Source organism: Pseudomonas sp. P4795 (assembly GCF_048822895.1).
Taxonomy (GTDB): domain Bacteria; phylum Pseudomonadota; class Gammaproteobacteria; order Pseudomonadales; family Pseudomonadaceae; genus Aquipseudomonas.
Genome location: NZ_JBMFBT010000003.1, coordinates 1 through 57,671 on the forward strand (window position 1 = coordinate 1; position 57,671 = coordinate 57,671).

48 protein-coding genes and 2 pseudogenes (1 of these 50 running past the window's edge) are annotated in these 57,671 nt (G+C 56.9%); 34 read left to right on the plus strand and 16 right to left on the minus strand.

All coding sequences use genetic code 11. The features are described 5' to 3' along the window. Positions 1–108 precede the first annotated feature (108 nt). The 6 genes from recC (at position 109) to ACOI8A_RS08640 (ending at position 11,803) form a co-directional block, all read left to right on the plus strand. Positions 109–3,555 carry an exodeoxyribonuclease V subunit gamma gene (recC, locus tag ACOI8A_RS08615; RefSeq protein WP_420651125.1) on the plus strand — a complete coding sequence of 1,149 codons (3,447 nt, stop codon included), beginning with the start codon at positions 109–111 and terminating at the stop codon, positions 3,553–3,555. Continuing rightward, entirely contained in the window at positions 3,552–7,241 is a 3,690-nt protein-coding gene (gene recB / locus ACOI8A_RS08620; RefSeq protein WP_420651124.1) for an exodeoxyribonuclease V subunit beta, read from the plus strand. The genes recC and recB overlap by 4 nt, the downstream gene beginning before the upstream one ends. Further along, positions 7,238–9,343 (plus strand): exodeoxyribonuclease V subunit alpha, encoded by a 2,106-nt coding sequence (recD, locus tag ACOI8A_RS08625; protein WP_420651123.1) that lies wholly within the window; start codon positions 7,238–7,240, stop codon positions 9,341–9,343. The genes recB and recD overlap by 4 nt, the downstream gene beginning before the upstream one ends. 119 nt (positions 9,344–9,462) lie before the next feature. Beyond that, positions 9,463–10,038: a YfiR family protein gene (locus ACOI8A_RS08630; RefSeq protein WP_420651122.1), complete on the plus strand. Its 576-nt coding sequence runs from the start codon at positions 9,463–9,465 to the stop codon at positions 10,036–10,038. Then, a complete protein-coding gene (locus ACOI8A_RS08635; RefSeq protein WP_420651121.1) occupies positions 10,035–11,303 on the plus strand; it encodes a diguanylate cyclase domain-containing protein in 1,269 nt (422 codons plus the stop codon). The genes ACOI8A_RS08630 and ACOI8A_RS08635 overlap by 4 nt, the downstream gene beginning before the upstream one ends. A gap of 47 nt (positions 11,304–11,350) precedes the next feature. Beyond that, positions 11,351–11,803, plus strand: a complete 453-nt coding sequence (locus tag ACOI8A_RS08640; RefSeq protein ID WP_420651126.1) for an OmpA family protein — start codon at positions 11,351–11,353, stop codon at positions 11,801–11,803. Here the strand turns inward: ACOI8A_RS08640 and ACOI8A_RS08645 are convergent. Then, a pseudogene (locus ACOI8A_RS08645) lies at positions 11,800–11,937 on the minus strand (LysR family transcriptional regulator); the annotation flags it as partial. The gene ACOI8A_RS08640 and the pseudogene ACOI8A_RS08645 sit on opposite strands and share 4 nt — an antisense overlap. A 238-nt stretch (positions 11,938–12,175) precedes the next feature. Here ACOI8A_RS08645 and ACOI8A_RS08650 point away from each other — a divergent pair. The 13 genes from ACOI8A_RS08650 (at position 12,176) to ACOI8A_RS08710 (ending at position 29,220) form a co-directional block, all read left to right on the plus strand. Then, positions 12,176–13,345: a tyrosine-type recombinase/integrase gene (locus ACOI8A_RS08650; RefSeq protein WP_420651544.1), complete on the plus strand. Its 1,170-nt coding sequence runs from the start codon at positions 12,176–12,178 to the stop codon at positions 13,343–13,345. Positions 13,346–13,368: 23 nt separating this feature from the next. Then, positions 13,369–14,361: a DUF2815 family protein gene (locus ACOI8A_RS08655; protein ID WP_420651545.1), complete on the plus strand. Its 993-nt coding sequence runs from the start codon at positions 13,369–13,371 to the stop codon at positions 14,359–14,361. A gap of 437 nt (positions 14,362–14,798) precedes the next feature. Further along, positions 14,799–15,236, plus strand: a complete 438-nt coding sequence (locus tag ACOI8A_RS08660) for a hypothetical protein (RefSeq protein WP_420651546.1) — start codon at positions 14,799–14,801, stop codon at positions 15,234–15,236. Positions 15,237–15,454: 218 nt separating this feature from the next. Continuing rightward, entirely contained in the window at positions 15,455–18,145 is a 2,691-nt protein-coding gene (locus tag ACOI8A_RS08665) for a DNA-directed RNA polymerase (protein WP_420651547.1), read from the plus strand. Between the two features lie 31 nt (positions 18,146–18,176). After that, positions 18,177–18,575, plus strand: coding sequence for a Bro-N domain-containing protein (locus ACOI8A_RS08670; RefSeq protein WP_420651562.1), 399 nt, complete (start codon positions 18,177–18,179; stop codon positions 18,573–18,575). 102 nt (positions 18,576–18,677) lie between these two features. Continuing rightward, positions 18,678–19,262: a BRO family protein gene (locus ACOI8A_RS08675; protein WP_420651548.1), complete on the plus strand. Its 585-nt coding sequence runs from the start codon at positions 18,678–18,680 to the stop codon at positions 19,260–19,262. A gap of 449 nt (positions 19,263–19,711) precedes the next feature. Continuing rightward, positions 19,712–20,098 carry an HNH endonuclease gene (locus ACOI8A_RS08680; RefSeq protein ID WP_420651563.1) on the plus strand — a complete coding sequence of 129 codons (387 nt, stop codon included), beginning with the start codon at positions 19,712–19,714 and terminating at the stop codon, positions 20,096–20,098. Positions 20,099–20,319: 221 nt separating this feature from the next. Continuing rightward, positions 20,320–20,685 carry a hypothetical protein gene (locus ACOI8A_RS08685; protein WP_420657746.1) on the plus strand — a complete coding sequence of 122 codons (366 nt, stop codon included), beginning with the start codon at positions 20,320–20,322 and terminating at the stop codon, positions 20,683–20,685. A 496-nt stretch (positions 20,686–21,181) separates the two neighbouring features. Then, positions 21,182–21,934 (plus strand): hypothetical protein, encoded by a 753-nt coding sequence (locus ACOI8A_RS08690; RefSeq protein ID WP_420651550.1) that lies wholly within the window; start codon positions 21,182–21,184, stop codon positions 21,932–21,934. Then, positions 21,934–22,539 carry a virion core protein, T7 gp14 family gene (locus ACOI8A_RS08695; protein ID WP_420651551.1) on the plus strand — a complete coding sequence of 202 codons (606 nt, stop codon included), beginning with the start codon at positions 21,934–21,936 and terminating at the stop codon, positions 22,537–22,539. Before ACOI8A_RS08690 ends, ACOI8A_RS08695 begins: the two co-directional genes overlap by 1 nt. Next, the gene (locus ACOI8A_RS08700) at positions 22,539–24,782 is read left to right on the plus strand and encodes a hypothetical protein (RefSeq protein WP_420657747.1); all 2,244 of its coding nucleotides are present in this window, start codon (positions 22,539–22,541) and stop codon (positions 24,780–24,782) included. The genes ACOI8A_RS08695 and ACOI8A_RS08700 overlap by 1 nt, the downstream gene beginning before the upstream one ends. Before the next feature lie 42 nt (positions 24,783–24,824). Further along, complete coding sequence (locus ACOI8A_RS08705) at positions 24,825–28,715, plus strand: transglycosylase SLT domain-containing protein (RefSeq protein ID WP_420651553.1); 3,891 nt, start codon at positions 24,825–24,827, stop codon at positions 28,713–28,715. Positions 28,716–28,968: 253 nt separating this feature from the next. Continuing rightward, positions 28,969–29,220, plus strand: a complete 252-nt coding sequence (locus tag ACOI8A_RS08710; protein ID WP_420651554.1) for a gp19.5 family protein — start codon at positions 28,969–28,971, stop codon at positions 29,218–29,220. On the opposite strand, the gene ACOI8A_RS08715 is transcribed toward ACOI8A_RS08710, so the two are convergent. The 3 genes from ACOI8A_RS08715 to ACOI8A_RS08725 all read right to left on the minus strand — a co-directional run bounded on the left by ACOI8A_RS08715 (position 29,168) and on the right by ACOI8A_RS08725 (position 32,061). Next, a complete protein-coding gene (locus tag ACOI8A_RS08715) occupies positions 29,168–29,578 on the minus strand; it encodes a hypothetical protein (protein ID WP_420651059.1) in 411 nt (136 codons plus the stop codon). The two genes, ACOI8A_RS08710 and ACOI8A_RS08715, sit on opposite strands and share 53 nt — an antisense overlap. Next, the gene (locus ACOI8A_RS08720; protein ID WP_420651060.1) at positions 29,559–30,722 is read right to left on the minus strand and encodes a polymorphic toxin type 44 domain-containing protein; all 1,164 of its coding nucleotides are present in this window, start codon (positions 30,720–30,722) and stop codon (positions 29,559–29,561) included. The genes ACOI8A_RS08715 and ACOI8A_RS08720 overlap by 20 nt, the downstream gene beginning before the upstream one ends. Positions 30,723–31,110: 388 nt before the next feature. Then, entirely contained in the window at positions 31,111–32,061 is a 951-nt protein-coding gene (locus ACOI8A_RS08725; protein WP_420651061.1) for a LysR family transcriptional regulator, read from the minus strand. Positions 32,062–32,186: 125 nt separating this feature from the next. Between ACOI8A_RS08725 and ACOI8A_RS08730 the strand changes: the two genes are divergently transcribed. Together ACOI8A_RS08730 and mmsB are read left to right on the plus strand one after the other, a co-directional pair. Next, positions 32,187–33,713: a CoA-acylating methylmalonate-semialdehyde dehydrogenase gene (locus ACOI8A_RS08730; protein ID WP_420651062.1), complete on the plus strand. Its 1,527-nt coding sequence runs from the start codon at positions 32,187–32,189 to the stop codon at positions 33,711–33,713. Between the two features lie 10 nt (positions 33,714–33,723). After that, the gene (gene mmsB / locus ACOI8A_RS08735) at positions 33,724–34,611 is read left to right on the plus strand and encodes a 3-hydroxyisobutyrate dehydrogenase (protein WP_420651063.1); all 888 of its coding nucleotides are present in this window, start codon (positions 33,724–33,726) and stop codon (positions 34,609–34,611) included. 74 nt (positions 34,612–34,685) lie between these two features. Here the strand turns inward: mmsB and ACOI8A_RS08740 are convergent, their stop codons facing one another. The 4 genes from ACOI8A_RS08740 to ACOI8A_RS08755 form a co-directional block, all read right to left on the minus strand. Continuing rightward, positions 34,686–35,036 carry a cupin domain-containing protein gene (locus tag ACOI8A_RS08740; protein ID WP_420651064.1) on the minus strand — a complete coding sequence of 117 codons (351 nt, stop codon included), beginning with the start codon at positions 35,034–35,036 and terminating at the stop codon, positions 34,686–34,688. Positions 35,037–35,143: 107 nt separating this feature from the next. Beyond that, positions 35,144–35,515 carry a MerR family transcriptional regulator gene (locus ACOI8A_RS08745; protein WP_420651065.1) on the minus strand — a complete coding sequence of 124 codons (372 nt, stop codon included), beginning with the start codon at positions 35,513–35,515 and terminating at the stop codon, positions 35,144–35,146. 49 nt (positions 35,516–35,564) lie between these two features. Further along, positions 35,565–36,140 (minus strand): NAD(P)H-dependent oxidoreductase, encoded by a 576-nt coding sequence (locus ACOI8A_RS08750; RefSeq protein ID WP_420651066.1) that lies wholly within the window; start codon positions 36,138–36,140, stop codon positions 35,565–35,567. A gap of 44 nt (positions 36,141–36,184) precedes the next feature. Next, on the minus strand, positions 36,185–37,066 hold the full coding sequence (locus ACOI8A_RS08755; protein WP_420651067.1) for a LysR substrate-binding domain-containing protein: 882 nt from the start codon (positions 37,064–37,066) through the stop codon (positions 36,185–36,187). 232 nt (positions 37,067–37,298) lie between these two features. Between ACOI8A_RS08755 and ACOI8A_RS08760 the strand changes: the two genes are divergently transcribed. The 9 genes from ACOI8A_RS08760 (at position 37,299) to ACOI8A_RS08800 (ending at position 46,675) form a co-directional block, all read left to right on the plus strand. After that, on the plus strand, positions 37,299–38,063 hold the full coding sequence (locus ACOI8A_RS08760; protein WP_420651068.1) for a sulfite exporter TauE/SafE family protein: 765 nt from the start codon (positions 37,299–37,301) through the stop codon (positions 38,061–38,063). Between the two features lie 72 nt (positions 38,064–38,135). After that, entirely contained in the window at positions 38,136–39,047 is a 912-nt protein-coding gene (locus ACOI8A_RS08765) for a LysR substrate-binding domain-containing protein (protein ID WP_420651555.1), read from the plus strand. A gap of 103 nt (positions 39,048–39,150) precedes the next feature. After that, positions 39,151–40,044, plus strand: a complete 894-nt coding sequence (locus tag ACOI8A_RS08770; RefSeq protein ID WP_420651070.1) for an NAD-dependent epimerase/dehydratase family protein — start codon at positions 39,151–39,153, stop codon at positions 40,042–40,044. A 453-nt stretch (positions 40,045–40,497) separates the two neighbouring features. Then, positions 40,498–42,219, plus strand: a complete 1,722-nt coding sequence (locus ACOI8A_RS08775) for a carbamoyltransferase (RefSeq protein ID WP_420651071.1) — start codon at positions 40,498–40,500, stop codon at positions 42,217–42,219. A gap of 66 nt (positions 42,220–42,285) precedes the next feature. Further along, positions 42,286–43,461 (plus strand): MFS transporter, encoded by a 1,176-nt coding sequence (locus ACOI8A_RS08780; protein ID WP_420651072.1) that lies wholly within the window; start codon positions 42,286–42,288, stop codon positions 43,459–43,461. Between the two features lies 1 nt (position 43,462). After that, positions 43,463–44,080: an HAD family hydrolase gene (locus ACOI8A_RS08785; RefSeq protein WP_420651073.1), complete on the plus strand. Its 618-nt coding sequence runs from the start codon at positions 43,463–43,465 to the stop codon at positions 44,078–44,080. Further along, positions 44,077–44,715, plus strand: a complete 639-nt coding sequence (locus tag ACOI8A_RS08790; RefSeq protein WP_420651074.1) for a YdcF family protein — start codon at positions 44,077–44,079, stop codon at positions 44,713–44,715. Before ACOI8A_RS08785 ends, ACOI8A_RS08790 begins: the two co-directional genes overlap by 4 nt. 26 nt (positions 44,716–44,741) lie before the next feature. After that, positions 44,742–46,199, plus strand: a complete 1,458-nt coding sequence (locus ACOI8A_RS08795) for a D-aminoacylase (protein ID WP_420651075.1) — start codon at positions 44,742–44,744, stop codon at positions 46,197–46,199. Positions 46,200–46,306: 107 nt separating this feature from the next. Further along, positions 46,307–46,675, plus strand: coding sequence for a glyoxalase superfamily protein (locus ACOI8A_RS08800; protein WP_420651076.1), 369 nt, complete (start codon positions 46,307–46,309; stop codon positions 46,673–46,675). Between the two features lie 234 nt (positions 46,676–46,909). Here the strand turns inward: ACOI8A_RS08800 and ACOI8A_RS08805 are convergent, their stop codons facing one another. Further along, complete coding sequence (locus ACOI8A_RS08805) at positions 46,910–47,935, minus strand: AraC family transcriptional regulator (RefSeq protein WP_420651077.1); 1,026 nt, start codon at positions 47,933–47,935, stop codon at positions 46,910–46,912. Positions 47,936–48,055: 120 nt separating this feature from the next. Beyond that, entirely contained in the window at positions 48,056–48,439 is a 384-nt protein-coding gene (locus ACOI8A_RS08810; protein WP_420651078.1) for a DUF6124 family protein, read from the minus strand. 479 nt (positions 48,440–48,918) lie between these two features. Here ACOI8A_RS08810 and ACOI8A_RS08815 point away from each other — a divergent pair, with 479 nt between their 5' ends. Further along, a complete protein-coding gene (locus ACOI8A_RS08815) occupies positions 48,919–49,146 on the plus strand; it encodes a FitA-like ribbon-helix-helix domain-containing protein (protein ID WP_420651079.1) in 228 nt (75 codons plus the stop codon). 202 nt (positions 49,147–49,348) lie between these two features. Here ACOI8A_RS08815 and ACOI8A_RS08820 read toward each other — a convergent pair whose 3' ends face one another. Both ACOI8A_RS08820 and ACOI8A_RS08825 read right to left on the minus strand, forming a co-directional pair. Then, the gene (locus ACOI8A_RS08820) at positions 49,349–50,212 is read right to left on the minus strand and encodes a methyl-accepting chemotaxis protein (protein ID WP_420651088.1); all 864 of its coding nucleotides are present in this window, start codon (positions 50,210–50,212) and stop codon (positions 49,349–49,351) included. A gap of 42 nt (positions 50,213–50,254) precedes the next feature. Continuing rightward, positions 50,255–51,268, minus strand: a pseudogene (locus ACOI8A_RS08825) (methyl-accepting chemotaxis protein); the annotation flags it as partial. A gap of 266 nt (positions 51,269–51,534) precedes the next feature. On the opposite strand from ACOI8A_RS08825, the gene ACOI8A_RS08830 reads away from it, so the two are divergent. Continuing rightward, positions 51,535–52,203, plus strand: coding sequence for a histidine phosphatase family protein (locus ACOI8A_RS08830; RefSeq protein ID WP_420651080.1), 669 nt, complete (start codon positions 51,535–51,537; stop codon positions 52,201–52,203). Then, positions 52,200–53,036: a phosphatase PAP2 family protein gene (locus ACOI8A_RS08835; protein WP_420651081.1), complete on the plus strand. Its 837-nt coding sequence runs from the start codon at positions 52,200–52,202 to the stop codon at positions 53,034–53,036. The genes ACOI8A_RS08830 and ACOI8A_RS08835 overlap by 4 nt, the downstream gene beginning before the upstream one ends. On the opposite strand, the gene rimJ is transcribed toward ACOI8A_RS08835, so the two are convergent. The 3 genes from rimJ to ACOI8A_RS08850 all read right to left on the minus strand — a co-directional run bounded on the left by rimJ (position 52,984) and on the right by ACOI8A_RS08850 (position 55,278). After that, positions 52,984–53,571, minus strand: a complete 588-nt coding sequence (rimJ, locus tag ACOI8A_RS08840; RefSeq protein ID WP_420651082.1) for a ribosomal protein S5-alanine N-acetyltransferase — start codon at positions 53,569–53,571, stop codon at positions 52,984–52,986. The two genes, ACOI8A_RS08835 and rimJ, sit on opposite strands and share 53 nt — an antisense overlap. Before the next feature lie 203 nt (positions 53,572–53,774). After that, positions 53,775–54,155, minus strand: a complete 381-nt coding sequence (locus ACOI8A_RS08845; RefSeq protein WP_420651083.1) for a DUF6124 family protein — start codon at positions 54,153–54,155, stop codon at positions 53,775–53,777. Between the two features lie 199 nt (positions 54,156–54,354). Beyond that, positions 54,355–55,278: a hypothetical protein gene (locus ACOI8A_RS08850; RefSeq protein ID WP_420651084.1), complete on the minus strand. Its 924-nt coding sequence runs from the start codon at positions 55,276–55,278 to the stop codon at positions 54,355–54,357. A gap of 698 nt (positions 55,279–55,976) precedes the next feature. On the opposite strand from ACOI8A_RS08850, the gene ACOI8A_RS08855 reads away from it, so the two are divergent. Then, the gene (locus tag ACOI8A_RS08855; RefSeq protein ID WP_420651556.1) at positions 55,977–56,678 is read left to right on the plus strand and encodes a hypothetical protein; all 702 of its coding nucleotides are present in this window, start codon (positions 55,977–55,979) and stop codon (positions 56,676–56,678) included. 118 nt (positions 56,679–56,796) lie between these two features. Here the strand turns inward: ACOI8A_RS08855 and ACOI8A_RS08860 are convergent, their stop codons facing one another. Beyond that, positions 56,797–57,671 carry the 3' portion of an ATP-binding protein gene (locus tag ACOI8A_RS08860; RefSeq protein WP_420651557.1) on the minus strand. It continues 811 nt past the right edge of the window, so the window shows 875 of its 1,686 coding nt (coding positions 812–1,686); its start codon lies off the right edge, out of view; the stop codon is at positions 56,797–56,799.

The following is a 57,671-nucleotide window of genomic DNA, read 5'->3' on the forward strand; positions in this document are numbered from 1 at the left end:
GCCCGCAGGAAAGTTCGTACAGCATTCTCGGACGCGATCAGGCTGCCGCCAACGGCCGACAATGCTAAGGTTCTGACCTAGCTTTTGTACTTTTCCAAGGAAGCCTTCATGCCGGACGCCAAGTCCCTCAACGCTGCATTCATGGTGGTTCAGAGCAACAGCCTGGACGAACTGCGCAGCCTGGTGGTCAGCATAATGCGGCGCTATCCACTGGCTCCCTTGGAGAATGAAATTGCGCTCGTACAAAGCAACGGCATTGCTCAGTGGCTGAAGCTGGCCTTGGCCGAAGATCCTGAAGACGATGATTCGGGTGGTTGCGGCATCGCGGCCGCCATCGATGTGCAATTGCCGGGCAGCTTCATGTGGCAGCTTTACCGAATGGTGCTGGGACGAGATGAAATCCCCGCCAAATCCCTACTCGATAAAGCCCCTCTGACTTGGCGCCTGATGCGTCTATTGCCGCAAGTTATCGATCAACCGCATTTCGAACCGCTCCAGCGCTTCCTCACGCGCGATACCGATATGCGCAAGCGCTATCAGTTGTCCGAACGTCTGGCGGATCTCTTCGACCAATATCAGGTATACCGTGCCGACTGGCTGGAAGATTGGGCCGAAGGACGTCATCAATTACGAAGTGTCAGAGGCGAAGTGAAGCCGCTGCCTCCCACCAGTTGCTGGCAGGCAGAACTGTGGCGCGCGCTGCTCCAGGACGTGGGTGAGAAAGGCATGGCGCAGAGCCGAGCCGGCGTGCACCAGCGATTCATCGAACGCATCACCACGCTTGAAGAAGCGCCGCCAGGCTTGCCGTCCCGGGTGATAGTGTTCGGAATATCCTCACTCCCCGCCCAAGTACTGGAAGCATTGGCCGGGCTGGCACGTTTCAGCCAGGTCCTGTTGTGTGTACATAACCCCTGCCGTTATCACTGGGCGGACATCGTCGCTGACAAAGATCTGCTTCGGCACCAATACAAGCGTCAGGCACGCAAGAGTGGCATGCCCATTGTTCTGGATCCGGAACTGTTGCATCAACACGCCCACCCGTTGCTGGCGGCGTGGGGAAAGCAGGGTCGCGACTACATCAATTTGCTCGACAGTTACGATGACCCTGATGGCTATCGCAGTGCATTTCGCGACGGCCGTATCGACCTGTTCAGCGACACTGATCCGCTGAATATGCTCAACCAGCTCCAGAACGATATTCTCGAACTGCGCCCACTCATTGAGACTCGCGAGCATTGGCCTGCTGTTGATCTGATACAAGACCAGTCAATCCGCTTTCACGTTGCCCATAGCGCCCAGCGTGAAGTGGAAATTCTCCACGATCAGTTATTGGCGCGTTTCAGCGCCAACCGTGAATTACGTCCGCGCGATGTGATCGTGATGGTGCCGGACATCGACAGCTACGCCCCGCATATCCGTGCCGTGTTCGGTCAACTGGATCGCTACGATCCGCGCTTCATCCCGTTCACATTGGCTGACCAGGGCCAGCGCGGCCGTGATCCTTTACTGATCGCGGTCGAGCACTTGCTCAAGCTCCCGGACAGCCGTTTCCCGGTCAGCGAAATCCTCGACCTGCTCGATGTCCCCGCATTGCGCGCCCGGTTTGGTATGGAAGAACGTGATTTACCAACACTGCATCGCTGGATCGAGGGCGCAGGCGTGCGTTGGGGCATGGATGCCGAGCAAAGAGCCGGGCTGGGACTACCACATGAGCTTGAGCAGAACAGCTGGCGTTTCGGTCTACGGCGAATGCTGCTCGGTTATGCCGTAGGCAGTTCTTCAGCCTGTGCCGGAATAGAACCCTACGATGAAATCGGTGGTCTTGACGCTGCATTGATCGGCCCGTTGGTTGCATTGCTTGATGCGCTGGAGCTTTCCCATCAGCAACTCTCGCAACCAGCCAAACCTCAGGAATGGGGAATTCGCTTGCAAGCGCTGACACAGCTGTTTTTCAAAGCCAGCAACGAGCATGACGACTACCTTCTGACCCAACTCGAAGAGCTGCGTGAAACATGGCTAGAGACCTGTGAGTCAGTCCGCTTACTCGACGAACTGCCGCTGACGGTAGTCCGTGAAGCCTGGCTGGCCGGGCTGGATCAGGGGCGCTTGTCCCAGCGCTTCCTCGCCGGTGCAGTGAACTTCTGCACCCTGATGCCGATGCGCGCAATTCCGTTCAAGCTCGTTTGTCTCTTGGGCATGAACGACGGCGATTACCCACGGGCACAACCGCCACTTGACTTCGATTTGATGGGCAGCGACTACCGTCCCGGCGACCGTTCCCGTCGAGAAGACGACCGTTATCTGCTGCTCGAAGCGTTGCTGTCGGCGCGTCATCAGCTCTACATCAGTTGGGTCGGGCGCAGCATCCGCGACAACAGTGAGCGGCCGGCCTCAGTGCTGATTGGTCAATTACGCGATCACCTCGCCAATGGCTGGCGACTCAACGAAGAAGACCAGGATCTGCTGCACGGCATGACTGAGGAGCACCCGCTCCAGCCATTCAGTGCACGCTATTTTCATGAAGGTGATGAACTCTTCAGCTACGCCAGTGAGTGGCAAGTTCTGCATCAGCCCGGTGAACCCGCCAATGTCGCTGCGATGCTTGAACCGCATGTACAAGAAGAACCGCTGAGTCTCGCGCTGCTCCAGGATTTCCTGCGCAACCCGGTTCGGCACTTCTTCACACAAAGGCTGAAAGTCTACTTCGAGGCCGCGCAAGTCCCTCTGGCGGACGAAGAGCCCTTCGTTCTGGACGCGCTACAGCGATACTCCTTGAGCGACAGTTTGCTCGAAGCCGCTCTACGCCAGCCGGATAACATTGATCAAGCCCTGGCAGCTCAAGCACTGCGCTTGCAAAACAGCGGCCTGCTGCCAATGGCCGGTTTCGGCGCAAGTCTGCAACGGGAGTTGATCGAGCCGCTGCCGGATTTGCTGCAGCGTTATCAACAGCTGCTGACGCTTTGGCCGACTCCGATGACCAGCGCAATACCGGTCAGTCTCGAACTCCAAGGTTTGCGCCTGGAAGGATGGCTAGGTGGTTTGCACCAGCGCGCCGATCGCGGTGTGCTGTCGGTGACGACAATCCCCAACAGCATCGGCTCGATCAAAAATCGCAAGTGGCATCGACTGATCAAACCCTGGGTCAATCATCTGGTGGCAGGCGCGAGCGGGCTTTCCTTGACCACTGCATTGGTGGCCAGCGATGAGACGTTGTTGCTTGAACCCATGGCTGAGGACAAGGCCCTGAGCATCCTGGAAAACGTCCTGCTCGCCTGGCAAACCGGAATGCGCCAGCCACTGCCGATCGCGGTGAAGACCGCGTTCGCCTGGCTGGGACAGAGCGACCCGCTAAAAGCCGAAGCCACTGCCCGTAAAACCTACGAAGGTGACGGCCAGACCAGCGAAGGCGAGCGACGTGAAAGCCCGGCCCTGACCCGCCAATTCGCCGACTACGACGCGCTATTGGCGGACGAGACTTTTCCCGACTGGTGCGACGCCTTGTATCGACCATTACTCGCAGCCCCGTGGCGTTCATTGAACGGAGAGGGTTCATGAGTAAGCAAAAGCCCCTCGCACTGGCGTTCCCTCTGCGCGGCAGCCAACTGATCGAAGCCAGTGCCGGCACCGGCAAGACGTTCACCATCTCCGCACTCTACCTGCGCCTGATCCTCGGCCACGGTGACGAGTCGAGCGGTTTTGCTCGTGAGCTGCTGCCGCCGCAAATTCTCGTCGTGACCTTCACCGATGCCGCGACCAAAGAGCTGCGCGAGCGGATTCGCACCCGTCTGTCTGAAGCGGCCCGTTTCTTCCGTGACGAAACACCCGCGCCCGATGCGCTGATTGCTGATTTGCGCGAGGAATATGAGCCCCGGCAATGGCCCGGTTGCGCGAACCGTCTGGACATCGCAGCGCAATGGATGGACGAAGCCGCGGTCTCGACGATCCATAGTTGGTGCCAGCGCATGCTGCGCGAGCACGCGTTCGACAGCGGCAGTCTGTTCACCCAGACCCTGGAAACCGATCACAGCGACCTGCTCGGCGAAGTGCTGCGCGATTACTGGCGGCTGTTCTGCTATCCAATGCAGGGCGATGCGCTGAATTGGGTTCGCGGCAATTGGGGTGGCCCGGCAGCTCTGTTACCTCGGGTGCGCGGCTTGTTCGGCATCGAGCGAGAAAGCGAAGAAGACAAAGCCCCGGCCGAGCTGATTGCCGAGTGTCTGCAAGAACGGCGCAACGCGTTGATCGAGCTGAAGATGCCTTGGCGCGAGTGGGCAGACGAGTTGCTCGCGATCTGCCACCAGGGTGTCGCGACCAAGACGGTCGACGGACGCAAGATGCAGGCGCGCTACTTCGAACCCTGGTTCGAAAAGCTCAAGATGTGGGCCGAAGACGAGAGCCTCGAACAACTCGACATCGGCACCGGCTTCACCCGGCTGACCCCAGATGGCATGGCCGAAGCCTGGAAAACTGATCCACCAAGCCATCCAGGGCTGGATGCAATGCCGGGCCTCAAGTCGAGTCTTGATGCTCTGCCTACTCCCGATGCCGCCGTGTTGCAACACGCCGCCAAATGGGTCGGTGCACGTTTCGAAGAAGAGAAGCGTCGCCGCGCCGAAATGGGCTTCGACGATATGTTGCTGCGTCTGGATGCAGCCCTGCAATCGGAAGGCGGCGAGCGTCTGGCCACGTTGATCCGCGAACAGTTTCCGGTCGCCTTGATCGATGAATTCCAGGACACCGACCCGGTGCAGTACCGGATCTTCGAGAGCATTTATCGCATCGAAGACAACAACCCTGAAACCGGGCTGTTTCTGATCGGTGATCCAAAGCAGGCGATCTACGCTTTCCGTGGTGCGGACATCTACACCTACCTGCGCGCCCGACAAGCCACCACCGGCCGATTGCACACTCTGGGTACCAACTTCCGTTCCAGCCACGGCATGGTCGACGCGGTCAATCATGTCTTCGAACGCGCTGAGTCCCGTAACGAAGGACGCGGCGCGTTTTTGTTTCGAGAGCCAAGCGGCGTCAACCCGGTACCGTTTCTGCCGGTGCAATCTCAGGGGCGTAAGGAGCGATTGCAGATCGGCGGACAAGACGTTCCAGCCTTGAATATCTGGCAGCTCTCCACCGAGCAACCAATCTCCGGTGTGGTGTATCGCCAACAATTGGCCGCCGCTTGCGCCAGTGAAATCACCACGCTGCTCAATGGCGGACAAACTGGTGATGCAGGGTTTGCGCAAGAGGGCAAAGAGCTGCGCGGCCTGCGCCCGGCGGACATTGCAATTCTGGTGCGCGACGGTAAAGAAGCTCAAGCAGTGCGCGGTGAACTTGCGGCTCGCGGCGTACGCAGCGTCTATCTGTCGGACAAGGATTCAGTCTTCGCCGCTCAGGAAGCCCACGACCTGCTGAGCTGGCTCAAGGCGTGCGCGGAGCCGGATGTCGAGCGCGCGTTGAAAGCGGCGCTGGCCTGCCTGACCCTGAATCTGCCATTGGCTGAACTGGAGCGGCTGAATCAGGACGAGTTGGTGTGGGAAGCTCGGGTCATGCAGTTCCGCGGCTATCGCGATCTGTGGCGCAAGCAAGGCGTGCTGCCGATGTTGCGGCGCCTGCTGCACGATTTTCACCTGCCGCAGATTCTCATCACGCGCACCGACGGCGAGCGGGTGCTGACCAATCTGCTGCACCTCTCGGAATTGCTCCAGCAAGCGGCGGCTGAACTCGATGGCGAGCAGGCCCTGATCCGCCATCTGGCTGAGCATCTGGCGCTATCGGGTCAGGCGGGCGAAGAACAGATCCTGCGCCTGGAAAGCGACGAGCAACTGGTCAAGGTTGTGACCATCCACAAATCCAAGGGCCTGGAATATCCGCTGGTTTTTCTGCCGTTCATTTGCTCGGCGAAACCAGTGGATGGCAGTCGCTTGCCGCTGCATTACCACGACGCATCCGGCAAGGCGCAGGTCAGTCTCAAACCCACTGCTGAACTGATTTCGCTGGCTGACGATGAACGCCTCGCAGAAGATCTGCGCTTGCTCTACGTCGCTCTGACTCGAGCGCAACACGCTTGCTGGCTCGGCGTGACGGATCTCAAACGCGGCAATAACAACAGTTCGGTGCTGCATCTTTCGGCACTTGGCTATCTGTTGGGCGGCGGAGCGATATTGCGTGAGTCCAGTGCACTCAACCGCTGGCTGGAGGACTTGCAGGAAAACGCTCCTGCGCTAAAGGTCAGCGAGATGCTCTTGGCGACCAGCGAGTTTTATCTGCCGCCACGCAACGAAGCGACACTCAGTGCGACCTTGGTGCCCAAACGCAAGGCCAGCGAAAACTGGTGGATCGCCTCCTACAGTGCATTGCGTATCAGCGATGTATTGAGCGTTGGCAGTGATGAGGCGCCGGACAGTCCGCAAGCGCAAAAACTCTTCGACGACGAACGTCTCGACCCGGATGCTCCGCGCGAAATCATCACCGGCGGTGCCGATATCCACCGGTTTCCGCGCGGCCCGAATCCCGGAACGTTTCTGCATGGTTTGCTGGAATGGGCGGGCGATGAAGGTTTCGCCGTGTCGCGCAAGGCGCTGGAAGATGCGATTGCGCGACGCTGCAATCTGCGCGGCTGGCAAGGCTGGATCACCACCCTCAGCGACTGGCTGCAACAATTGCTAAAGACGCCGCTACCCGCAGGGATTGGTCAGCCGCCGGTGACGCTCGAACAGCTCAAACAGTATCGCGTCGAGATGGAGTTCTGGTTCGCCAGCCACAAAGTCGATGTGCTCAAACTCGACGAACTGGTGCGCCAACACACTCACAACGGCGTCGCCCGAGTCGCCGCCGAGCCAGTGCAACTCAATGGCATGTTCAAAGGCTTCATCGACCTGACTTTCGAACACGAAGGTCGCTATTACGTGGCGGATTACAAATCCAACTGGCTGGGTGCCGATGACAGCGCCTACACCGAACAGGCCATGGAGCAGTCGATCCTCGATAATCGCTATGACCTGCAATACGTGCTGTACCTCCTGGCCCTGCACCGTCAGCTCAAAGCACGACTTCCCGAGTACGACTACGACCGGCACATCGGCGGTGCGCTGTACCTGTTCTTGCGCGGAACCCGGGCCACTAGCCAAGGCGTGTATTTTGCCCGCCCACCGCGAGAGCTGATCGAGCGACTGGACCGCATGTTCCAGGGCAAAGCTGAACCCAAGGCCGAGCCTGCATGGGAACAAGGAATCTTGCTATGAGCCGGACATTCGCCGACGGACTATCGGCCCCACTAGACGCAGACGCGCTGGCCAACCTGACGCCCCTCACCCGCGCCGATGATCTGCTGCTGTTGCTCGGCCATTGGGTCGAGCGCGGCTGGTTACGCTCGCTGGACAAGGCGTTCGTCGGGTTTCTGCACGAGCTGGCACCCGAAGTTGACCCGCTGGTGCTGCTCGCCGCCGCGTTGACCAGTCACCAGCTCGGCCATGGCCACGTCTGCCTCGATCTGTTCGAAACCCTTGAAGCTCCGGATTTCGCTCTGTCGCTGCCGCCGGAAGGTGATCAACAAGCTGGGGTTTTATTACCATCGCAGTTGCTCGTGACGCTTGATGGCGCGCATTGGTGCAAGGTATTGGCCGAGAGTTCGCTGGTAGCGCAGGCGGCCGATGTCAGTGATTCTGCCTCGCAACGTCCGCTGGTGTTGTCGGGCAAACGCTTGTACCTGCGTCGCTACTGGGCCTACGAGCGACGCATCGACAATGCGTTGCGCCAACGCCTCGCACAGCAAGAACCAACACCGCAAGACCTGTCGCAGCGACTTAACGAACTGTTCGGCTTGGCGCAACAGACGGACGTGATCGACTGGCAAAAACTTGCCTGCGCGCTGGCGACCCGAGGTGCTTTCAGCATCGTCACCGGTGGCCCGGGGACCGGTAAAACCACCACGGTGGTGCGCCTGCTGGCTTTGCTGCAGTCCCCAGCCGTTCAGGCCGGCAAGCCACTGCGCATCCGTCTGGCAGCGCCTACTGGTAAAGCGGCGGCGCGCCTGACCGAATCCATCAGCCAGCAAGTGCAATCACTGGACATCGCCGAAACGGTTCGCGAGAAGATCCCCTCGGACGTGACGACCGTGCACCGCCTGCTCGGCAGCCGTCCCGGCACGCGGCATTTCCGCCACCACGCCGGTAATCGTCTGCCGCTGGACGTGCTGGTGGTCGATGAAGCCTCGATGATCGACCTGGAAATGATGGCTAACCTGCTCGATGCCCTGCCGCCGCACGCTCGCCTGGTATTGCTCGGTGACAAGGATCAGCTCGCCTCTGTGGAGGCCGGCGCGGTGTTGGGCGATCTGTGCCGCGACGCCGAGGCTGGTTACTACAGTCCGCAGACGCGCCAGTGGCTGGAGTCAGTAAGCGGTGAGTCCCTGGCCGCCAGCGAGTTGCACGAAGACACCGATGGATCGCACCCGCTCGCCCAGCAAGTGGTGATGCTGCGACACTCGCGGCGCTTCGGCGAGGGCAGTGGCATTGGGCAACTTGCGCGCCGGGTGAATCGGCAATTGCCGGACGAGGCACGGCAGCTTTTGAGCGCCGGCGGCTACGATGATGTGTTCTCGTTGTCGCTCAAGGGCGAGCGCGATCAGGCCCTTGAACGCCTCGTTCTCGATGGACACGGCGCAGGCCCGCAAGGCTACCGGCATTACCTGAGCGTCCTGCGCCAGCAACGTCCCTCAACCGCCACACCACTTGAAGACCCGCAATGGATCGAATGGGCGCGGGATGTTTTGCAGGCATTCGACACCTTCCAGTTACTCTGTGCCGTGCGCAAAGGCCCATGGGGTGTCGAGGGCCTGAACCAGCGCATCACCGACGCACTGCTCAAGGCTCGACTGATCGACAGCGATCAGCAATGGTACGAAGGCCGGCCCGTTTTGATGACCCGCAACGACTACGGTCTGGGTCTGATGAACGGCGATATCGGCATCGCGCTCAAGCTGCCCGAGCGCGAAGGGCCGGACGCCGGTAAACCAGTGCTGCGCGTGGCATTCCCGCGCAATGATGGTCGCGGCGGGGTGCGCTTCGTATTGCCTAGCCGGCTCAACGACGTTGAAACCGTGTACGCGATGACCGTACACAAGTCCCAGGGCTCTGAATTCGCGCATACCGCGTTGATCCTGCCCGATGCGCTGAATCCAGTGCTGACAAAAGAATTGATCTACACCGGAATCACCCGCGCCAAGCACTGGTTCACCCTGATCGAACCGCGTGCCGGCGTGTTTGAAGAGGCCGTACAACGCAAGGTCAAACGCCTGAGCGGGTTGATGCTTGAGCTGGAGCAGGGCGCTGATAGTCACTTATGAACATTGCAGCGTTGGATGGCGATAACTGACCAACCGGTCAGAGGGCGCTGTATCGCTGGTGTTCCAACGCTGTGCTATCGTTGCGGCATCATTCCGTAACGATCCAAGAGTATCTCTGCATGAAGGTGGCCATCTGGGCGACAGAGCGCGTATATGGCTGCAAGCAGTTGGTGCTTGGCAGTCTGCTCCTGATGCTGGCAGGTATGGCCATCGCGCAAGCGCAAACGCCGCCCGGTATGGCTGAGCAACGAGCCAAGTCGGTTACTCAGGTCGTGCTTGGGATCCTCAGTTATGCGCGCTGGCCGGTCGAGCCGGCGCAGTTGCACCTGTGCATCGTCGGTCCCACCGAATACACCGATGATCTGGTTAAGGGCACGACCCAAGCCACGGGCCGTCCGGTTACCGTGCGCCGTTTGCTCGCCGACAATCCAGCCATCGTCAGTGAATGCAACGCGGTGTACATCGGCAAACTCACGGCGGATGAACGCAGCCGGCTGTTCGCTTCTCTGATTGGCCATCCGATATTGAGCATCAGCGAAAGCGACGATCAATGCACGGTCGGCAGCCTGTTCTGCCTGCGCGTCGGAGATGAGCAAGTGTCGTTCGAGGTCAACCTCGACTCCGTTGCCCGCAGTGGCGTGCGCATTCATCCAAGCGTGCTGCAGTTGTCCCGCCGCAAGCCGGCGGCGCCATGAAAAAGCATAACTCCACAGAACTGCCGAGCCTCGGCTCGGTGATCGGTCGCGGGCATTTGATTGTTGCGTTGATAGCGGTGGCGATGGCGAGCGTTTCGCTGACGCTGCTGGGCGTGTTGGCGTTGCGGGTTTATGCCGATCACAACCTGCACCTGATCGCCCGTTCGATCAGCTACACGGTCGAAGCGGCAGTGGTGTTCGACGACAAGACCGCCGCGTCCGAAGCGCTGGGCTTGATCGCCGGGACCGAAGAAGTCGCCCACGCGCAGGTCCTCGACAGCAACGGTGAATTGATCGCCAGTTGGCAGCGGCCGGAGAACGGTTTCATCACTGAATTGGAAATGCAGGTCGCCCGCGTCATCCTGGAAAAACCCGTGAGCCTGCCAATCGTGCATCAGGATCGTGAGATCGGCCGCGTCTTGCTCACCGGTCACGGCGGCAGTCTGATGCGCTTTCTGCTCAGTGGTCTGGCCGGGATCATTCTGTGTACCGCGATCAGCGCCTGGGTCGCGTTGTATCTGGCGCGTCGTCAATTGCGCGGGATCATCGGCCCACTGCACAGCCTCGCCAGCGTAGCCCACGCCGCTCGCAGTGAACGCGTACTGGATCGTCGTGTGCCGCCGGCCAAAATTGCCGAACTCGACAACCTCGGTAACGACTTCAATGCCTTGCTCGACGAACTCGAATCCTGGCAATCGCATCTGCAGACCGAGAACGAAACTCTCGCCCATCAGGCCAGCCACGACAGCCTGACCGGATTGCCGAACCGAGGGTTTTTCGAAGGCCGACTCATGCGCGCCCTGCGCAGCGCGCACAAAAACAACGAGCGGGTGGCGGTGTTGTTTCTCGACAGCGACCGTTTCAAAGGTATCAACGATAACTTCGGCCACGCTGCCGGCGATGCGGTGCTGGTCGCGGTGGCCAATCGGATACGCGCGCAGTTGCGCGAAGAAGATCTGGTGGCGCGTCTGGGCGGCGACGAGTTCGCCGTGCTGCTGACGCCGTTGCACAGGACTGCAGACGCCGAGCGCATTGCCGACAAGATTCTCGCGAGCATGGATATGCCCATCGCGTTGCCGGGCGACAGCAGTGTGGTGACCTCGCTCAGTATCGGCATCGCGGTTTATCCCGATCATGGCTCCACGCCCGGCGCCTTGCTGAATGCCGCCGACGCGGCAATGTACCAAGCCAAGCGCCTGTCGCGTGGCGCCCAATTCACTGCCGGGTCGGAGCACCCGGTCGAACCCGTTCAAACCAGGAGCTGATCTCCGTGTTCTCACTTTCTTCGCGTTTGTTTTTCTCTGTGCTGCTAATGGCTGTGCTGGCCCTGACCGGTTGCCAGACCGCGCCGCAAAAAGGCCTGACCCCGGCGCAGATTACCGTGCTCAAACAACAAGGCTTCGCACCGACCGACGAGGGCTGGGAGTTTGGTCTGTCGGGCAAAGTGCTGTTTGGCAGTGATGTCGAAAGTCTTAACCAGCAGAGTACCGAGATTGTCGAAAGGATCGGCAAGGCACTCTTGGGGATCGGCATCGAGCGCGTGCGGGTCGACGGTCATACCGACGCCTCCGGCAAGGAAACCTACAACCAGCAACTGTCGCTGCGCCGGGCCAAAAGCGTGGCCAACGTGTTGAGCACTGTCGGCATGAAGGAGGAGAACATTCAGTTGCAGGGGCTGGGCAGTCGCGATCCGGTAGCGTCCAATGACACCGCCGCCGGCCGCACCGAAAACCGCCGCGTCTCGATTGTGGTCAGCGCCGACTAATCGGCGAACAACATCTCGCGAGTCTGACCCATCAGCAGCGCCTGATTACGCTCAGTCACCTCGCGGATGTAATCCCACAACAGGGTGATCCGCTTCAACTTCCTGAGATCCTCGCGGCAGTACATCCAGAACTTCAAGGAAAACAGGTTAACCCAATGATTACGGGGTCTAACCGCTATGAGTCTCCTTGAAGTTCAACCTGCTGTATCAAACACTGTTTCAAGTCTTACGTTTCCTGTGAAGCCGACCACAAGGCTGGCTAAGCCGTATCACTTCCGGCGCAACGGTATCTACTACATGCGTCTCCGAGCTACAGGCAGCACCTCTAATCTCGCTTCGGTTTCCCTGAAGACCAGCAACAGAAGGGAGGCTATGGATGCCGCAGAACAGCTTACGGGGTTCGTCAGGGCCTTCCATGTGGAGAACCCAGAGGCTTCATGGGGCGAACTGAAGGAACACTTTCGGTTGGTCTCTGTGGAGCTGTTTGAGTCCGTGCGTGATCGTGGTGTGAGGCAGGTGTGGGGCGGATTGCATGATGGCCACTCAGGGCCTGTCGGCAGCTCTACGCGACCCCTGAAGTCAGTAGCGAGCGCTTCTATGTCCTTATCTGTAATCGCTCCCGCAGTAACCTTTGAGGCCCTTTCAGCTCTCTATGTGGCTGACCGTGGGCAAGACCAAAAGGCCTCTACCCTTAAAGAAACCACGATTTGCCATAGGGTACTCGGGCTGGTTCTCGGTGAACTGGACATGCGGACTCACTCACGGGCTGACCTCGTTGCGCTTCGTGATCGTCTTTCAGATGGCCGCATGCCCTCAACGGTCAATAAGCTGATCGTGAAGTTATCGGCTGTCCTCGCATGGTCAGTTGAAAATGGTCATATATCCAAGTCATACGATAGGAACCTGAAGTTCACAAAGGGCACTGAGTCGAGCCGTAAGGCGTTCACGCAAGACCAGGTAGGCAAGCTGGTGGCTTACTCCAATACGCTGCCAGAGACCTCATGGAAGCGCTGGTTGTTGAGCCTCGGGGCTATCACTGGGGGGCGTCTGAATGAAATCTCACAGTTGACGGTAGGTGACGTGCAGACCCTTGCTTCAGGTATCACGGTCATTCACATCAACGAAGCAGGAGAGGGGAAGTCAATCAAGAATAAGCGTAGTGAACGGCTGGTGCCACTGACTGACGGTGCCTATGGGTTCGACCTTGCAGCGTTCTTGCGGTACGTCGAGGCATGCACGCTCAGCGGGTCGGACTCATTGGCTCAGATTGGTTACAGGCCCGGTGGTGAGTGGGCGAATCAGCAGGCAATCCCAGCAGCCCTTGGGGAATCCTTTGGTCCCGGTTTAACGTTCCATTCCATGCGGCACTCGTTGGCTTCCCTGATGCAGGCCAAAGGGGTCCCAACGGCTTACGCACAGGCTGTGATGGGTCATGCATCGGGTACGATTACTTTTGATGTCTACGGCTCTGGGGTTCCCGTTGAGACCATAGCGGAGATGCTTGTGGGGTTGTTTGACGGTGGTGGTCAACGACTGTGTTAGAGACTGTTTTGGCGACTCCTTACTTGTACAAGCGTATTAAGGTTTACTACCTGCGTTTGCGGGTTCGCGGGGTTAATTCAGATAGCATTTCCTTCTCACTCCACACCAGTGATAAGACCGTGGCTATCGGAATCACCGAGGACATCTTGAAGCGCCTGGCCAAGTATCACCTCGCAAGGCCATCAGCTACATGGAAACAGCTTAGGACGCGTCTACCTGAAATCACACAGCAGTGTTTAGCTACTGCACACGGGGACGCTTCCACAGCCGCTTACAGGGCAGTCCCGGCGAAGCTTCAGGATTCAGCAGTAAGTGAGCTACCAAAAGCGGGAAGCGCTGGAGGAGTGCGTATTGATAAAAACTTCCACTTCACGCCTCGCGGTGTCGCTGATACGAATTGCTCGATTCATCAGCCCGACTACGGCAACCCTGAAAGGGGCTTCGGTAATCCTCGTGGTGAATACAAGGTCAATCTGACCATTCCGCGCCGTGAAGCTCAGCCGCTTATCGATACGATTGTTGATGCCCACGAAGCAAACTATTCGGCACTGGTGAAGCAGTTCGAGAAAGACAAGCCAGCTTTGCGCGCCCAGTTACAGCAAGGCAGAAAGCTACAAGAACCCCACGAGGGCGACATGCCGTTCTTCGAGAATGACGACGGCACTGTAACGTTCAAGATTAAGGGCTATGCGTCGTACATCGACAGCAAGACCCAAGAGTCCAAGCCGCTGGTCCTCAAGGTCGTTGACGCCAAGGGCAAGCGCATCGAGAACGTTCCGGCCATTTCAGGCGGCTCTGAGCTGAAAGTGAAGTTCGCACTGCTCCCCTACGGCTGGAGTTTGGTGGCCGGTGCGTCCGTCATCTTGCAGCTCGACAGCGTTATGCTGATTAAGCTGGTCAAGCCCAACACCGATGCTTCGGATGATGGATGGGCAAATGAGGCTGTTGCAGATGGTTACGAAGCTGAGGGAGGGCTGGGCCAAGTAGCGCCCTCTCAGCCCGCATCTCGGATGTGATATTGAATGCCGCGGATACGCCGTCGAGGAAGCGAAGCGCGGATTAGCTCTTTTCTCCTATGTCCGCCGTGTCTAAAGGGCACTCAAAGGGTCCTGTAGGCTTCCCATCCTCTCCAGTTAACAACCACCAGCGATAGGCCGGAAATACCCGCCCCAATATCTCTATCTCTTCCAGCCCCATGCGCGCACGACCGCGCTTTACATTCTGCCAGCGTACGTAAGGTACATCCCCCGCGCTTGCAAGGTCCCCTAAAAGCGCCCGATGCATTAGCAGGGCGGCGCGTTCAGCAATATCCATAAGATCCCTTAGAAAGTGGTTGGATTGTGTAAATAGTACATGTACTCTGTACATATGACTACTAAGAACACCTTCCACAATCTCATGCTATCACACGCATTGAGACTCAAACAGACCACCTATAGGACCTTTGCACCTCATGAATACTACTTACAACCTGACCAATTTCACCTCGGCCAAAGTCGCCAACAACATCCTTGCAGCCATGCAGGAGTCCTTAAAGACCGGCCTTGCGCAGTACGTAACGAATCGCAGGGGCCGTCAGTGGCTCCGTGTGGACATCAAGCGGGACGACAACAACCGCCTCTATTTCCAGTTCCTCACAGACACCATGCAGGAAGTGGGGTATCACCTCTTAAAGGCCGCTCTGTTCCATTGGTCTCGTGAGGATGAGCGTGAATTCTCAGGCCTTAACGCGGCTCTGTACCGTCTGCCAGCTCATCCACTGGACATGATTCTGGATTCTCAAGAAGAGGCTAAACGGATCAAGCGGGAAGCCTCAAGGATTCGCCGTGTATACCTGTGGTGGGTTGAATATTACCGAACACGTCACGCGAAACAAGTAGAAGCCCTTTGACGGATAACTAAAGGGCGCGCCGTATTTATCTCAGTAGTCACAGTTGGTTAATCAAACCTTGCCAGCTCCTGAATAACGTCCGCCTTCGCATTGCCAACTCTATGAGCCTTAACCCTTAGAGACTTCTTTAAGTCCTCTTTGCGGACCTCTGCGCTCTCGATTCAGCAAAACACCTAACTAATTAGTTAGAGGCCGTAAAAGGCCTCTAAGGGATCTCCATGTCCGCAGAAAGCCAAATTCAACCAACTAAGCACGACTTCAGCGACATCAAAGATAAAGCCTCGTGGGCCTTTGAAACTCTTTCAGGAATGTACGGGCCTGATCTTGCAGCTACTCAACTTGCCCTTGAACATGAAGCTTACACACTGGGCGAAGAGCGTTTTCATAAAGCACTTGAGCGTCAGATTGATCGCGGTGAGTTTGCAGATAACGCGACCGCAAAACACGTATTGACCTCCCTTGTTCCCATGATGATGACTGCCTTTGATAACTGGGTTGAACATCAAGTAACGAAGGTTCGCCGTAAGCATGTGGGTCTTCAGTTCTTTCAGATGGTCAAGTCTGAGAACGTAGCGGCTATCACCGTGAAAATCGTGTTGAACACAGTGGCGAAAAAAGGTCCTCAAAGCGTGCAGAGTCTGGCCGTAGCCCTTGGCCGTGGTCTTGAGGAAGAAGCCCGCTTTGGCCGTATCCGTGAGCAGGAAGCTGACCACTTCAACAAGAACATCCGTAAGGCTCTCAACAAGCGCAACGGCCACACCTACAAGGTCAAGTTCCTTGAGAAGGTCGAAGCGCACATGCAGGAAGCCAACGAGCTTGAGTCCTCGTGGGCCTCTTGGAACGCCGTAGATAATGACGTGGCGTATCACATGGGCATCCGCCTGTTAGAGCTGCTCATTGAGTCCACGCAGTTGGTCGAGATGAAGCGTGAGAACGCAGGCAACATAAAGCTCGACGGTGAGTTCATCTACCTGACCCAAGCGTGGGCCGACAAGCTGTGCAACCGGGCGTTCTCTCTGGCCGGAATCACTCCACGTCACCAGCCAATGATTGTCCCACCGAAAGAGTGGACCAAGATGATTGGCGGGGGCTACTGGGCCAAGGGACGCAAGCCTATTCCATTGATTCGTGTGCGCTCTAAACGTGCCCTTCAGCGTTACCGTGACGTGTCCATGCCCGAGGTCTACAAGGCCGTAAACATTGCTCAAGCCTCAGCATGGAAGGTCAACACAAAGGTCCTCGAAGTCGCCAAAGCGATCATGGAATGGAAACACGTTCCTATCGACAAGTTTCCTACTGCTGACCGTGAGGAACTGCCAGTCCAGCCGGATGGCATTGGGGAAGACCCTGTGGTTCTGAAGGCTTGGAAGAAGGAAGCAGCGGGTGTCTATCGCCGTGACCGTGCCCGTGTAAGCCGTCGCCTGTCCTATGAGTTCATCATTGAGCAGGCCGAGAAGTTCGCTGATTACGAGGCCATCTACTTCCCGTACAACCTCGATTGGCGTGGCCGTGTTTACGCAATCCCGTCGTTCAACCCCCAGGGCAACGATATGACCAAGGGGATGCTCATGGCTTCCGTTGCGGAGCCTGTAGGCAAGGACGGCATCGAGTGGCTGAAGATCCACGGAGCCAACTGCGCAGGCGTTGATAAGGTTGACTTCAGCCAGCGCAAAAAGTGGGTAGAGGACAACGAAGAGTTAATCCTTGAGATTGCTCGGGACCCACTGGGCCAGCCTGAGTGGACCAAGATGGATTCTCCGTTCTGCTTCTTGGCGTTCTGCTTTGAATGGGCCGGTGTGGTCGAACATGGCGAACTCTGGGAGTCGGCTCTACCGATTGCCTTTGATGGTTCCTGCTCGGGTATTCAGCACTTCTCGGCAATGCTGCGCGACGAGCGGGGTGGTCGTGCGGTAAACCTGCTTCCTTCTGATGAAGTGCAGGACATCTATCGGCTGGTCGCTGAGGAGGTCATTGAGAAGGTCAAAAAGGACCTTATCGAAGGGACTGAAGACAGTGTGCAGCTCATCACCAACGAGAAGACCGGTGAGATTACTGAGCGCCGCATTCTGGGTACTCGGACACTCGCTCAGGGCTGGATGGGCTACGGGATCAGCCGCAAGGTGACCAAGCGTTCTGTTATGACACTGGCGTACGGCTCAAAGGCCTTCGGGTTCACCGATCAGGTCCGCGACGACATCATTCAGCCAGCGATTGACGAAGGTGACGGCGCTCAGTGGTTTCCTGATGCACAGCAATGCGCTCGCTACATGGCCAACATGATTTGGGACTCTGTGAGCGTGGTCGTGGTGAAGGCCGTTGAGGCCATGCTGTGGCTACAGAAAGCGGCAAAGCTACTGGCTACTGAGGTCACTGCGACCAAGAAGACCAAGAAGAACCCCGAGCCGGAAATCCTCAAGCCGTGCATGCCTGTTTACTGGGTGACGCCTGACGGGTTCCCTGTTTGGCAGGAGTACATGAAGCCTATTCAGCGTCGGGTTGAGCTGATGTTCCTCGGGACTATTCGCCTGCGCTCCACGGTGAATATCAAGGACTCGGACATTATCGACGGGCCTAAGCAGGAGTCGGGTATCTCTCCGAACTTCGTACACAGCCAAGACGGGTCCCACCTCCGCAAGACGGTCGTTAAGGCCTCTGAATGCTACGGCGTGGAGTTCTTCGCGTTGATCCACGATAGCTTCGGGACCATCCCAGCGAAGGCCGGAAAGATGTTCAAAGCTGTGCGTGAAACGATGGTCGAGACGTACACCGAAAACGATGTGCTTGATGACTTCCGTGAGCAGTTCATGGAGCAACTTCACGAAAGCCAGTTAGAAAAGATGCCACCACTGCCAACCAAAGGGACTTTGGACATCTCAAAGATTCTGGAGAGCGAATTCGCGTTCGCTTAGTCGAATCTCTTTCAGGGGGATCGAACTGGACATCCTCACCGGCCACCCAGAACACGAGCAGTTGTTCGTTGCTACTCAGGTAGCCCGTGCTGTGGGCTTACTAAACCCTTCTATTGCCGTGCGGGATTACCGAAAGACACGGATGGGCGCCGATGCGGGACGGACCCTTTTAAGTGTCATGGGAAATTTACCCATCAAAGACATTCCGAAAGACCCAGCAGGTCGCAGGCTCAAAGGAGTTACCACGCTTTTCACCGAGTCCGAGGTTAACCGGATGCTCATGCGGGGAAGCACCGAAAAGGCCTATGAGTTCCAAGAGTGGCTTGCTGATGAGGTGGTTCCGACCATCCGCAAGACAGGCAAGTACGACGCTGAGCAGTCCACCAATCCAATCGCCCAAGGCGTGATGGATGAGCTGCGCCGATTCTGATCCGCTCGCAGAGGTCTGGTCTATGATATCTGTCCACTTTAGATCGACATCTTAAAGTGGACAGATTAAAGTGGACAGATTCCAACCCAATGAGGACATGTAATGACCCTGGCAACACCTGCACTTCGTTTTGAACCATTCCAAGGACCCGGATTGAACCTTCAGGTCGTCATGGGGCACCCTAAGCATGAGCTGTTGTTTATTGCCACCCAAGTACTAAACCAAGCGGGCCTTAAGGATGGTAAGCGCCAGATCCAACGCTACAAAGAAGCCGAGGGTATGTACCAAATTAAAGACTTAATCCGGGAAGTGTCCGATTTGGAAGCTGGGAGTATAGAAGCCAGTCACCCACTCGCCCCCTTTATCAATGCGTGTAAGTCCCTAATTGGGCCAAGGTGGAAGGATGGATGGGTCTGCACGGAATCGGTCATGTACAGGATTCTGTTTCGTGGCAACTCCCCACAATCTGAACCGTTCCGCCAGTGGGTTTGCTCTATCCTTTTACCTACCTTACGCAAGACCGGTGAATACACTTACCTCCCCGAGCATGGCGAGCGGGCGGTGGCCCTCGCTTGGGAGGCCTTTAAGTCCCGTGCAGCTACAGATGAACAATATGCCGCTAAGTGGACAGATCGCATGGAAAAGTTAAGTGGACAGAAAATGTTATTAGAACATCGTCCCCTTTAAGGCATCCCAATGTAGGAAAATTGCCCACTTTATCGCATTCCTGTGGGAGGTCCGGGCGACTCACTGGGCACGTTCCGGCCCCTATCACTTAGTGCATATCACCAATTGCGTCCCTCAGGATCGTCCCAGCGGGCTGGCCAAGATTGCCGCGTCATTTGCTTACAGCGTGGTTATGATTCTTCAGGCCAGGCTCCTGCTGAAACCAAATGCAGATAAGCCACACAGTATGTGGTGCCTGTAGCCCATGCACGACACAAGATATAGACCCCCACTATAAGCGATGACATCCCGTCAGGACACAAGTGAGGGCACCCCATGAACCGAGCAGAAGCATGCCAGCACCTTCCCATGCCTGAGCTAAACAAATTGCTCGATAACTTCAAGATTGACCAAAGAAGCCCCTCAGGCCTCTCTCTCGGATCAAGGCAGGAGGTGGCAGGAACGGAAAGATAGGCCCAGTCGTAAGTAAGGATCGCGAAGGTTACTACCGATTTAAATTCAAAAACTTTCACTACAGAACTAATCGAGTCGTCTTCTTTATGCATACAAGCGAGGACCCTCGACACTTGGTTGTGGACCACATTGATGGCGATATCTCAAACAACCGCGTTGACAATCTACGGTGCTGTACCTACAAAGAAAACTTGCAGAATGCTCGTAAACGCGGAAGGGGCCTCCTACCCAAGGGAATCAGCAAGTTGCCAAATGGTATGTACCGCGCTCAAGTGACAATTGATAGCGGCGTACATTACTTCGATCTTGCGTCACTGCACACGGCGAAGCGCTACTTAGATCAGATTCGCAAGCGATATCACGGTGAATTTGCCAAAAATTGACCGAATTACTGTGTTGACGGCAGCGGCGCATTGCAGGTTGAGCGTTTTTTGGCGAATGGGAGAAATATCGACCTCGCAGGATCGCGTGTGAGTGACGTTGTTTATAACTGTGATGCGCGGGCAGGGGTCATTTTCCTCGTCGCATGAGTGGCGTTTGGCGCGCTTTGCAAAACCACCCACTATAAGCACGACATCCTCACACATTACCTTGGAGAACCCTGATGACCCACCCCGCATTCAATACCGACACATCACGCGACACGACCCCATTCCACACCATCACGTCACTCAACATGGCCGCACTCACCGACCGACCGCGCCGTTTCATTCACCGTGACATATTGAATCTCCTTGCGAAGCTTGCAGACGCTGGGCTTGTTGGCAGTGAAATTGGGGACGGCGGTTTGGCGCGGTGGTTCAATAAGAAAACCGATGTGACTTCTTACTGGGTCGCCGGGGAATACGAATACCTCGATTTACGCAATCGGAAGCAAACAGCCATTTATATCGCTAAGGGCTTCTTGATGATAGTTGCAGGCCGTATCGATTGTGATGTGACGCGTAAGAAATATATTTCTATGATCTAACCAAGCTCAATAATCCGCTCCAACCAATGACACCCATCAAGGGTGCCTGACTGGCGACCGGGGAGAGTGTCTGCATGTCATAAGCCGGTATCTTCCGGTCACTACAAGGTTTGGGGCTCCTTGTATGTGTGGCATGTGGAAGGGGGGCTTTTACCTTAAGATCTTAAAGGGCTTCTTTAAGTCAATCATTGTTTTATTCTTCTAATAGTTATTTGCTTTATCTTAAGGGTACTTAGATGTTTCACCTTGAGCCGGCCATTGAGTTGGGATTGGTCTTCTGACCATGACAATCCCCCCCATCTTAAATGGCAGCCTTACACTGAAGCTGTGCAAGTTTCATAGTTTCAAACGGCGCTCTACGCCACTTCAAAACCACACCTCAATTCGTTATGCCCATTCTTCAGGCGACTGGAAGTATTCAGTTCGTTTGTCTGTGTGTGGGCTTCCAGTCGGTAGAGACTGAACGAGTGGGCATAACCAAAGGAGTCAAACAAACATGAATGTTACCGACAATAAAGCTGAGCTACTGCCTATCGTTATCGAGGGTCATAAATTCGAGCCAGGAGCCGAAGGCCTGTGGAGCCTCAATGAGATTCACCAGACGCTCAGTCTTGCCGAATCCAAGCGGCCATCTGAGTGGCGCAATGCCGTCTCCGTAGAGTTGCGAACCTCCGGAAATTTGCGGAGCTTGGGTGGTAGCGGGACCCTTGCCTCTGAACCGGGTGCTATCGCCTATGCCATGTGGGTCTCGACTGACTTTTACCTGATGGTCGTCCATGCATTCGTGACCATGCGTAATGACGCCATCCTTTCTTCCCGTATGGCCTCGCTTGCGCTGGTCAAAAAGGACAAGCAGTTGGCCGACAACATGCCCAAGGCCGACGCCTTTATGCATAAGGCTGACACTATCGGGCTATCGTGGTCTGAGGCGTGCCGCGCTGCCGGGGTGCAGTTCCCGAGCCTTGCTCAGAGTTACTTGGTCCACGCTAAGCGCTTCACCTCTAAGGACCATCCGACCGAGCATCGCAAGATACTCCGGCCCAAACCCGAGGGCTTCTCTCTGGGTTTCTTTAAGGCCTGTTCAACTGCTTACGGTAACGCTGATGGTTTTCGCGTGACCGCTAAGGGCCTCGTGTGGCTTGAAGAGAAGGCAAAAGAAATCAATGAAGCATGCCGTCAGCGCAATACTGATGCGGCCAAGACGGCCCGCCTCCTGAAAGCTCAGGCCAAGAAACGGGGGGCAATCTAATGTGCGAACCCGTAAGCATCGGCATGGCAGTCGTTGCCATCGCTGGTGCAACTATGAGTGCATCTGAAGGGGCCAAGGCCAAGGGGCAGATGACCGACAACGAACGGAAGCAGCAGAACGAAATCGTCAAGCAAGCGAACTTTGCTGAGAACGATCAGAAGCTTGCCACTGTAGACAAGCAAGACGAAGCACGTCGTCAACTCACAGAGGTGAACCTTCAGACCATCCGAAACCAAGGGATCATCAACGCGGCCATCGGTGAGTCTGGAATGTCCGGCAACTCCATGGACCGCTTGAAGAACTCAGTAGCCAACGATGCGTCCGCCGAGAAGATGAACATCACCGACAACTATGAGCGCGACTATCAAGCCATCTTTGCGAATCGTGTGGGCTCCTCAGAGAACGCTAAGGCGGCTGTACGTGGCCTTGGTGGCGACAACCGCAAGGTGAACAACATCGCTAATGCACTGAATATCGTGTCAGCGGGGGGAAGCGCCTACGTGTCTTCTGGAGGTAAGTTCGGAGCAGGCAATAAGTCAGTCCCTACGACTACCACCACTACGACTAACAACAGTAAAAGCATCAACAATGGAGGGACCCGATAATGCCAATGAATAATGCAATCGCTCAGGCACTGGGCCAATCTGCGCAGACCACTTCAGGCCGTCAAGGCTTCCGTGCGGGTACAGGGATGGGCTATCAAGCCGCCCGAATTGCGAAGCCTGATGCACCAGACTATTCGCTTAGCGATTCCCTCAGGAACTTCGTGCAGGCTGGCAGCGCGACGTTAGGTGCCTATGACTCGATGCGCGACACCCAAGGGAAGGAACGAGCCAATGAGATCATTAGCAAGCTGACCCCCGAGGAGCGCCGAACGGCACGGGAGCAGGGTGTACTGCTCAACCAAGACGACCCCTACGCGATGCGGCATCTGAATGAGCTGACAGGGAGTAACGCGGCTACCGAATTGGATCAGGAGATTCAAAACCTTGTTACGCAGGGGCAGTTCAAGACTCGTACAGAGCTGGATGAATTCCGGGCAACTCGCTTGCAGGAAGGCGCTAAATCCTTCGCGTCGATGAATGGGATTGATCCTGATGACCGCGACTATCAGCGCGGATTCAGCGCGAGTATCACGCAACGTAATGCCGCTGTGGTTGACCAGTTCGGTCGCCGTCAGTCCGAAGAGTTCCAGGTGAATGCGGGTATCCAGTCTCGCAGTGACCTCGGATCGCTTCTATCTGACCCCGGCTTTATGCGAACCCCTGAAGCTGCCACGGTCTTGTCTGGGTACATTAACAAGGGGCTGCATACAGGCATCATCCCGACTACCTCAGCAGCCGTAGAGCTTCTACGCGGCTCTCTTCAGGATGCGACTGCGCGGGATGGTGGGGTTTCCCTACTGAGCAATATCGGCGGGCAACAGTTGAACATCGGCGGCCAGATGGTCCCCGTTATTGACGTGCTCGGCGCTGACCACATGGAGAGCTTACAGGCTCAAGCGGCAAAGTCTGAGCAGACCATGAAGACCGCCCATGTGGAGAAGTTTCAAGGGCAACTGTTAGCGGCTATGAACCACCCTGATATCAATACTGGGCTCTCCATGATTGAGCAGCAACTTGCTCAGACTAAACGCGATACACCTACGGGGGTTATCACACCGGACATTCAGGTCCTCTTGGACCAGCGTGGTGTTCTCCAAGGACGGCAACGTGTAGCAACTGTAAAACTCAACACGGAGACCCTCAAGAACCAACAGTTCGGCGTACAGGTTCAGCAGCTTCTGGGGCAGTACGATAGAAAGCTTGATGGTGAAATGGTCTCAACTGATACGCACCTGATGCCGACTACGGCAGATACGGGTGCGTGGCGGCATGAAGAAGTCCAGGCGTATGCCGCGAACCTCCGACTTGGCCAGATTGAGAAGATGGATCTGTCAGCAGCCGACAAGACGAACATGGTGCTTCAGCTCGTCAAGGTTGACCGCAAGGACGGACCTTTCAGGAAGATCATGGGCGAGTGGGGGGATCAGGCCGAAGAACAGCTACAGGGACTTATAAGCAGTGGGGACACTCAGCGTGATTACCCGGCGCTGACCAGATACCGGGAGCTGGTCAAGGCAGACCCATCAGGCATGGCGATATTAAACCCCGAGCGCGCTGGTATCGCAGCAACCCTTAACGCCTTGGACAGCTTGGGCACTGATGGTATGTCCCTCTTCGTGACCAATGCGCAGATGGACGCAAAGCTGCCTCCAGAGGCTCGTGCAGCTCAGAACAGAGAGTTCTCAACGACCATCCGAGAGTCCCAAAGCGCAATGCAGTACATGCCGGACTCGATGCATGAAATAGCCCTTATGGTCTACAAGGGCCACTTTGCGGCAACAGGCAGTGCAGACGGGGCGAAGGCTGCTACGCAGAAATGGATTGCGGACAACACAGTTGTCTTCAAGGCATCCGGTGGCTCCCAATCGGGGACTGTCTTCAAGTCAGAAATGCTGATGGACCCCGATGATGTCACGTCATGGAAGTCGGGGGCTGAGGCTCTCACCGCAAAACTTGCCGCTGACGATGCGGCCCATCCTGAGTATGGCGGTAAAGGCTCCTTCATCGTCTCCCATAACGGCCAGCTTTTCATACGAAACCTCAACGGCCGAAATGAGCCCCTTTACATGCAAGACATCCGCGACGAGAACGCACGGGCAGTTATTCAGGCACGCGAAGAAGCCAAACGCCGCGAGCAGGAAAACATCAAGCGCTCTCAAGAAGGTTTGGGCTTTTCCAGTGATTACGAAGATACCGAGCGGCAAATCCGTGAATACCAACATACCCATCAGAAACCAAAGTGAGGCCTACGGGCCTCCTTACCCACTTCTAAAAGGAGGCCTTACATGACAACAGATTACGAAAATATCAAAGCCACGGGCACCCAATACGACAACCTGATTCGCGGAGCTGCTGAATCTGAAGGTGTCCGTTACGACCTGCTGCACAAGCAGATTTACAATGAGTCGTCCTTCAAGTCAGACGCAAAGTCCCCTACAGGCCCCTTGGGGCTCGCACAGTTCACCGAGGCCACCGGTCGGGCTTACGGCTTGATGTCCCCAGAAGATCGATTAGACCCCGTGAAGGCCGTCCCTGCGATGGCCCGTCATATGCGAGACCTCATCGATAAATACGACGGTGATGAGCTGACAGCAGCCCTCGCATACAACCAAGGTGAAGGTCCTCTTGGTGCTCCTCAGATTTCAGCTATGCGGGCCGGTGACTTCTCGAAGCTGTCTGCTGAAGGCCGTGGCTACATGGAGAAGCTTCTTGACGTTGCTGTCAGTCAACATCGGGATGCCTTCAAGAGCCTGCTAACGGGACCTGCTGTTATCCCAAGTGCGTCACTTAATCTTGTTGGTCAGCCTATTGAAAAGGGGATGTCTATTGCTGACATGGCACGCCAACAGGGTAAGCCAATCTCTGGTGACGATGAGACAGGCGCATGGGATGGCACCTGGGACGCTACAAAGGCCTCGCTAAAAACATCCGTACTTGGTGCAGCCTTCCGGGGCTACTCGGAGGAAGGTGCGGACCTCGGGACGGTCATGCAGATGATGCGACCTGTATCCCGTATGCACGACAACCCGATGACTGACGAAGACTTCGCGACCCTTGATACTCTTGGTGTGAAGCCAGAATATTACCGTCAGTTCGCATCGGCTGAACGGGAAGAATGGAAGCATATTCTCCCGGTGGTCCTTGATTCCCAAGAGGCTCAAAAGAACTTTGATGCTGCTGGATGGGCCGCAAAGTTCACTGGTGGACTTGTAGGTCTTGCGGGTGATCCACTTACCTATGTGCCGGTGGCTGGCATTACAGGCTCACTCGGTGCCCGTGTAGTGAAAGGTGCTCTCTACGGTGCTGCAACGGGTGTCGCCAGTGAGCACTTGAAGTCCCGCGTGGTAGGCGGTGAGTCAGACTTGGCAATGGCCGCTGCTGGTGGTGCTGTTCTCGGTGGCGCTCTCTCAGGCATCTTCGGGAAGAACATCATGGTCCGTAGTGGCAATGATGCTGCTGCGCACCTGACACCTGCCGCTGAGAATCTGGCAGACCCTTTCGCTGGTCCCACTGTCCGCGCTGAGGCCCGTGCAAGGGCATTCCAAGAGGGTGTTCAGGACCCGACCCTAATGCCTCATACAGACGCTGACGCGACGGTTCAGTACAGCGGTGTGAATGTCCAAGAGGTCCCCTTTGAGCCCGGTGCAGTTCGCTTAGAAGGTGATGGCATCATCTTAGGGGAATCTAACCCACTGAACCCGAAGTCGTCGGAGCGATACGCAAAGGCGAACGGTGGGATCAAGACGATGGGCTTTGAGGAAATTGGCTTTACTCTTCACAGCAGCAACAGCCCTCAAGTGCAGGCCATTGCTAACCAGCTGGTGCGCTCCTCTACGGGGCACGCAGACGGTTCGAATGGACGCTTTGCTATGACCGCGTCAGACACCATGGAGCGTATGCGGGGGCAAATCAACAAGTCCCGTGAGCAGGTTAGTGATACTGCTGACGCGGCCATGGGGTCCAAGTGGTACACGGCGTTCTCTGGGACCCGTAAAGCTGCACGTGAGGTCCTCGACGAGAAGGCAGGTAAGGCCATTGAGGACCGTTCAGGGACTCGACTGGCTGCACTCACACCCGAAGAGCGGGCCTACACAGAAGCTGTAAGGGATCGTACGAAGCTCTTTGAGGGCTGGGCATCCAATCCGGCACAGTTCGGTAATCCCAACGCCAAGCCATTGTTGGCATCTACACGCCACTCTGGTCACTACTTCGCGAGGTTGTATGACAGAGCGCGTAAAGACTGGTACGCGAACGCCATGGGTAGCCGTGAGGCGCTCCATGAGGCCAGTACTGAGGGGTTCATGCGGGACTATCTTACGGACGCTGTGCGGAAGGCTGACATTGACAAGTTTCATACGGACGCAATGGTTCGTGAGGGCCTGCAAGTAACCCCTGAGAGCCTGTACGCCAGAGTCCGCGATCAGGCCAGCAAGGACGCCTACGGGATTACCCATGGGGCAGATCTGCATGCGCAGGTGGCGGACGCTGATGGAGCTTTCAGAGGTTCAGCAGATAACCCTTTCCTTAAGGGCCGTAGCATGTTCGGTACGGGGGCTGAGGTAGACACGCCCGCTGGGAAGTTCTCTGTGGACTCGCTACGGAGCTGGGACGTTGATCGTATTCTTCCAGCGTATGACGCTCGTATGTCCGGCGACATTGCAATCATGGCGTCCACGGGTAAAACCTCTAAGGAACTCCACGCTGATATCAAGGCTCTTTCGGAGACCATCACACCCAAGGAGCGGGAAGCCCTCGATCAGGTTATGAAGATTTTCACCGGGACAGCTCGTAGGGATGGCAAGGACGGCATCGGTGTGGAGGCTATCAGAACGCTAACGGACTCTGCGTTCCTTGGGAAGAACGCCTACATGGCCTTCCAGAACTTCTTGGAGGTTGTCGGTTTGGCCCGGAGAGGCTATGTCGGGATGCTGGCCCACAACGTACCCGGCTTCCGTGACATGTCTTCTGCAAAGTACAGGATGACCGCAAAGGACCTTGATGCTTTTCATGGTTCCGTGTTTGGTCGTGAACTGGATAACTCCATTGCTCCACGGCGGGGAGATATTGAACAGCGTCTCACCGAGAACGGCACAGGAGCTTTTGCGGCTAAAGCGATGTCATGGGTCCGAACAGTGCCCCAGACTGTTGCACGGCACTCACCATTCACCACGGCACTCACTGAGACCACCAACTATCTTCTCGACGCAGGCCGTAAAGGCATTCTTGGCGACATCGTTCGGCACACACTGGCAGGCGGCAAGAGCCCATTTGACAGAATGTTCACCAGCGAGGAGTCCATGTTGCGTTCGGCAAGCATCACACCGGCTCAGTGGGATGGCATCAAGGCACTAATCGGGGAACACATGGAGAAAGCGGGGGATGGAACCTACCGAGTTCGGGACCATCAGGCCTTACAGGCTGATCCCCGGTCCAATGACCTGTACCGCCTCGGGGACCGCTTGGCGGATGAAATCATGATCCGTCCTCACAAGGTGTCCAACCTCGACACGAAGGCCTATGGTCCATTCGTAAAGATGCTGATGCAGTTCAAGTCATTCACCATCAAGTCGCTTAACCAGCGGCTGATGCGTGGGGTACATGAAGCGCGTCTCAACGACCGAGTTTTGGACCAGTCTTTAACGGCTGCTCTGTCGGTAATGCTCTCGGGCGCAGGCTATGCAGCTCAGGCCCATGCGAAGGCTTTTGGAATGGCTGAGAGTGATCGTAAGCGATACCTCGAAGATGCTTTGACCCCTGGAATGTTGGCCTATGCATCGGTGTCGCGTTCTGCGTATGTCGGAGCCCTTCCAAGTGTCGCCAATATGATAGCCGCACCGGCTGGGTTCGATCAGGCTGCGATGGTACGGACGTCGATCCTCCCCGAAACTGCCCGCAAGAAAGACAAGGGTATCACTCCGATTCTTTATGGCATGGGCGGCGGGGATACTTTCGAGGAGATACTAAAGCAGGTCCCAGCAGCGGGCATTGTGAGTAACGCCGGTAAGGTAGCGGTGAACGCTCTTGGGCTCGCTCAGACGGTCAATGACCCTGATAAGGCGCTGCTGTTCCGTACGGGGCTCTACAAGGCTGGCAGGAACTTTGTTCCGAACGACCCTGTAAGTCAGCGCGCTACCGCTGAGCTATTCGAAATGTGGGGCATCGATACCACGAAGTAAAACGCTGTGGATTTTGAAGGGGCCCTTAACGGGTTCCCTTATTTTTCAAAAATGACCACCGCTACAGGCCACGGCCTACAAGGGCTCCAAAACCACCCACTATAACCATAGGGGGGGCTTAAAGTTACTCTTACAGATGACCCTGCGCCTCTCCTCTTAAAGGCGACCTCTGAGGCTGCCCTGTCTGGTAGGTGATTATCACCCCAACCTCAACAACTCAACCCCTCTCTTCCTCACATAGGAGAGCTATGCGATGACTACACGGTGGCTGAACTGTGTCGCTGTACTCCGCACTCTGGCTACCCACCGTGTCACCTACCGATTTCTTGGTCTACTCCTTGTCAGTCTTGGAGTGAGCCAAGGTGGTCCTCTGGTGGAGACTTTCGGGAATGTTGTGTGCGTTCTACTTGTGGCTGTGATGGGTGACCTTGCCGTAGTGCTGGTTGGGCACCTCAGGGGCGGAAAGGATCTGCATCACCCTCACACGCCTTCAAGCGGGCAATAACATTAGGAGAGGTCTTAGCGATGTCGATGAGGCCTGTTCCATTGAGGTAGATATCTAAGGCACCACCCCATTTTGGCGTGATGTCGATGCATCTCCGAAGTCCCTTATCAGTCCACCAATCGAACATCATAAAGAATTTCTCATTCGGGAAAATATGACCAGTATCAAATGTGGCTTGCCCCGGAAGCATCCTTTCTTTATGGATATTGTGCTGCGTGTTCCAGATTAGCCGCAGCTCGTCTGTGCCCTCTTTGGAGTAGTGGACGCGCACGACGGGGGTCGCCACGTACCAGAAAAGCATTGGGAAAATAATGAGTGCCCCAATAACATATCGGGCCTTAATATTTCTCGCATACATGAATTCGGACCCCCTCTCCCCATCCTTCCGGTGAGACTGCAAGCACTGCGTCCATGATTGCTTGTGGCGGGACGCCTCCATGTGGGTAATCGTTGAAGAGTTTGATGCCGATACTAATTGAAAGTCGATCAGGGACATCATCCCAGGCTCGTAGCCCTTCTACGCCTTCAGTAGCATGAGGCCCTTTGAGTCTCTGCTCATCTTTTGCGACAAATATCTGCTCTTCCCACCGTCGAAGCTGATCTGAAACAATTTGCTCGGCCCCAGCACCATCCAGAAGGACGCCTTCGGTGAGTCCGCCAGCCATGCCCACATACCCATAGTGGATGTTCGACCAGATATCGTAGAAGTAGTCGTACTTGCCTTGCCGATGGCGATACCTACCAAACTTCGCATGGATCTTAGGTTTGTGGTCCCAAACTCGGTCCTGACCTACTCGTTCAGTCCAAAGAGCCATTGCAGCCGCACCATTGGCCGCACCAATAGTTTGAGGGCTGGTCGCACCAACTTGGGCATACCAAGGCAGCTCCATTTGCTTGCGGGTCTCCTCCGCAACGTCATAGCTGAGCAGTTCCTTCATCTTTAAGACCGAGGAGTCGTGAATATTACGATTCATCTCGTCTGCAATGTAGGCCGCCAGCTTCTCCATCATGTTCGGATGCGTGCAGCCTTCAGGCCCATCGTTGGGTACAGCTTCTTCCTCAGGCTTCTTATTGGCGGCCTTAGGATCTACCAAAGCGTTCGCTGCTAATGCCTTCTCTTTGAGATTCGGGTCGGCCAACAAGGTCGCCATCTTCTCATCGTCCACTGAGCCATCAGGCCGGAACGCTCCAAGGGCCATAAAGTTGATGATGGTTGCACCGCCAGCGTCACCCATGACGAAGCCACCACCGACATCACTTGACCCCGTGATGACTGTCCCGCCGTGACTGGTTGGGCTCCCTAAGTGGGCCATAGGACGGCCATTCACTTGAATAGAGGGGAAACCTGTAGTGATTACCGCCCCGCAACCACAGGTATCGCCAACACGAGCAGAACCCATAAAGTTGATGTTTACGTCGCCACTTGCAGAAGCAATAGGGGTGGTGCCGTGACCCGGTAATGGGCAGACGTGTTTGTCACCCAGTCGAGCAGAAGAAATCATTGCGTGTCGTCCTTGCGTATTTCGTCCATAGACAATTCCCAGCCTTTAAGCTGGCGCGTGGGAGGCTACCGGAAACCGAAAGGTGGGTCTGTAGGAAAAGTCTCAATGTTGACTTGAATGATCCCTTTAAGAAAATAGCGAAATTTTGGGAGACAGCACCTCAATGCTTTAACGGCCTCAAAGTCCCCCGTAGGCCCTCGCGCCTGAGCCTTATCGTGCGCCTGCATGGGGTCGTTATGGCGCGCACACGCACGCCTCTGGAAGTGGTTCCATTTCGGTGTCAGCAAGGGCCTGTTGGTGTTACAAGTTGGGTATCAAGCTCTGGTACAAACTGTTGGCAAAGGCCTGCTGACCTCGTTACGATGCGGCTACCTGATTCCTTGAAGAGCTATGAGTCGGCGAACAACATCTCACGGCTCTGGCCCATCAGCAGCGCCTGATTACGCTCAGTCACCTCGCGGATGTAATCCCACAACAGGGTGATCCGCTTCAACTTCCTGAGATCCTCGCGGCAGTACATCCAGAACTGCCGGGTGATGTCGATTTCTTCCGGCAGTACCGGCAGCAGGCGCGGATCCTGTGCGGCGAGGAAGCACGGCAGAATCGCCAGCGAACGCCCTTGCTGCGCGGCTACGAATTGCGCGATCACGCTGGTGCTGCGCAAGTTCGCGCTGGCGCCGGGCAGTACGTTGCCCAGATACAGCAGCTCCGAGCTGAACGCCAGATCGTCCACGTAACTGATGAATTGATGCTCGCTCAGGTCGGCTGGGCGGCGGATCGGTGGGTGTTGGTCCAGATAGTCCTGAGTCGCGAACAGCTGCAAACGGTAGTCGCAGAGTTTGCAGCATACATACGGCCCGTGTTCCGGCCGTTCCAGAGCGATGACGATGTCGGCCTCGCGTTTGGACAGGCTGATGAAGTGCGGCAGCGGCAGGATGTCCACCGAGATCGCCGGGTAAGCATCGACGAAATGGCTCAGTTGCGGCGTGATAAAGAAACTGCCGAAGCCTTCGGTGCAGCCCATGCGCACATGCCCTGACAGCGCGACGCCTGAGCCGGACACCTGCTCACAGGCCATGTGCAGCGTGCTTTCAATTGACTCGGCATAACCGAGCAAGCGCTGGCCTTCAGTGGTCAGGACAAAACCGCTGGTGCGTGACTTTTCGAACAGCAAGGTGCCGAGCGCCGCTTCCAGCGAACTGATGCGCCGCGACACGGTTGTGTAATCCACCGCCAGGCGTTTGGCCGCTGTGCTGGCCTTGCGGGTACGGGCGACTTCGAGGAAAAACTTGAGGTCATCCCAGTTCAGCGAACCTAAAGACGTGATGTTTTTTTGCATGATGGACGGGCTTATATGTGCGTACTTATTAGAAGTTTGCACATCTATACTCCAAAAACCGTCCGACAACCAATTCGTGACACACGGCTTTGCTCCCTCGATAAAAACAATTCCAGGAGAACCGCATGAACGCTTCGCTTACGCCTACCGACACCACGATTCAAACCGTCAAGCTGCTGATCAACGGCGAGTGGGTCGAATCCCAGACCAGCGAATGGCACGACATTGTCAACCCGGCGACCCAGCAAGTGCTGGCCAGAGTGCCGTTTGCCACTGCTGATGAAGTCGACGCCGCCATCAGCGCCGCACACCGCGCGTTCCAGACCTGGAAGCTGACACCAATCGGTGCGCGCATGCGCATCATGCTCAAGCTGCAAGCGCTGATCCGTGAGCACTCCAAACGCATCGCCGTGGTGCTGAGCGCCGAGCAGGGCAAAACCATTGCCGACGCCGAGGGCGATATCTTCCGAGGTCTGGAAGTGGTCGAGCATGCGTGCTCCATCGGCAGCCTGCAAATGGGCGAGTTCGCCGAGAACGTTGCCGGCGGCGTTGACACTTACACCCTGCGCCAGCCAATCGGCGTCTGTGCGGGCATCACTCCGTTCAACTTCCCGGCGATGATTCCGCTGTGGATGTTCCCGATGGCGATTGCCTGCGGCAACACCTTTGTACTCAAGCCATCCGAACAGGATCCGCTGTCGACGATGCTGCTGGTGGAGCTGGCAATCGAGGCCGGGGTTCCGGCCGGCGTGCTCAACGTTGTGCATGGCGGCAAGAACGTGGTCGATGGTCTGTGCACGCACAAGGACATCAAGGCGATTTCGTTCGTCGGTTCGACCGCTGTCGGCACCCATGTTTATGACCTGGCCGGTAAACACGGCAAGCGCGTGCAGTCGATGATGGGCGCGAAGAACCACGCCGTGGTGCTGGCCGATGCCAATCGCGAGCAAGCGTTGAATGCCTTGGTCGGCGCCGGTTTCGGTGCGGCCGGTCAGCGTTGCATGGCCACCTCGGTGGTGGTGCTGGTCGGTGCGGCCAAGCAATGGCTGCCGGATCTGAAAGCGCTGGCGCAGAAACTCAAGGTCAATGCCGGTAACGAGCCAGGTACGGATGTCGGTCCGGTGATCTCGAAAAAAGCCAAAGCGCGGATTCTCGATCTGATCGAAAGCGGCATCAAAGAGGGCGCGAAGCTGGAACTGGACGGTCGCGAGATCAGCGTGCCGGGTTACGAAAAAGGCAATTTCGTCGGCCCGACCCTGTTCTCCGGTGTGACCACCGACATGCAGATTTACACCCAGGAAATCTTCGGCCCGGTGCTGGTGGTGCTGGAAGTCGACGCCCTCGATCAGGCCATCGCGCTGGTCAACGCCAACCCGTTCGGCAACGGCACCGGCCTGTTCACTCAGAGCGGCGCAGCGGCGCGTAAATTCCAGACTGAAATCGACGTCGGCCAGGTCGGCATCAACATTCCGATTCCAGTGCCGGTGCCATTCTTCAGCTTCACCGGTTCGCGTGGATCGAAGCTCGGCGACCTCGGCCCGTACGGCAAGCAAGTGGTGCAGTTTTACACCCAGACCAAAACCGTGACGGCGCGCTGGTTCGATGACGACAGCGTCAACGACGGCGTGAACACCACCATCAATCTGCGCTGAGGAACCGGCCATGAAAATCGCATTTATCGGTCTCGGCAACATGGGCGCGCCGATGGCGCGCAATCTGATCAAGGCTGGCCATTCGCTGAACCTGGTCGACCTGAATAAGACTGTATTGGCAGAACTGGAACAACTTGGCGGCAGCATCCGCGCTTCGGCCCGCGAAGCTGCTGAAGACGCAGAACTGGTGATCACCATGCTCCCGGCCGCGGTGCATGTACGCGGGGTCTGGCTCGGTGAAGACGGCGTGCTCGCCGGCATTGGCAAAGGCGTCCCGGCAGTCGATTGCAGCACCATTGATCCGCAGACCGCGCGTGATGTTGCCGCTGCCGCCGCCAAACAAGGCGTGGCCATGGCTGATGCGCCGGTTTCCGGTGGCACCGGTGGCGCGACTGCCGGCACTTTGACGTTCATGGTCGGCGCGACGCCGGAACTGTTCGCCACTCTGCAACCGGTGCTGGCGCAGATGGGCCGCAACATCGTGCATTGCGGTGAAGTCGGCACCGGGCAGATCGCCAAAATCTGCAACAACCTGTTGCTCGCGATCTCGATGGTCGGCGTCAGCGAAGCCATGGCGTTGGGCGATGCGCTGGGGATAGATACCAGCGTGTTGGCCGGCATCATCAATAGCTCGACCGGGCGTTGCTGGAGTTCGGAAATGTATAACCCATGGCCGGGCATCGTCGAAACGGCGCCGGCCTCGCGCGGGTATACCGGCGGCTTCGGTGCCGAACTGATGCTCAAGGATCTGGGGTTGGCCACCGAGGCCGCGCGTCAGGCACATCAACCTGTGATCCTCGGCGCAGTTGCGCAGCAGTTGTATCAGGCGATGAGCCAGCGCGGGGAGGGTGGCAAGGACTTCTCGGCGATCATCAACAGCTACCGCAAGCCGCAGTAACCGCTACCCACGCACAGCAAGATCAGTAGGTGTTGCCGGGAAATCCACACAGGTGATTTCCCGGCTTTTTTGCATCACGCAAACACGAAATATTTGCGTACGGTTTCCACCACTTCCCAAGTGCCTTTCATCCCCGGCTCGACCACGAAGATATCGCCGGCACGCAGATGAATCGGCTCCATCCCGTCCGGGGTGATCACGCAGTAGCCTTCCTGGAAATGGCAGTACTCCCACTTCACATAATCCACGCGCCACTTGCCCGGCGTGCAAATCCACGTGCCCATGATCTTGCTGCCGTCTTCGCTGGTATAGGCGTTGAGATTGACGGTGTGCGGATCGCCTTCGAGCTTTTCCCATTTACAGGCGTCGAGTACCGGTAGCGGATGAGTGTCGCGAAGAACGGTGACAGGTGCGGTGGCAGTCATTGGGAGCTCCGGGCAGTGGGGGTGAGAGATGAGCTCGCACCCTATAGCGCCCGGTCGAAGGTCAATTGTCTGTGCTCGACATTGAGCTGCCCAGAAACGCAGCCTCCTCAAAGATTTTGCAGCGGGCAATCCTCTTCGGCGTCTTCCAGCGTCAATTCGAACGCCACCAGTTGCGCGTGTTGGCGCGACAGCGTGGCGAGCTGCTCGCTGAGCTCGCGTTTCTTGTCTTCGATGGCTTGTCGGGCCACGGCCCAAGGGATGGTTTTACCGCGATGCGGGGCGAAGATTTCCTGCAACTCGCGAAGCCTGAAACCCAGCGCTTTTGCGCATTTTATGAAGCGCAGCCGCTCGACGCTCTGCAGGTCATAGAGGCGGTAGTTGCCTTTGCGTTGAGCGGGCGCAAGCAGGCCGATCGCCTCGTAATGGCGGATGGTCTTGACCGTGGTGCCGGAGCGTTCGGCGGCTTCGCTGATGTACATCCAGGATCCCTCTTTTGCGGTGATGCGGCCCGCGCATTATTGCCTGGCGTCAGAGGCTGGCGATAGCTGCGGTGCGCCGCAGCCAGGCTTCACGCTGACCTGCACTGGCGTTCAGAACCGGGCCGAATGTGAGCGTGCGCAAGGGTTTGATACCGCAAAAAAGCAGGGTTGTATTGCGCACCTGACGCAGCCCGGGCATGCGGTATACCCAGCGGAAATACCAGGGCGGTGTATCCATGGTCACCAGCAGATGCGCGGTCCGACCGGCCAGCAGCTTGTCGGGAAAGGCTTTGCCTGGGCGGTACTTGAAAGCAAAACCGGGAAGGAACACCCGATCAAAAAAACCCTTGAGCAATGCCGGAACACCGCCCCACCAGATCGGATAAATCAGCACCAGATGCTCGGCCCAGAGGATATCGGCCTGCGCGTCGAGCAAGTCGGCTTCCAGCGCCTGAACCTGCTGATAGCCTTCGCGCAGAATCGGGTCGAATCGCAGATTGCCCAACGCCAACTGACGCACCTGGTGCCCGGCCTGCACGGCGGCTTGTGCATAGCGTTGAGCAATTGCGCCGCAGAAACTCGCGGCCGAAGGATGCCCGAGAATCAGCAGAATACGTTTGCCCATGGTCTTGTCCTGGCCGATGAAAAGCCAAGGTTAAAGTCTGCCCCCTAGGGGAGAGTCAAGGCTTGCAGCAATGCGCTGGCGTAGGCGGGCATTGCTGCGAATTCGCGGGCGCAGAGTAATAGCTTGCGCCGGGCCCAGGCTTCGTTCAGCGCGATGGTTTTGAAGGGTTGTCGCGCTGCACGTTCGACCGCCGCTTGCGGCACGATGGCCAGTCCGGCGCCGTGGGCGACCATGCGCAGCACGCCGTCGAAACTATCGGCGCGGATGCGCATCTGCATGCGCGCGCCGCTGTGCAGGGCTTGTTCTTCCAGATAGATCGCCAGTGCGCTGTCGCTGCCCAGGCCCACGAAGTCGTGGCGCAAGGCTTCGCTGAAACTCACCGCGTCAGCGTTCGCCAACGGGTGATCCAGCGGCGCAATCAGCACCAGCGGATCGTCGCGAAACGGCTGTGTTTGCAGGTCGCTGGTGTCGACTGCATCGGAGACGATTCCCAAGTCTGCCGCGCCCTGACGCAAGGCGTGGGTGATGCGCGCGCTAGGCAGTTCCTGCAAATCGATATCGAGGTTGGGATGCTCGCGCAGAAAATCCGCGAGCACTTCCGGCAGGTATTCGGTGATTGCCGTGGTGTTGCACAGCAGCCGTACCTGACCTTTGACGCCTTGGGCGTATTCGGCGAGATCCTGCTGCATGCGCTCGGCCTGTTGCAGCAGGATTCGGGCGTGATGGGCCAAGGCTTTGCCGGCGGGTGTGGGCGTGACGCCGCGACGTCCGCGTTGCAGGAATTCACTTCCGAGTGACGCTTCCATCGCACGGATCCGTGCGCTCGCGGCGGCTAGCGACAAATGGCTGCGGGCGGCCCCGGCGGTGATGTTGCCGGCGTCGAGAATGTGCAGATAGAGGCGCAGGTCGGTGAGGTCGAAGTGCATGGGGTCGCCTGAATATTTTTAGTGTCAGCACCGGCCTCATCGCTGGCAAGCCAGCACCCACAAGGTGTGGCGCCGTACACAGCTTTTGTGTTCAACGCTGAAACCTGTGGGAGCTGGCTTGCCAGCGATGAGGCCGGTGGCCACAACTGATTTGTCAGCCTCTTGCTATGTGAGAGGCAGCCTCAGTGTATGCCAGATTTTCAACACTCTGGCCAAAGCGCAAAGTCAGCCCATGAACACACTTGCAGATTTCTATCAAAACCTTGGTCTGACCCTGACACTGCTGGTCATCGCCACCTTCATGCTCGCCGGCCTGATCAAAGGCGTGATCGGCCTCGGCCTGCCGACTGTCGCCATGGGCTTGCTCGGTCTGGCTATGGCGCCAGCACAGGCTGCTGCATTGCTGATCATTCCCGCGACCCTGACCAACGTCTGGCAACTGGCATTCGGCGGACATCTGCGAGGGCTGATCAAGCGACTGTGGCCCATGCTGCTGACGATCTTCTTCGGTACCGGCGTCGGTACTCTATGGATCGGCATGGCGGGCGGGCATTGGCTGGTGCGCGGCTTGGGCGCGGCATTGTTGCTGTATGCGCTGAGCGGATTATTCCTGCCGACCCTGAATGTCAGGCGCCGACATGAGCCTTGGCTCGGCCCACTGTGCGGCGTGATCACGGGCATCATCACCTCGGCCACCGGCGTGTTCGTCATTCCAGCAGTGCCATACCTGCAAGCCTTGGGTTTGAACCGCGATCAACTGGTGCAGGCGCTTGGTCTGTCTTTCACCGTCTCGACCCTGGCACTGGCCGGCGCACTGCTGTGGCGCGGCGCACTCGGTGGCGGCGAGTTGAGCGCCTCGTTGCTGGCGCTGATCCCGGCCGTACTCGGCATGTTGCTCGGGCAGTGGCTGCGTCAGCGCATCAGCGCCGTGTTGTTCAAGCGTGTGTTTTTTATCGGTCTGGGAGCGCTTGGTGCCCACTTGCTGGTCAACGGTTAATCACCACCGTCGGTTAAACTCCTTTTCTCACAGCACAATGCAATTGTGCCGGGCGAGCAAAAGAGGACACCCGTGAAAGCCAGATCCGATGAGTTGCAGATTTTCGTCTGCGTGATCGAATGCGGTTCGATTTCCGCTGCTGCCGAGCAGGTCGGGCAAACGCCCTCGGCAGTCAGCCGCACTCTGTCGCGCCTCGAAGCCAAGCTCGGCACCACGCTGATCAACCGCACCACAAGACGCATGGACCTGACCGAGGAGGGCAAATACTTTTTCGAACAATCCAAGCTGATTCTCGACCAGATGGAACAACTCGAAGAACGCCTGTCCTCACGCCAGCAAAACCCCTCCGGCCGCTTGCGAATCAATGCCGCCGCGCCGTTCATGCTGCATGCCATCGTGCCGTACATCGATGAATTCCGCAGGCTCTATCCGGACATCCAGCTCGAACTCAACAGCAACGATCTGATCATTGATCTGCTGGAACAAAGCACCGACATTGCCATCCGTATCGGCACCCTCGCCGACTCGACTCTGCACGCGCGTTCGCTGGGTTGCAGCCCGTTGCTGATCGTCGCCAGTCCTGCGTATCTGGAAAAGTACGGCGCACCCAAGCAAGTCGCCGATCTGAGCGAACACACGCTGCTCGGTTTCACCCAAAACGAAGGACTCAACCAGTGGCCGTTGCGCGATGTGCATGGCGATCGTTGGCCGATCACGCCTGCAATCAGCGCTTCCAGCGGCGAGACCGTGCGCCATTTGGCACTGCAGGGGCAGGGCATTGCCTGCCTCTCGCACTTCATGACCATCGACGATATTCGAGCCGGGCGTCTTGAGATCCTGCTGGCGGAATACAACAGCGGTTATCGTCAGCCGATCAACGCCGTGTACTACCGTAACTCGCAATTGGCACTGCGTATTCAATGCTTCCTGGATTTCATCCAGAGCAAGCTCGCGGCCTACGCCAGCGCCGATTTCCAAGGTTGATTCGTGATCTCTGCGCAAGAGTGATTTGGGTGAGGGCGGGTTTTTCCGCACGAGTCGCAGGTCGATACTCGTCTCATCACTTACTCACGCAGGGAGTTTCTCCATGAACGTATTCGTTACCGGCGCTGCCGGTTTTATCGGCGGTTCCATCGCTACCGGTCTGGTGCAGGCCGGGCATCACGTCACAGGTCTGGTGCGCAGCGCCGAACAGGCCGATGAACTGAAAGCTCTGGGCATCAATCCCGTGATCGGCACCCTCGAAGATCAAGCGCTGCTCGCCGAACAGGCCCGCGCCGCCGACGCCGTGATCAACGCCGCCAGCAGCGATCATCGCGGCGCGGTCGAAGCTTTGCTCGACGGCCTGCGCGGTAGCAACAAAGTGTTCCTGCACACCAGCGGTTCGAGCATCGTCGGCGATGCATCCGGCGGCAAATCAAGCGACGTCATCTACCACGAGGACAAACTGCCGGCGCCAACCGTCGACAAAGCCGCGCGCGTGGCCATCGACAACCTGATCCTTGCCGCTGCCAAGGACGGGGTGAATTCGGCAGTCATCTGCAACACGCTGATCTACGGCCACAGCCTCGGCGTCAAGCGCGACAGCGTGCAACTGCCGCGCTTGCTCAAACAGGCACGCAAGAGCGGCGTGGTGCGCCACGTCGGCACTGGCCAGAACATCTGGTCCAACGTGCACATCGAAGACGTGGTTGCTCTGTATTTGCTGGCGCTGACCAAGAATGTGCCGGGCACCTTCTACTTCGTCGAAAGCGGCGAAGCCTCGTTCATCGACATGACCACCGCCATGGCCCAAGCGCTGAACCTCGGCGAGCCACAAGACTGGCCACTGAAAGATGCCGAAGCCGAATGGGGCTACGAAATGGCCAACTACGGCCTAGGCTCCAACAGCCGGGTACGCGGCAAACACGCCCGCGAACTGCTGGGCTGGGCGCCGAAACGCACGTCGGTGGTTGAATGGATTCGTAACGAAATGGTGTAAGCCCCCCCAAAAAAAGCCGTGGAGCCAGCAGGTTGGCTCCACGGTTTTTTTTGCCTGTGAAGTCCCCGGAAACAGGGGCCTGTAAGCAAGATTTAATTTTTAGGCAGGGGTGTCTGGGGTTTTTCAGAAATTTCGTACTAGGCTTTCACACGGTCAAACAGGGTGGCGTTAATGGCCGCCGACTGGTTATACGGCAACAACTTGTTGCATAGGCATGAAGCCGGCCAGCAAGTTACTGCTTATGGAGTTTTATGCAAATGGAATTCGCGATGGCAACACACTCTTGATGCCTTCTCGTGAAGGTATATCCCGGCAAGCGGAAGCAGATCGACCGTCTCCTTAGTGGCGAGGGGCGATCATGAAGTCCGTATCTGATGTTAATCAAAGCTGGCGCCGGGCATTCCCCGGCGTAGGCGAAGTCATCACCTGAATTGGCAAGAACAAGGAGTAGTCATGATCATTTTGGGCGTTACTAACAACGACTTGTCGGGTGCCTGTCTGGTACGTGATGGTCAGATTCTTTCAGCAGTCAGCGAAGAGCGCTTCACTCGCATAAAGGATCACAAGATCTGGCCGGTAAAGTCCATTGAGTTCGTGTTGAGCCAGGCAGGGGTGTCACTGGAAGATGTCGATTATGTTGCCTATGGATGGAACGCTGGCTTCAATGCCGAAAAACACCTTGAGTTGTACTTTGATCGAATTGTCGAGGAGGTCAGGAATAATCCCCAAGGGCTTGCGCAGTTCCGTCAACGTGTAACCGATGAAATAAACAACGATAAAGAGAAACGCGCCGAGTTTGACCAATATATTTCTGCCAACGGTCTAGCTGGCAAGGCTTATTACATTGATCACCATGAGTGCCATGCTCTCGGAGCCTATGTCTGTTCACCGTTCGACGAAGCGCTGACCCTGACGTGCGATGGGCGAGGCGACTTTCAGTCCCTGACGGTCACTTGGCACAGTCCGACCGAAACCACCGTGCTGCAACGCGAAACCAGTATTGACAGTCTGGGGTATTTCTACGGGCGGATTACCCATTTACTCGGTTACAAGCCTAACCGGCACGAGGGCAAAGTCACTGGACTGGCCGCTTTTGGCGATCCGCAAAAGTTGCTGGGGGTGATGCAGCAAATGATCCGTTTTGAAGACGGGCGAATCAAGGCCTGTTGTGGCGATATGTTCCTGCCGTCCTACAACCACTACAGCGAACCACTGGAAACCCTCTTCGCTCGGGAAACGCCTGAGGATATAGCCGCGGCCGTGCAGCGCCATACCGAAGACCTGCTGGTGGCGACAGTCACCCACCATCTGGCGCAACGTGGCAGCACCAATCTGTGCCTGGCCGGTGGTGTATTTGGCAACGTCAAACTCAATCAGCGCCTGCGTGAGATCAGCGGTGTAAAGAATGTTTATGTGCTGCCGTGCATGGGCGATGGCGGGTTGGCACTGGCTGCGGCGGTGGGCGCGGCCTATCTGGAGCAAGGCACGCGCTTCAAAAACCCTGCAATGGCACTCGGGCCTGAGTCGCGCACGGTTTCGCAGAACATCAATCTGATCAATCGCGACTACCCCGAACTGGGTTACCACACGCCGTCGAACATCATCGAAGTGCTGACCGACGCTCTGATGGAAAATCAGGTGCTGGGTATGTTCAAGGGCAAGATGGAATTCGGGCCGCGTTCGCTGTGCAACCGAAGCATCGTCTACCACGCGCAGGATGCCGACGTTAACGACTGGCTCAACAAACGCATGCACCGCACGGAGTTCATGCCCTTCGGCCCGGTCACGGCCATTGAGCAGGCACCCGCCTGCTACGTCGGTTGGGACGCGGATCAGGTGGCGGCAGACACCATGACCATGACCTACGATTGTCACCCGCAGTTCAGGGAAGCAAGCCCGGCAGTCGTGCACGTTGACGGCACCGCGCGGCCGCAGATCATCCGCCCGCAAGGTGATGCTTTCATGCATCGCCTGTTGAACGCATGGCATCAAAAGACCGGGCAGGCCGCTTTGATCAACACCTCGTTCAACCGCCATGAAGAACCCATCGTGTGCTCTTCCCAGGACGCCCTGGATGCGTTGAAAGAAGGGATGGTCGACCTGGTGGTGATGAGCGAGTCCCTGATTGTCTGGCGCAAAGGCAAAAACAGCTTCACCGGCCAGCGCTTCGAATAGCGGGCTGATAGTGTTCGGGGCTCCTCGCGAGCCCTGTTTCTGGAGTATCAAGCGTATGGTTGACGCATGTATCTAGTCTTTTTCGGGTTCTTCGCAGCGGAAGGCATTATCTATCCGTTCTGGCCGACCTGGCTGGATTCACTGGGTTTCAGTGCCAGCCAGATAGGCTTGCTGATTGCTGCGGCATATTGGCCACAGGTGTTCACCGGGGTGTTTATCACTTATGTGGCTGACTGGCGTGTGGACCAACTGCGCCTCGCCGCTTTTCTCGGCTTCACGGCGGCGTTCTGTACGTTGCTGTTTTATTTCATTCCGGCACATCTATGGATATATGTGTGCCTGAGTATTCTGTTTGGCGGGCTGTGGATGGTTGTATTGCCATTGTCCGAGTCCTATTTGCTCAAGCGCGACAAACAGGCGTTGCAAAATTATGGCTGGGTCCGGGCGGTGGGATCCTCGGCCTTCATCCTGACCTCGACGCTTGGCGGTCTTGTGCTCGCGAAGTACGGCCAGTCCTGGGTGCCGATCATGATCGCCGCAAGCATGTTGTTCACCGCTTTGGCGTGTTTGCACTTGAAACTCCAGGTTTCCCGTGCACATCTGGAGCCTGTCGCCCGCACCATCAAACGACCTGACTGGACAGTCCTGTTTGCGCAAAAGAGTCTGCTGATCGCCATTGCGGCGGCCAGTTTTATTCAACTGAGCCACACCTTGTATTTTTCCACAGCCTCCATTGGCTGGGGAGTCAAAGGCTTCTCTCCGGCGACCATCGGAGCCTTCTGGGCGGTGGCTGTGATTGCGGAAATCATCTACTTCGCGCTCTCGAGCAAAGTCCTGTCGTATTACTCGCCACTTTCTATCGTGATGTTTTCGAGTGTCTGCGCGGCACTGCGCTGGGCGTTGTTTTCCAACAGCGACGCGGTCTCGCTGATTCTGCTGGGCCAGAGCTTGCATGCATTGAGTTTTGCCGCCTACCACGCAGCGATCATGCGGTTCATCCGCGACCATGCACCGCAAGATATTCAGGTCTTCACGCAAGGGGTTTATTACTCCCTGGCTGTTGCGTTGCCCATGGGGCTGGCTACGCCCTTTGCCGGATATTTATACGAGACACACCCGCAGTGGTCCTACTATGTGATGGCTCTGTTCGCCCTGATCGGAACGGTGCTGGCATTTCTCGCCCATCAAAAGATGCGAAGTTCACCCGATGAAACAACGAACGTTTACAGCCGTCTGCTTTGATATGGATGGTGTGCTTATCCAGTCTCGCGATGTCATTGAATTTGCCTGGACCAGCGTTGCACGCAAGTACGGCGTTGGCGTCGATCAGACATTCATCGACGATCATATTCACGGCAGACCCGGCGGTCATACCTTGCAGACCCTGTTTGGTCAGTTCGATGAAGATCAGCGTGTGGCGATCAAGCAGGAAGTCGACGCCATCGAGCAGGTGTCGAATTGTCCGATGGTGCCGGGGGTGGCCGCGTTTATCGCTCGACTAAAGGATCGCGCCGTACCCTTGGCATTGGTGACCAGCAGTTGGCGAGCGCGTGTCGACCACGTTCTGCAGCAACACGATCTGACTGACGTGTTTGACAGCATCATCTGTCGCGACGACGTTCGCAGCGGCAAGCCGGCGCCTGATCCCTATTGCCTGGCAGCTGCGCAATTGGGGCGTCAAAGTGCAGAGTGCCTGGTCTTCGAAGACTCCGTCAGCGGCGTGCAGTCAGCGGTCAGCAGTGGTGCAGAATGCATCGGCATCGGCGATGACCCGACGCTGATTACCCACGGAGCCGCACACTCTTATATGGATTTCACGCTGCTGCCGATCTCGCTGACCGGGAGGCTCGCTCTACCATGACGCTCACTCTGCGGCACGCCGGTGTGCTATGGGAATACCTCACGCAAGGACGCGCACACAGCGCATGTGAACTGATCGTGGTCTGCGGTTCATACGATCTTCGAGTGTGTGATTACGCCTGCCAATTGTTGAGAGAAGGTGTTGCCCCGCACCTGTTGTTCACCGGTAATACCGGGAACTGGACGAGGCATTTGTGGGCACAGACCGAAGCCGACGTTTTTGCGCAACGAGCCGTGACCTTGGGCGTCTCGGTGGATCAGTTCACACTGGAGTCGCGCGCTACCAATTTCGCCGAGAACATTGCCTTTGCCAGGGCGTTGTTTCCAGACGTGCGCCGGGCCACATTTCTGACCAAGCCGAATTCGATTCGGCGAGTGGCGTTGACCGTTCCGGTGCAATGGCCGGGACTTGAGGCATCGGTGGATGCCCCTTCCTACAGCTTCCCGGGCGAGGTGAGCAATTTGATCGGAGTCTTGGGGCTGATCGACGAAATGGTCGGTGATGTGCACCGCATCATGGTTTACCCTTCGCTGGGTTTTCAGGTCGAGCAGGCAGTACCTGAAGAGGTTCAGGTCGCATGGCGATATCTGATAGAGCAAGGGTTCGATCATCATTTGATCAAGGGCAGCAGTTGACGCGGATCCGCTGCCGGGAGACTGACGTGCTGTACGACACACTGATTCGCAACGCCTTGGTCATCGACGGCAGCAACACACCCGGTTACTCCGCCGACATGGCGCTGCTCAACGGCCGCATCCAGCGCATCGGCGACCTGCACGACGCTCGCGCCGTTGAAGAAGTCGACGCCGCTGGCCGGGTGCTGGCCCCGGGTTTCATCGACGTACACACCCACGACGACACCGTGGTGATCCGTCAGCCGCAGATGCTGCCCAAGCTCAGCCAGGGCGTGACCACGGTTATCGTCGGCAATTGCGGGATCAGCGCTGCACCGGTCAGTTTGAAAGGCAATCCACCGGATCCGATGAACTTGCTCGGCACGGCCGCAGCCTTCGTTTATCCGCGTTTCAGCGACTACCGCGCGGCGGTCGAAGCGGCCAACACCACGCTGAATGTGGCGGCACTGGTCGGGCACACGGCGCTGCGCAGCAATCACCTCGACGACTTGTTCCGCACTGCGAGCGCCGATGAAATTACGGCGATGCGTGAGCAGTTGCGTGAAAGTCTGGAGGCCGGTGCGTTGGGTTTATCCACAGGCTTGGCGTATGCCAGTGCGTTCAGCGCATCAACCGATGAAGTCATGCAACTGACCGAGGAACTCACGGCATTCGGCGCGGTGTACACCACGCATTTGCGCAGTGAATTCGAACCGGTACTTGAGGCGATGGATGAAGCTTTCCGCATCGGCCGTCACGCCCAGTCACCGGTGATCATTTCCCACCTCAAGTGTGCCGGCGCGGGTAACTGGGGGCGCAGTCCGCAACTGCTGGCGTCACTGGAAGAAGCGGCGAAAACCCATCCGGTCGGCTGCGATTGTTATCCGTATGCGGCGAGTTCTTCGACGCTGGATTTGAAGCAGGTCACCGACGCGCATCGCATCACCATCACCTGGTCGACGCCGCATCCGGACGTGAGTGGCCGCGACTTGATCAACATCGCCGCTGAATGGAATCTGCCGTTGCTCGAAGCCGCCAAGCGTCTGCAACCGGCCGGCGCGGTGTATTACGGGATGGACGAGAACGACGTGCGGCGGATTCTTGCGCATCCGCTGTCGATGGTCGGCTCCGATGGTTTGCCGGAAGATCCGTTTCCGCATCCGCGTTTGTGGGGCGCGTTCCCACGGGTGCTTGGGCATTTCAGTCGTGATGTTGGACTGTTTCCGCTGCACACCGCTGTACACAAAATGACTGGATTGTCGGCGGCGCGTTTTGGCTTGAAAGAACGCGGCGAGATTCGTGAAGGACACTGGGCGGATCTGGTGTTGTTCGATCCCGCGACCGTGCGCGATGTCGCGGATTTCAATGATCCGCAACGTGCGGCGCTGGGGATTGACGGGGTGTGGATCAACGGCGTGTTGAGCTACAAGGACGGGCAGGCCAATGGTCGGCGCGAAGGGCGGTTTCTGGCACGGCAGGGCGATTTGCGCGACGGCTTTATTTGATCTGCGTCGCATAGTGGCACAGTGCAATTAAAGAAAGTCCGCGCCAAGCCGAAGTGCTGACATCCAGCCCAGCTACACTGTCGGGCCAACCAGTCAGGGAGCAATTCATGAGCTTCGGCAAAACCACCCCGATCCTGCGGATATTCGATGAGGCCAAGGCCATCGAATTCTACGTCGACTTTCTCGGTTTCAAGATCGACTGGCAGCACCGCTTCGAAGCGAACTTCCCGCTGTACTTGCAGGTGTCGCGTGGCGAATGTGTGTTGCATCTGTCCGAGCATCATGGTGACGCGAGCCCGGGTTCGGCGTTGCGTATCGAGACTGATGAACTCGAGGCGTTTCAGCAACAGTTGCTGGCCAAGGACTACAAGTTCTCGCACCCGCAGATTCAGGCGATGCCGTGGGGCAGTCAGGACATGACCATTGCCGATCCGTTTGGCAATCGGTTGGTGTTTACCAATGCGATCAGCCTCTGATCCGAGAAGCCCCTCACCCTAACCCTCCCGAAACGTCGGACCGCCCGAGGGGAGAGGGGACTGATCCGGGGATGCTCGGGAAATACGCCGACCTGAAAATGCTCTAGCGAATCCATAATCGACTCGGTTATTCAGGTCGATGTACAACGCCAGACACCTCGGTCGGCCCCCTCTCCCACGGGAGAGGGCTGGGGTGAGGGGAAAGTCGTACGCCGAACAAAACCCTCGGCACACTCAACCACAACTCCCCCGATGCATCTGCCGAAACTCCCCCGGCGGCATCCCGCGCCGACTCTTGAAAGTTCGATGAAACGAGCGCGGTTCGCTAAAGCCCAAATACTGCGCAATATCCTGAATCGGCAACGTGCTATTGAGCAAATAGTGCTCAGCCAACTCCTGCCGCAAATCATCCAGAATCTGCTGATACGAAGTACCCGCCAGATGCAACTGACGTTGCAACGTGCGCACTGACACCGCAAGTTGTTCGGCCACCTGCTCCTTGCGCGGCAGCCCTTCCTTGAGCAACTGCCGCAGAATACTTTTCACCCGCTGTTGCAGCGACGCATCCTCCAGCGTCGCCATCAAGCCCATTGCATGTTCTTCCAGCGTGCGTAGCAATTGCGCGTCGGCCTGGCGTAGCGGCAACTGCAAATAAGGCAACGGCACAATCAACGCCGAATAAGGCTGATCGAACAGCACCGGACAATCGAAGAACTGCTCGTACTGTTCCTGCGCAGTGTCGGCCGGGCGCGGATGTTCCAGCCATACGCTGGCCGGCGCGAGTTGGGTGTCGGCAATCCACCGCGCATAGTGCAGCCAGGAACCGAGCACGTTTTCCACCAGATGCCGACGGATGCGCGGGCGCTGATAACGGCAATTCCAAATCAAATGCACATGGTTTTCATGCACCTCGACGCGGCTGACGCCCATGTCGCCCACCAGTTTTTCGAACGGCATGATCCGGCTCATCGCATCGCCAAGCGTCGCGCAATTCATGGTGATGTAACCAAGCACGCTCCACGAGTTCGGCAGCACATAACGCGCGGCATTCAGACCGAACAGCGGATCACCCGAGTGCTCGCAAAAGTAATCCAGCAACCGCTCATGCGCCTCACCCGGCAAACGCAGGCTGTTGTCGCTCAACTGCTGCGCCTGCAACCCGGCCGCCGCCAACGCAGGCTCGATCGCCATACCGAGGTGCTCGGCGTGGCGCAGGTATTTGAGCAATGGAGGGACGGAGGTGAAGCCGAGCGAGTGCATGATCGGGTTCTCTGGATGAAGGTCTGCGCGGGCGAAGGAATGCACTGAAGGTAATTTGAAACCTTGAGTAAAGTCCACGACTTGCGAGTGCGGCGAGCATTGCGCTCGCCGCCGTGTTTTTCACTCAGTCGGAACCAAATTATCCAGCACCTGATTAACCGCCAACTCTCCCAGCATCACGATCTGCGCAATGCCTAACAAGGTCTTGCGGTGCGTGCCTTGAAGCAACGCGGCGAAGTCGCTGAGCATGACGTTGGCCGAGCCGAGGGTTTCGCTGGCGTCGACCAACAAGGCTTCATTGCTGGACTTGGGGTTGGCCATGTAGAGGCGATTGGTGTAGTAGGGCGCGGCCATCATGTGGGCGGCTAATGGGCCCAAGTGATAATCGAGCGCGCGGTCGGCGGCTTCGTGGAATTTCTTTGAGCCGGGGCATTCGTAGGGGGATGCCGGATCGGGGATGGATGTTGGTTCGGTGATCGGTGGATTTGGCGTTACTTTGAACATGGTGACTAACCTCTGGTGAGGCCGCACCTTTTCGCCGCTAAGCAAAAGGGTGGCAGCTGTGCGCAAGTTAGCGGACCGGTAGTCACCTAAAACCCGGCGCACCCGAAGGTGCCATGCGCACAGCCACCATCGAGTGCAGGCGAGTGCCTGACTGGATTCGACATGTGCAACCGTAAGCGACTATCCGAACCGCTAAGCTCGATCACTGGGAATCAGTGAAGCAACCAAATTACCCAGCATGCCCAAGACGCACAAGCCGGCGGATTCTGGCGTAGCTGTAGGCAAAGGCGCAAGGTTTTGTGGGCTTGTGGACGTATCACGACGTGTCGCTAAACAGCTTCTACACGGCATGTTTACTGACTTACAACATGCTGGGGAAAGCGTTGGCTAAATTCATCCGGAGAGCATGATCAGGCAAGAGACCTTCGGCATGATTTGCTAGTCTGCGATCACTTATTTCGCCGATCGCAAGAGGCTTCATGACCAGCATCACGATTCGACTCGACGAGCAGATCAAAGAACAACTGCTCATTGCTGCCGCCCATAACGGTCATTCCATGGAGGAAGAAGCGCGGTTGATTTTGGAGCGAGCGCTGGCGACGGATGATCGCTTCGGTGGGCTAGGTACTCGGATCAGCAATCGGTTCGGCGCCATGGGTGGTGTCGAACTGGATCTGCCAGCACGCACAGAGCAATTCAGCGGCTGATTACTCCGCACACAAAAAAGCCCGCTGTCTCCAGCGGGCTTCAAAATATTTTCTTCAGTCAGACCGCAATCGCGGGCAAGCCCGCTCCCACAGGGATCTCCAGTGAACACATTGTTGTGAACACCAGAAGAACCTGTGGGAGCGGCGGTGCGACGATTCGACTTGCCCGCGGTTCGATTTCAGCTTCAACGCCAATAAAGCATCAAACGCGGAAATGACTCACCATCTGCTGCAACTGCCCACCCAACCGCGCCAGTTCAACACTCGACGCTGCTGTCTCATCACTCGCCGCCGCAGTCTGTTCAGACACGTCACGTACGTTGATGATGCTGCGGCTGATCTCTTCAGCTACAGCGCTTTGCTGTTCAGCAGCAGCGGCGATCTGCTGGTTCATCGACTGGATGTTCGACACCGTGCGGGTGATGTTTTCCAGGGATACGCCAGCCTTGCGCGTTAGCGCTACGCTGCTGTCGGTCAGGGCGCGGCTGTTGTTCATCACGGCGGAGACTTGTTGAGTGCCGTTTTGCAGACCGGCCACCAGGCCTTCGATTTCTTCGGTGGATTTCTGTGTGCGCTGGGCCAGGCCACGCACTTCGTCGGCGACTACCGCGAAACCACGGCCGGCTTCACCGGCACGCGCGGCTTCGATCGCGGCGTTGAGCGCCAGGAGGTTGGTCTGTTCGGCCACGGCTTTGATCACGTCCATGACGCTGCCGATCTTGTCGCTTTCCTGTTGCAGCACGGCCATGGCTTCGGTGGAGCGCGCCACTTCGCTGGCCAGACGTTCGATCTGGGCGATGGCTTCGTTGACCACTTTGTCGCCTTCGCGGGCTTCGCCATCAGCGGCGGCTGCGGCTTGCGAGGCTTCTTCGGCGTTGCGCGCGACTTCCTGCACGGTGGCAGTCATTTCGTGCATCGCGGTGGCCACCTGATCGGTCTCGATCTTCTGGCTGTTGACGCCGGCGCTGGTCTGCTCGGTAACGGCTGACAGTTCTTCGGCGGCGCTGGCGATCTGGGTCACGCCGTCGCGGATGCCGCTGATCAGGTCGCGCAGGGTCACGCCCATGCGCGCGATGCCTTGTTGCAATACGCCGAGTTCATCACGACGAGTGACAACCACGTTGTGGCTCAGATCACCGCTGGCGATGCGCTCGACCACGGCCATGGTTTCACGCAGCGGACGGGTGATCTGACGGGTGATGATCACCGCAGCGATCACGCCAACCAGCAGCGCCAGCAGGGTGCTGATCAACTGGAAAGTCCGGGCTTGGGCACTTTCCACATCGCGACGATCAAGCTGAATCTGATACAGCTGCTCGCTCAAGGCGACAATGGTCGTGCCTTGGTCGGTCATTTCCTTGCGCGCCTGCACCGCTTCGATGTTGGCGTTCTTGAACGCCTGCAGAGCGCTGCGGTAGTTGACCAGTGCAGTCTCAAGCTGACGCAGTGCGTCTTGCTGGGTGGCGGCGAAATGCACGTTCAGCGGTTTGAGGCTGGCGATTGCCGCGTCCAGTTGGCCGACCGCTCTCTGCTCGGTTTCGGCATTGGTGGTGGCGGTGTAGCCGCGCACTTCGTAGCGCGCGAGGATGAACGCTTCCTTGGCCGCAGTAATTGCCTGGAACTGTTCGAAACGCTGTTCGCTCATGTCCATCTGCTGCACGCGTGCGCTGATCGATTCGATCAGTTTGTAGGCGGTGTCAGCGTTGACGCTCATGGTGTCGCGCGCGCTGTTGCCGGTGCGGTAGGCATTGCGCATTTTGTTCAGCGACGTCTGGTACTCGGCGATGGTTGCCGCCTGCTGCTTGAGCAGTTTGACGTTCTCCGGGCTCTTGAAGCTGTTGATCAGCGCTTGCTGTTGCGCGGCGAAGCCGTCGAGGGTGGTCTGCACATTCTGCGCGGCGGTTTCGTCGCCGTTGGTCAGCATGTATTGCAGGCGCACCACGCGCAATTTGGTCAGACCGGCATTGAGCTGGGTGATGTCACTCATCCAGTTGCTGCGGTCAATCAGGCCACCGAGGCTGGTCCAGCCAGTCAGGGCCAGGACGCAGGTCAGTGCCAGAACCAGGCCGAAACCCAGGCCGAGTTTAAGGTTCACGCTGATGTTGCCGAACCAGCTATTCATCACAATTCCTCCAGAAACGTTGTGCTTCTTGATCGTCAGTTGGGCTGGAAGATTGTTGTTTTTTTCGAGCCAGCAAGGGTGTTAGCAGGTCTGTATCGGCCGTGTTTGCGAGAGCTGAAAGGTTTTTTGTCGGACAAATTCTGTAACAAGCTTTGCCTAAGCTGCCTCAAGACTTTTTTCACATGGGTTTCACCGGCTGCACACGCGCCGGTCGCTACCCTCGCGGCATCAAATGAACGTGATGTATGCCGGTGAGGCGGCTTGATGTGGAATTGAGACTGAGTCTGTTCGGCCTGAAACGCTCGATCGATCTGCGCGGCCTGGCGCGGTTTCGCAACACGTGGGTGGTGTTGGCGGCATTGTCGTTGGTCACTCCGCTGACTCTGTGGCTGCTGGCGCCGGCGGCAGTGCCTGATCTGGCCCACGGCAACGTTGCGGGGGCACAGGCGTTGAAGAACGGCTGGGCGAGAGGCGAGGTGATTGCGCTGGTACGCCATGTCGAGCGTTGCGATCACTCCAAAGCACCTTGCCTGAGCGGCGACGACGGCATCACTGACCGCTCGCGCAGCGTTGCCGTGAGTGTCGGCGCGCAGTTTGAGCAACTGGGGCTGAGTAACGTCGACATCTATAACAGCCCGATGGTGCGCACCGTGCAGACCGCCGGGTACATGTTCAACAAGGTCGCCAACGAAGACTGGCTGATCAGTTGCAAGGGCCGCATGTTGCAGGAAGCCCTCGCGCACAAGATTCCCGGGCGCAATCTGGTGCTGGTGACGCACAGCGAATGCATGGCGCAACTGGCAAAAGATCTGAAAGTCCCGATCGCAGATGTCGGTTATGGCGCTTCACTGTTTGTATCCGCCGCCAGCCCGGCGGCGCCGAAGATGCTCGGCTTTATCGAAGCCTCCGACTGGCGCACGGTGAGCACCCAATGAACCCTCGTTTTTACGCGTACAACTTCGGTCTGCCGCTGATCTGTGCGGCGCTGGTGTTTTTCATGTTCGACAGGACCAACATCGATATCGCCTTCAGCAACTTGTTGTACGACCCGCTGACCCACACCTTCCCGCTGGACAATATTCATTTCTTCGAGCAACTGACCCATAAGTGGGCGCGGATCATTCCGAACTGGACAGCGGAAATCGCCTTGATCGGCGCGCTACTGTCGTTTGTCTGGCCTTTGGTGAAGCCGGAGAAGCATCCACGGCTGGGCGGTTTTCTTCAGCGCAGCAACGTTGCGCCAGTGCTGCGCTTTGCTGCCGAGCATCGACGCGACTTTATCTTCGTGGTGGTGGCGTTCGCGGTTTGCACCGGGGTGATCCATTTCCTCAAGGCCCACACCAGCGTGTATTGCCCGATTGAAACCACGCTGTACGGCGGCAAAATGGCCCGCATCGAGTGGTATGAAAACTTCCAGTTGTTCCACGAGGCTGGTGATGGTCGTTGCTGGCCGGGCGGACATGCTTCCGGCGGGTTCACCATGCTCGCACTGTATTTCGTGGCGCGGCGTTATCAGTGGCGCTTCTCCAGCGCTGTGTTGTGGGGCTCGCTGCTGCTGGGTTTCGTCTATGGCACCACGCGGGTCCTACAGGGCTGGCATTACATGTCCCACACGTTCTGGGCCGGAATCTTTGTCTGGCTGGCGTGTTTGCTGACCGCGCTGGCGTTTTACGGGCGAGCAAGGCTGGAATTCCCGGCGCGGCAGCGTGTGGGTCTCAGGCCAGGCGTCGTGACCAGCGCTGATCCGGCGTTTCGAATCCCGGATTGACCAGTGCGGTCAGTACATGATCCTGCCAGCGCCCGGCAATGTTCAGATAAGCCTTGGCGTAACCTTCCTGCTCGAAGCCGAGGCGTTCCAGCAGTCGTGCGCTGCGTTCGTTGCCGGGCACGTAATTGGCCATGATCCGGTGCAGATTCTGCGTGTCGAACATGTAGCCGATGCCCATCTCCAAAGCTTCCCGCATCAAGCCTTGGCCCTGATGCGCCTGATCGATGTGATAACCCACATAACACGCCTGAAACGCGCCGCGAATGATTCCGCTGAAATTGCACGCGCCGATCATCTGCCCACCGTCTGGCGTCAACAGCGCGAAATGAATTGCCAGGCCGGCCTCGAAAGCACTGGCCTGGATTTCAAGACGGCGGCGGATTTGCGCGGTGGAAAAATAGTCGGTGGTGCGAATGGGTGACCATGGCGCGAGATGGCGTTGGTTGCGCTGGTAGAAAGCGCTTTCCAGCGCGGCCTGATCAGGGGAAAGAATGGCGAGCGTCAGGCGTTGGCAGGGTAGGGTCAGAAGGGACATCGGACGCTCCGGAAGGCAGGGGATCTCCGACAGAATTACGCGGTGGGCGTGGAAATACAAATCGCCACTAAACACCAGGCAAAAAAAAGCCCGCGGGAGAGCGGGCGAACCGTAGTTTCTTGAATGAGCGAGTGGACTGTACACGGCCAAACCTGAACCAGGGGTGAAGATAAGTTCATCGGGCAGCAGGCACTCGCTGATTCTCAGTGGCGCACGGGCGATGTCGGTCGGGTCGCGAGCTTCAGTGGGTCGACGGTCTCGCATGCCCTGAGCACCAGCATCTCCGCCAACATCGTCAACTGCTGAATCGCCATGAGTTTCTGGCGCTGGGGTGGGGTAAGTTCGCCGGCGAAATCCAGGGCAAGCGCATTGACCGCCGCGAGCATTTCGTAGGCGTGGGCGAGCAGGGTGGGCAGATCGACGTCGGTACGCACGCTGAGGATCTGATCAAGCGGCAGGCGCTGACGCCGCTGTTCGCGGACCGCTGGTGCTGCTTCGACAGGCTTTGGAACGATTGAAAGCTCAAGCGTTTCAGGTTTGGATTGTGGCAACTCATCAACAGGCTTTGCGCTGTCTTTCTTCATCACGGTGGCTCCATGCAGTTCGGGATCCCGGCGCTGCCGGTTGGTCATCCAACGTCCGGTTGGAAGCGAGGGCTGGAGACTAACGTGCGCAAACTGCGGCCACCAGTTCATGAAAGTCGACGCGTGTTGCGGGAAATTTCCTCAGACGCCAAATTCCTGATGATCAGCATCGGAGAACCGTCGCCCCGCAGTGCCTTGATCAGTAAGTGCTCACCTTGTCCTCGCGCAAAACCCACCCCGCCTCACCCGCCATTAACCGGTACTGAATCTGGCGGATTTTCCCCGTCCGTCCCGCGCTTGCATCCGCACTGTCGTACAAGGGAAAGCGCTGGACCAACGTGTTCTCCACCACCGCAAACGTATCCTCCCCCTGATAACCCTCACCCGATGTCGGGTTGTCGCTGACCGATGGCAGGTAGATTTCACTCAGGGATTTTTTGTTGTTGGCCGAGTAGGCAATCAGTTCGCCCGGCATGCCGCGACCGGCAGAGCGCACAAAGGCGTAGACCTCAGGCGAGCCGTCGCGATTCAGGTCGGCAACTTCGGCGCGCACGATATCGCCGCCGAGCGGGCGGGTGACGGGAGCGTTGTCGATCTGCAGACCGCTGGGCGTGATGCGCAGCATGGATTTGCCATCAACCTGTTCGGTAGTGACATGAAAGATGATGCCGTTCAATTGCAGCATCTGGTCGAACGGCTTTTTGTTATCTGTCGCATCGCCACCGGCGAGACTCACGGACAGCGCGTAATTCGCTACTTGATCCCGTCGTGCGGCATTGCGCATCAAGTAGACCTGAACCGTGTATTCGCCGTCGGCGGGCAGCGAACCCAAGAAGTGATTGCCCATGATCGAGCCGTTGAACAACGCGTAGTCCGAGCCTTTGGCTGCGATGTTGAAATAGGCGGAGGTGCTGGAAGGTTTGAAATCAACGGTCAGAATCTGCCCAGCCTTGGCGTCGAACTTGTATTCGGCAGTCTGATAGCCCTTGATCGATTGCTTGCGCTGCACACTGTCGGAGCCGCTTTTGAAGGTGATCTGCTCGACTCGCGCAGTGGGGGCGTCGGCTGCGTGAGCGGACAGGGAAACGATTGTGGCGAGAGCTACGGCGATCAAAATTTTCATGAGGTACCTCGGAGCAAATCAGTGCCCGCAGCATAGGGCTCGTGACGGGCTCCGTCCAACGGCGGCGGGGCAGTGTTTATCCACACGCCAGATGCGACAAAGCCCGCACTTGGCGGGCTTCGTCGTTGGAATTGGTGGGCCGGGGTAATCTGAATTAGTATTTTATGTGATTGATTATTATAAATAATGCTAGTTTGGTATTTTGCTTGGAATACCAATTGGAATACCTCACCAGATAGCAATGCCATTACCCAATGCTTGTATCGATCTGACAACCTTGCTTCGCCCGATCATGAGCGATGATTTTCTTGTGCTGTGGGGACACCGGCCACGTTCGATAAGAGGCTGAAGGTGGTGACAAGCAGAACCGGCCAGGAGCATTCAGTCGCTGGTCAACAGTTGCTCTGCCCCGTAAGCGTACATTCGGTAGAGTGGTTCTGCCCAAGAACGTCTCGTGACCCATACCGTCTTCCTTTAAAATCATGAAGATACGTATTCAATTGAATTCAGGGAGGAGAGAACCGTAAACAACTCATCCTGTTTTCGAGATTTTGTTAACACTTTGCTAAACTTCAGAAACACATGTCCCTCTCCGAGAGACCTACCTCCTACAATAATGCATTTGGAGCTACCCAGCTCTACATCTATTAGGCCGATAATTACTGCACAGTAACGTGCAATTGAATGGAGCTCACGGCATGGACCCCAAACATCTTTTCATTGATGAGCGATTGAAAGGTAAATGCATTTACTGTGGTGGCCCTCCAGAAACTGTCGAGCATGTGCCGTCACGTGTATTTTTAGACAATCCACTTCCAGAAAACCTTCCCGTAGTCGAAGCTTGCCAGAAGTGCAACGCGGGATTCTCGTATGACGAGGAGTATCTCGCATGTTTGCTAGAGTGCGTTATGACAGGGACAACGGAGGTCGAAGGAATCACGAGAGAGAAGATCAAGCGGTCACTTTCCAGAAACACCCGATTGAAGCTCCAGTTAGACAAATGCCGAAAAGTTGACGGTGCAGGACAAATATGGTGGGAACCTGAAGACGCAAGGGTGCGAAATATCGTCATTAAATTAGCACAGGGACATGCAGCCTATGAATTAGCCGAATCCTTGGACGATAAGCCTGATGTCTATTCAGTTCATGCAATCCCTACGATGAGTACGGAGGAAAAGCAGGACTTTGAAAAAATTGGAGATGAGTTTCAATATCTGTGGCCCGAAATAGGAAGCCGGGCATTTTTACGCATATCAGGAAAAACCATTTTCCCGGCCAAGACCGGAGACTGGATGATCATACAACCTGTCCGTTATAGATACGCAATTGACTGGCAGGCTGGGATTGATGTCCGTATCGTGCTAGGTGAGTACCTCGCCTGTAGGGTCGTTTGGGGCTGAGAAATAGAGTCAAAAATAAGACACATCAACACCCCATATTGATTGAGAATTCTTAAACAATATGGGGCGCGGGTAGATTTTATAGCTCCATCAGCAAAAATATCAGGACTATAAAAGCTCAGCCTTCCAATAAGGTCTGCAAAGCTTTATAAGCATTATTTCTTATTTGTTTAGCTTCGGAAAAATCAGTTAACACGCCGTCCTCATGAACAATACCATTTAAGCGAGATACATCTCTTATAAAGCTATCTATTGAAGTCTTGGTTCCCCGTCTGACATCAGAATCAAATATCTCCGTATTTTTTGCCGACCAAGACAACATGCTAGACAGTGCAGGAGTAAAATCATTTTTCTGCTTTGCCGTAAAGCTACGACCTTGAGATGCCTGTTCCTGAAAAACGAAATCCTTTACTTTTTGATAGTGTTTGTGCCTCAACAAATAATCGCGAAGTGCGGCTTCAAATAAGACACGAAGCAATATCATCGCAGTATAAGGATGTTCTTTAATTGAAATCTCTTTAGCTTCATGGAGGAAAGATGCAATTCGCGGCGAATTTGATTTTGCAGAAATATCATATATAAGCATATCCATATCTTTCGTATGGATTGCCTTACTGCCACCAACGCCTCCACCCGATCCTCCAGTTCCTCCAGCACCAGGTTTAGCCGGCGCAGAAGCAACGCCGCCTCCAGACTTGCTTTTTCTCAACTGCCTATTTCTAGTTCGATAATCATCAGCCAGTTCTTTGAGAGAACTTAAAACCTCAATATGCGTCTGATGATTAGTGTTGATGCCGGTTTTTTTGGTATCCCAGGGCAGCAAAGAAGGATCTTCACTCACATAATGAGCCCACCCTAAAAAGCCATGATACTCATTATGCCAACTAGTCGTCCAACCTGTAGTTTTACTTTTGTCGGCGACCAAAATTATTCTATCGTTACAAACAATATACCAACCATATTCAGGAGTTAGATTTTTGATTATCGGCTTTA

What these genes read in the sequence shown, in the direction of transcription:
- ACOI8A_RS08785 (WP_420651073.1), top strand. Translation starts at nt 43,463, where the DNA reads ATGGATGGTGTGCTTATCCAGTCTCGCGATGTCATTGAATTTGCCTGG.
- mmsB (WP_420651063.1), top strand. Translation starts at nt 33,724, where the DNA reads ATGAAAATCGCATTTATCGGTCTCGGCAACATGGGCGCGCCGATGGCG.
- ACOI8A_RS08640 (WP_420651126.1), top strand. Translation starts at nt 11,351, where the DNA reads ATGGCTGTGCTGGCCCTGACCGGTTGCCAGACCGCGCCGCAAAAAGGC.
- rimJ (WP_420651082.1), bottom strand. Translation starts at nt 53,571, where the DNA reads ATGTCCCTTCTGACCCTACCCTGCCAACGCCTGACGCTCGCCATTCTT.
- ACOI8A_RS08725 (WP_420651061.1), bottom strand. Translation starts at nt 32,061, where the DNA reads ATGCAAAAAAACATCACGTCTTTAGGTTCGCTGAACTGGGATGACCTC.
- ACOI8A_RS08665 (WP_420651547.1), top strand. Translation starts at nt 15,455, where the DNA reads ATGTCCGCAGAAAGCCAAATTCAACCAACTAAGCACGACTTCAGCGAC.
- ACOI8A_RS08820 (WP_420651088.1), bottom strand. Translation starts at nt 50,212, where the DNA reads ATGGGCGTGACCCTGCGCGACCTGATCAGCGGCATCCGCGACGGCGTG.
- ACOI8A_RS08705 (WP_420651553.1), top strand. Translation starts at nt 24,825, where the DNA reads ATGACAACAGATTACGAAAATATCAAAGCCACGGGCACCCAATACGAC.
- ACOI8A_RS08715 (WP_420651059.1), bottom strand. Translation starts at nt 29,578, where the DNA reads ATGTATGCGAGAAATATTAAGGCCCGATATGTTATTGGGGCACTCATT.
- ACOI8A_RS08685 (WP_420657746.1), top strand. Translation starts at nt 20,320, where the DNA reads ATGACCCACCCCGCATTCAATACCGACACATCACGCGACACGACCCCA.
- ACOI8A_RS08775 (WP_420651071.1), top strand. Translation starts at nt 40,498, where the DNA reads ATGATCATTTTGGGCGTTACTAACAACGACTTGTCGGGTGCCTGTCTG.
- ACOI8A_RS08855 (WP_420651556.1), top strand. Translation starts at nt 55,977, where the DNA reads ATGGACCCCAAACATCTTTTCATTGATGAGCGATTGAAAGGTAAATGC.
- ACOI8A_RS08675 (WP_420651548.1), top strand. Translation starts at nt 18,678, where the DNA reads ATGACCCTGGCAACACCTGCACTTCGTTTTGAACCATTCCAAGGACCC.
- ACOI8A_RS08690 (WP_420651550.1), top strand. Translation starts at nt 21,182, where the DNA reads ATGAATGTTACCGACAATAAAGCTGAGCTACTGCCTATCGTTATCGAG.
- ACOI8A_RS08740 (WP_420651064.1), bottom strand. Translation starts at nt 35,036, where the DNA reads ATGACTGCCACCGCACCTGTCACCGTTCTTCGCGACACTCATCCGCTA.
- ACOI8A_RS08700 (WP_420657747.1), top strand. Translation starts at nt 22,539, where the DNA reads ATGCCAATGAATAATGCAATCGCTCAGGCACTGGGCCAATCTGCGCAG.
- ACOI8A_RS08805 (WP_420651077.1), bottom strand. Translation starts at nt 47,935, where the DNA reads ATGCACTCGCTCGGCTTCACCTCCGTCCCTCCATTGCTCAAATACCTG.
- ACOI8A_RS08755 (WP_420651067.1), bottom strand. Translation starts at nt 37,066, where the DNA reads ATGCACTTCGACCTCACCGACCTGCGCCTCTATCTGCACATTCTCGAC.
- recB (WP_420651124.1), top strand. Translation starts at nt 3,552, where the DNA reads ATGAGTAAGCAAAAGCCCCTCGCACTGGCGTTCCCTCTGCGCGGCAGC.
- ACOI8A_RS08720 (WP_420651060.1), bottom strand. Translation starts at nt 30,722, where the DNA reads ATGATTTCTTCTGCTCGACTGGGTGACAAACACGTCTGCCCATTACCG.
- recD (WP_420651123.1), top strand. Translation starts at nt 7,238, where the DNA reads ATGAGCCGGACATTCGCCGACGGACTATCGGCCCCACTAGACGCAGAC.
- ACOI8A_RS08635 (WP_420651121.1), top strand. Translation starts at nt 10,035, where the DNA reads ATGAAAAAGCATAACTCCACAGAACTGCCGAGCCTCGGCTCGGTGATC.
- ACOI8A_RS08660 (WP_420651546.1), top strand. Translation starts at nt 14,799, where the DNA reads ATGAATACTACTTACAACCTGACCAATTTCACCTCGGCCAAAGTCGCC.
- ACOI8A_RS08780 (WP_420651072.1), top strand. Translation starts at nt 42,286, where the DNA reads ATGTATCTAGTCTTTTTCGGGTTCTTCGCAGCGGAAGGCATTATCTAT.
- ACOI8A_RS08750 (WP_420651066.1), bottom strand. Translation starts at nt 36,140, where the DNA reads ATGGGCAAACGTATTCTGCTGATTCTCGGGCATCCTTCGGCCGCGAGT.
- ACOI8A_RS08810 (WP_420651078.1), bottom strand. Translation starts at nt 48,439, where the DNA reads ATGTTCAAAGTAACGCCAAATCCACCGATCACCGAACCAACATCCATC.
- ACOI8A_RS08850 (WP_420651084.1), bottom strand. Translation starts at nt 55,278, where the DNA reads ATGAAAATTTTGATCGCCGTAGCTCTCGCCACAATCGTTTCCCTGTCC.
- ACOI8A_RS08730 (WP_420651062.1), top strand. Translation starts at nt 32,187, where the DNA reads ATGAACGCTTCGCTTACGCCTACCGACACCACGATTCAAACCGTCAAG.
- ACOI8A_RS08650 (WP_420651544.1), top strand. Translation starts at nt 12,176, where the DNA reads ATGGATGCCGCAGAACAGCTTACGGGGTTCGTCAGGGCCTTCCATGTG.
- ACOI8A_RS08845 (WP_420651083.1), bottom strand. Translation starts at nt 54,155, where the DNA reads ATGAAGAAAGACAGCGCAAAGCCTGTTGATGAGTTGCCACAATCCAAA.
- ACOI8A_RS08760 (WP_420651068.1), top strand. Translation starts at nt 37,299, where the DNA reads ATGAACACACTTGCAGATTTCTATCAAAACCTTGGTCTGACCCTGACA.
- ACOI8A_RS08800 (WP_420651076.1), top strand. Translation starts at nt 46,307, where the DNA reads ATGAGCTTCGGCAAAACCACCCCGATCCTGCGGATATTCGATGAGGCC.
- ACOI8A_RS08790 (WP_420651074.1), top strand. Translation starts at nt 44,077, where the DNA reads ATGACGCTCACTCTGCGGCACGCCGGTGTGCTATGGGAATACCTCACG.
- ACOI8A_RS08835 (WP_420651081.1), top strand. Translation starts at nt 52,200, where the DNA reads ATGAACCCTCGTTTTTACGCGTACAACTTCGGTCTGCCGCTGATCTGT.
- ACOI8A_RS08815 (WP_420651079.1), top strand. Translation starts at nt 48,919, where the DNA reads ATGACCAGCATCACGATTCGACTCGACGAGCAGATCAAAGAACAACTG.
- ACOI8A_RS08710 (WP_420651554.1), top strand. Translation starts at nt 28,969, where the DNA reads ATGACTACACGGTGGCTGAACTGTGTCGCTGTACTCCGCACTCTGGCT.
- ACOI8A_RS08630 (WP_420651122.1), top strand. Translation starts at nt 9,463, where the DNA reads ATGAAGGTGGCCATCTGGGCGACAGAGCGCGTATATGGCTGCAAGCAG.
- recC (WP_420651125.1), top strand. Translation starts at nt 109, where the DNA reads ATGCCGGACGCCAAGTCCCTCAACGCTGCATTCATGGTGGTTCAGAGC.
- ACOI8A_RS08695 (WP_420651551.1), top strand. Translation starts at nt 21,934, where the DNA reads ATGTGCGAACCCGTAAGCATCGGCATGGCAGTCGTTGCCATCGCTGGT.
- ACOI8A_RS08770 (WP_420651070.1), top strand. Translation starts at nt 39,151, where the DNA reads ATGAACGTATTCGTTACCGGCGCTGCCGGTTTTATCGGCGGTTCCATC.
- ACOI8A_RS08745 (WP_420651065.1), bottom strand. Translation starts at nt 35,515, where the DNA reads ATGTACATCAGCGAAGCCGCCGAACGCTCCGGCACCACGGTCAAGACC.